This is a genomic window from Mesorhizobium sp. M0437, from assembly GCF_040321335.1.
GTDB lineage: Bacteria > Pseudomonadota > Alphaproteobacteria > Rhizobiales > Rhizobiaceae > Mesorhizobium.
In genome coordinates, this window is record NZ_JAMYRK010000028.1 from 1 (window position 1) to 56,727 (window position 56,727).

Annotated in this window: 53 protein-coding genes and 1 other RNA gene; 42 read left to right on the top strand and 12 right to left on the bottom strand. The window is 62.8% G+C overall.

The features are described 5' to 3' along the window. The 7 genes from NKI72_RS18580 to NKI72_RS18610 form a co-directional block, all read left to right on the top strand. Positions 1 to 582 (top strand): transposase (locus tag NKI72_RS18580; protein WP_352850484.1); only part of this gene is annotated, 582 nt, incomplete at its 5' end. A gap of 112 nt (positions 583 to 694) precedes the next feature. Further along, positions 695 to 2,344: an energy-dependent translational throttle protein EttA gene (ettA, locus tag NKI72_RS18585; protein ID WP_352453385.1), complete on the top strand. Its 1,650-nt coding sequence runs from the start codon at positions 695 to 697 to the stop codon at positions 2,342 to 2,344. Positions 2,345 to 2,402: 58 nt separating this feature from the next. Beyond that, a complete protein-coding gene (gene relB / locus NKI72_RS18590; protein WP_352471524.1) occupies positions 2,403 to 2,636 on the top strand; it encodes a type II toxin-antitoxin system RelB family antitoxin in 234 nt (77 codons plus the stop codon). A 2-nt stretch (positions 2,637 to 2,638) separates the two neighbouring features. Next, positions 2,639 to 2,902, top strand: a complete 264-nt coding sequence (locus tag NKI72_RS18595; protein WP_352501113.1) for a type II toxin-antitoxin system RelE family toxin — start codon at positions 2,639 to 2,641, stop codon at positions 2,900 to 2,902. After that, complete coding sequence (tam, locus tag NKI72_RS18600) at positions 2,899 to 3,690, top strand: trans-aconitate 2-methyltransferase (RefSeq protein WP_352767713.1); 792 nt, start codon at positions 2,899 to 2,901, stop codon at positions 3,688 to 3,690. Before NKI72_RS18595 ends, tam begins: the two co-directional genes overlap by 4 nt. Positions 3,691 to 3,796: 106 nt before the next feature. Then, complete coding sequence (locus NKI72_RS18605; protein WP_352767715.1) at positions 3,797 to 4,135, top strand: hypothetical protein; 339 nt, start codon at positions 3,797 to 3,799, stop codon at positions 4,133 to 4,135. Between the two features lie 121 nt (positions 4,136 to 4,256). Continuing rightward, positions 4,257 to 5,378, top strand: coding sequence for a beta-ketoacyl-ACP synthase III (locus NKI72_RS18610; RefSeq protein WP_352850486.1), 1,122 nt, complete (start codon positions 4,257 to 4,259; stop codon positions 5,376 to 5,378). Between the two features lie 84 nt (positions 5,379 to 5,462). Here NKI72_RS18610 and NKI72_RS18615 read toward each other — a convergent pair whose 3' ends face one another. After that, entirely contained in the window at positions 5,463 to 6,029 is a 567-nt protein-coding gene (locus NKI72_RS18615; protein ID WP_352471529.1) for a methyltransferase family protein, read from the bottom strand. Between the two features lie 207 nt (positions 6,030 to 6,236). Here NKI72_RS18615 and NKI72_RS18620 point away from each other — a divergent pair, with 207 nt between their 5' ends. Next, entirely contained in the window at positions 6,237 to 6,854 is a 618-nt protein-coding gene (locus tag NKI72_RS18620; RefSeq protein WP_352850487.1) for an MOSC domain-containing protein, read from the top strand. Between the two features lie 293 nt (positions 6,855 to 7,147). Here NKI72_RS18620 and NKI72_RS18625 read toward each other — a convergent pair whose 3' ends face one another. After that, positions 7,148 to 7,459, bottom strand: a complete 312-nt coding sequence (locus NKI72_RS18625) for a DUF2293 domain-containing protein (protein WP_352769083.1) — start codon at positions 7,457 to 7,459, stop codon at positions 7,148 to 7,150. Continuing rightward, entirely contained in the window at positions 7,459 to 7,977 is a 519-nt protein-coding gene (gene tsaA, locus NKI72_RS18630; RefSeq protein WP_352767721.1) for a tRNA (N6-threonylcarbamoyladenosine(37)-N6)-methyltransferase TrmO, read from the bottom strand. The genes NKI72_RS18625 and tsaA overlap by 1 nt, the downstream gene beginning before the upstream one ends. A gap of 142 nt (positions 7,978 to 8,119) precedes the next feature. On the opposite strand from tsaA, the gene NKI72_RS18635 reads away from it, so the two are divergent. The 4 genes from NKI72_RS18635 (at position 8,120) to NKI72_RS18650 (ending at position 11,794) form a co-directional block, all read left to right on the top strand. Further along, positions 8,120 to 9,142 carry an ArsR/SmtB family transcription factor gene (locus NKI72_RS18635; RefSeq protein WP_352492725.1) on the top strand — a complete coding sequence of 341 codons (1,023 nt, stop codon included), beginning with the start codon at positions 8,120 to 8,122 and terminating at the stop codon, positions 9,140 to 9,142. Next, on the top strand, positions 9,142 to 10,059 hold the full coding sequence (gene metF / locus NKI72_RS18640; protein ID WP_023676795.1) for a methylenetetrahydrofolate reductase [NAD(P)H]: 918 nt from the start codon (positions 9,142 to 9,144) through the stop codon (positions 10,057 to 10,059). The genes NKI72_RS18635 and metF overlap by 1 nt, the downstream gene beginning before the upstream one ends. A 607-nt stretch (positions 10,060 to 10,666) precedes the next feature. Continuing rightward, on the top strand, positions 10,667 to 11,104 hold the full coding sequence (locus NKI72_RS18645) for an antitoxin Xre/MbcA/ParS toxin-binding domain-containing protein (protein WP_352501077.1): 438 nt from the start codon (positions 10,667 to 10,669) through the stop codon (positions 11,102 to 11,104). After that, positions 11,105 to 11,794 (top strand): RES family NAD+ phosphorylase, encoded by a 690-nt coding sequence (locus NKI72_RS18650; RefSeq protein WP_352850489.1) that lies wholly within the window; start codon positions 11,105 to 11,107, stop codon positions 11,792 to 11,794. A gap of 36 nt (positions 11,795 to 11,830) precedes the next feature. Here NKI72_RS18650 and NKI72_RS18655 read toward each other — a convergent pair whose 3' ends face one another. Beyond that, a complete protein-coding gene (locus NKI72_RS18655) occupies positions 11,831 to 12,748 on the bottom strand; it encodes a DMT family transporter (RefSeq protein ID WP_352767723.1) in 918 nt (305 codons plus the stop codon). A 225-nt stretch (positions 12,749 to 12,973) separates the two neighbouring features. On the opposite strand from NKI72_RS18655, the gene NKI72_RS18660 reads away from it, so the two are divergent. Beyond that, the gene (locus tag NKI72_RS18660) at positions 12,974 to 14,194 is read left to right on the top strand and encodes an alanine racemase (protein WP_352767725.1); all 1,221 of its coding nucleotides are present in this window, start codon (positions 12,974 to 12,976) and stop codon (positions 14,192 to 14,194) included. Between the two features lie 136 nt (positions 14,195 to 14,330). On the opposite strand, the gene NKI72_RS18665 is transcribed toward NKI72_RS18660, so the two are convergent. Further along, complete coding sequence (locus NKI72_RS18665; RefSeq protein WP_352501074.1) at positions 14,331 to 15,503, bottom strand: lytic murein transglycosylase; 1,173 nt, start codon at positions 15,501 to 15,503, stop codon at positions 14,331 to 14,333. A gap of 80 nt (positions 15,504 to 15,583) precedes the next feature. Further along, positions 15,584 to 16,381, bottom strand: coding sequence for a glycoside hydrolase family 25 protein (locus NKI72_RS18670; protein WP_502898549.1), 798 nt, complete (start codon positions 16,379 to 16,381; stop codon positions 15,584 to 15,586). A gap of 405 nt (positions 16,382 to 16,786) precedes the next feature. Between NKI72_RS18670 and NKI72_RS18675 the strand changes: the two genes are divergently transcribed. Beyond that, positions 16,787 to 18,166, top strand: coding sequence for a serine hydrolase domain-containing protein (locus NKI72_RS18675; RefSeq protein ID WP_352831221.1), 1,380 nt, complete (start codon positions 16,787 to 16,789; stop codon positions 18,164 to 18,166). A gap of 24 nt (positions 18,167 to 18,190) precedes the next feature. Here the strand turns inward: NKI72_RS18675 and NKI72_RS18680 are convergent, their stop codons facing one another. From NKI72_RS18680 to NKI72_RS18700, 5 genes are all read right to left on the bottom strand, one after another. Continuing rightward, positions 18,191 to 18,499, bottom strand: coding sequence for a HigA family addiction module antitoxin (locus NKI72_RS18680; RefSeq protein WP_352820363.1), 309 nt, complete (start codon positions 18,497 to 18,499; stop codon positions 18,191 to 18,193). Positions 18,500 to 18,507: 8 nt separating this feature from the next. Beyond that, complete coding sequence (locus NKI72_RS18685) at positions 18,508 to 18,810, bottom strand: type II toxin-antitoxin system RelE/ParE family toxin (RefSeq protein WP_352831220.1); 303 nt, start codon at positions 18,808 to 18,810, stop codon at positions 18,508 to 18,510. A gap of 135 nt (positions 18,811 to 18,945) precedes the next feature. Beyond that, positions 18,946 to 19,611 carry a class I SAM-dependent methyltransferase gene (locus NKI72_RS18690; RefSeq protein WP_352501072.1) on the bottom strand — a complete coding sequence of 222 codons (666 nt, stop codon included), beginning with the start codon at positions 19,609 to 19,611 and terminating at the stop codon, positions 18,946 to 18,948. Beyond that, the gene (locus NKI72_RS18695) at positions 19,608 to 20,855 is read right to left on the bottom strand and encodes a BtaA family protein (RefSeq protein WP_352850490.1); all 1,248 of its coding nucleotides are present in this window, start codon (positions 20,853 to 20,855) and stop codon (positions 19,608 to 19,610) included. The genes NKI72_RS18690 and NKI72_RS18695 overlap by 4 nt, the downstream gene beginning before the upstream one ends. 82 nt (positions 20,856 to 20,937) lie before the next feature. Further along, on the bottom strand, positions 20,938 to 24,891 hold the full coding sequence (locus NKI72_RS18700) for a hydantoinase B/oxoprolinase family protein (RefSeq protein ID WP_352850492.1): 3,954 nt from the start codon (positions 24,889 to 24,891) through the stop codon (positions 20,938 to 20,940). Positions 24,892 to 25,072: 181 nt separating this feature from the next. Here NKI72_RS18700 and NKI72_RS18705 point away from each other — a divergent pair, with 181 nt between their 5' ends. The 7 genes from NKI72_RS18705 (at position 25,073) to NKI72_RS18735 (ending at position 29,080) form a co-directional block, all read left to right on the top strand. After that, positions 25,073 to 25,279, top strand: a complete 207-nt coding sequence (locus tag NKI72_RS18705) for a hypothetical protein (protein ID WP_023676780.1) — start codon at positions 25,073 to 25,075, stop codon at positions 25,277 to 25,279. 197 nt (positions 25,280 to 25,476) lie between these two features. Further along, a complete protein-coding gene (locus NKI72_RS18710; protein WP_352471547.1) occupies positions 25,477 to 26,196 on the top strand; it encodes a TerB family tellurite resistance protein in 720 nt (239 codons plus the stop codon). After that, positions 26,193 to 26,960 (top strand): N-acetylmuramoyl-L-alanine amidase, encoded by a 768-nt coding sequence (locus NKI72_RS18715; protein ID WP_352471548.1) that lies wholly within the window; start codon positions 26,193 to 26,195, stop codon positions 26,958 to 26,960. Before NKI72_RS18710 ends, NKI72_RS18715 begins: the two co-directional genes overlap by 4 nt. Before the next feature lie 184 nt (positions 26,961 to 27,144). Next, positions 27,145 to 27,894 carry a lytic transglycosylase domain-containing protein gene (locus NKI72_RS18720; protein WP_352471549.1) on the top strand — a complete coding sequence of 250 codons (750 nt, stop codon included), beginning with the start codon at positions 27,145 to 27,147 and terminating at the stop codon, positions 27,892 to 27,894. Positions 27,895 to 27,953: 59 nt separating this feature from the next. Continuing rightward, positions 27,954 to 28,352, top strand: an RNA gene (gene rnpB / locus NKI72_RS18725) — RNase P RNA component class A. A gap of 153 nt (positions 28,353 to 28,505) precedes the next feature. Beyond that, a complete protein-coding gene (locus NKI72_RS18730; protein ID WP_352831214.1) occupies positions 28,506 to 28,781 on the top strand; it encodes a type II toxin-antitoxin system ParD family antitoxin in 276 nt (91 codons plus the stop codon). Next, positions 28,778 to 29,080, top strand: coding sequence for a type II toxin-antitoxin system RelE/ParE family toxin (locus NKI72_RS18735; protein WP_352831213.1), 303 nt, complete (start codon positions 28,778 to 28,780; stop codon positions 29,078 to 29,080). The genes NKI72_RS18730 and NKI72_RS18735 overlap by 4 nt, the downstream gene beginning before the upstream one ends. Before the next feature lie 8 nt (positions 29,081 to 29,088). Here the strand turns inward: NKI72_RS18735 and NKI72_RS18740 are convergent, their stop codons facing one another. Then, positions 29,089 to 30,204, bottom strand: coding sequence for a cystathionine gamma-lyase (locus tag NKI72_RS18740; RefSeq protein ID WP_352831211.1), 1,116 nt, complete (start codon positions 30,202 to 30,204; stop codon positions 29,089 to 29,091). A gap of 404 nt (positions 30,205 to 30,608) precedes the next feature. On the opposite strand from NKI72_RS18740, the gene mraZ reads away from it, so the two are divergent. The 21 genes from mraZ (at position 30,609) to NKI72_RS18845 (ending at position 56,662) form a co-directional block, all read left to right on the top strand. Beyond that, entirely contained in the window at positions 30,609 to 31,067 is a 459-nt protein-coding gene (mraZ, locus tag NKI72_RS18745) for a division/cell wall cluster transcriptional repressor MraZ (protein WP_352456172.1), read from the top strand. Further along, positions 31,064 to 32,095, top strand: a complete 1,032-nt coding sequence (rsmH, locus tag NKI72_RS18750; RefSeq protein WP_352501065.1) for a 16S rRNA (cytosine(1402)-N(4))-methyltransferase RsmH — start codon at positions 31,064 to 31,066, stop codon at positions 32,093 to 32,095. The genes mraZ and rsmH overlap by 4 nt, the downstream gene beginning before the upstream one ends. Positions 32,096 to 32,099: 4 nt before the next feature. Further along, a complete protein-coding gene (gene ftsL / locus NKI72_RS18755) occupies positions 32,100 to 32,477 on the top strand; it encodes a cell division protein FtsL (protein ID WP_352501064.1) in 378 nt (125 codons plus the stop codon). A gap of 14 nt (positions 32,478 to 32,491) precedes the next feature. Further along, positions 32,492 to 34,219, top strand: coding sequence for a peptidoglycan D,D-transpeptidase FtsI family protein (locus tag NKI72_RS18760; RefSeq protein WP_352471555.1), 1,728 nt, complete (start codon positions 32,492 to 32,494; stop codon positions 34,217 to 34,219). 54 nt (positions 34,220 to 34,273) lie between these two features. Beyond that, the gene (locus NKI72_RS18765; protein WP_352850494.1) at positions 34,274 to 35,728 is read left to right on the top strand and encodes a UDP-N-acetylmuramoyl-L-alanyl-D-glutamate--2,6-diaminopimelate ligase; all 1,455 of its coding nucleotides are present in this window, start codon (positions 34,274 to 34,276) and stop codon (positions 35,726 to 35,728) included. Next, positions 35,725 to 37,158: a UDP-N-acetylmuramoylalanyl-D-glutamyl-2,6-diaminopimelate--D-alanyl-D-alanine ligase gene (locus NKI72_RS18770; protein ID WP_352471557.1), complete on the top strand. Its 1,434-nt coding sequence runs from the start codon at positions 35,725 to 35,727 to the stop codon at positions 37,156 to 37,158. Before NKI72_RS18765 ends, NKI72_RS18770 begins: the two co-directional genes overlap by 4 nt. Positions 37,159 to 37,182: 24 nt before the next feature. Then, positions 37,183 to 38,265: a phospho-N-acetylmuramoyl-pentapeptide-transferase gene (mraY, locus tag NKI72_RS18775; RefSeq protein WP_023676767.1), complete on the top strand. Its 1,083-nt coding sequence runs from the start codon at positions 37,183 to 37,185 to the stop codon at positions 38,263 to 38,265. 8 nt (positions 38,266 to 38,273) lie between these two features. Further along, the gene (gene murD / locus NKI72_RS18780) at positions 38,274 to 39,674 is read left to right on the top strand and encodes a UDP-N-acetylmuramoyl-L-alanine--D-glutamate ligase (protein WP_352831208.1); all 1,401 of its coding nucleotides are present in this window, start codon (positions 38,274 to 38,276) and stop codon (positions 39,672 to 39,674) included. Next, entirely contained in the window at positions 39,674 to 40,825 is a 1,152-nt protein-coding gene (gene ftsW, locus NKI72_RS18785; RefSeq protein ID WP_352456168.1) for a putative lipid II flippase FtsW, read from the top strand. The genes murD and ftsW overlap by 1 nt, the downstream gene beginning before the upstream one ends. A 1-nt stretch (position 40,826) precedes the next feature. After that, positions 40,827 to 41,954, top strand: a complete 1,128-nt coding sequence (gene murG / locus NKI72_RS18790; RefSeq protein WP_352453155.1) for an undecaprenyldiphospho-muramoylpentapeptide beta-N-acetylglucosaminyltransferase — start codon at positions 40,827 to 40,829, stop codon at positions 41,952 to 41,954. Then, positions 41,951 to 43,357, top strand: a complete 1,407-nt coding sequence (gene murC, locus NKI72_RS18795; RefSeq protein WP_352471560.1) for a UDP-N-acetylmuramate--L-alanine ligase — start codon at positions 41,951 to 41,953, stop codon at positions 43,355 to 43,357. Before murG ends, murC begins: the two co-directional genes overlap by 4 nt. Further along, positions 43,354 to 44,319 (top strand): UDP-N-acetylmuramate dehydrogenase, encoded by a 966-nt coding sequence (gene murB, locus NKI72_RS18800; RefSeq protein ID WP_352471562.1) that lies wholly within the window; start codon positions 43,354 to 43,356, stop codon positions 44,317 to 44,319. Before murC ends, murB begins: the two co-directional genes overlap by 4 nt. Before the next feature lie 314 nt (positions 44,320 to 44,633). Continuing rightward, positions 44,634 to 45,560 (top strand): D-alanine--D-alanine ligase, encoded by a 927-nt coding sequence (locus tag NKI72_RS18805; protein WP_352850496.1) that lies wholly within the window; start codon positions 44,634 to 44,636, stop codon positions 45,558 to 45,560. Beyond that, on the top strand, positions 45,548 to 46,489 hold the full coding sequence (locus NKI72_RS18810) for a cell division protein FtsQ/DivIB (RefSeq protein ID WP_352501059.1): 942 nt from the start codon (positions 45,548 to 45,550) through the stop codon (positions 46,487 to 46,489). The genes NKI72_RS18805 and NKI72_RS18810 overlap by 13 nt, the downstream gene beginning before the upstream one ends. Next, positions 46,486 to 47,793 (top strand): cell division protein FtsA, encoded by a 1,308-nt coding sequence (gene ftsA, locus NKI72_RS18815; protein ID WP_352471565.1) that lies wholly within the window; start codon positions 46,486 to 46,488, stop codon positions 47,791 to 47,793. The genes NKI72_RS18810 and ftsA overlap by 4 nt, the downstream gene beginning before the upstream one ends. 68 nt (positions 47,794 to 47,861) lie before the next feature. Further along, complete coding sequence (gene ftsZ / locus NKI72_RS18820) at positions 47,862 to 49,532, top strand: cell division protein FtsZ (protein ID WP_254818983.1); 1,671 nt, start codon at positions 47,862 to 47,864, stop codon at positions 49,530 to 49,532. Positions 49,533 to 49,811: 279 nt separating this feature from the next. Then, positions 49,812 to 50,759 (top strand): UDP-3-O-acyl-N-acetylglucosamine deacetylase, encoded by a 948-nt coding sequence (lpxC, locus tag NKI72_RS18825; RefSeq protein ID WP_352850497.1) that lies wholly within the window; start codon positions 49,812 to 49,814, stop codon positions 50,757 to 50,759. Positions 50,760 to 50,963: 204 nt separating this feature from the next. Continuing rightward, positions 50,964 to 51,833 carry an outer membrane protein assembly factor BamD gene (locus NKI72_RS18830; RefSeq protein WP_352501057.1) on the top strand — a complete coding sequence of 290 codons (870 nt, stop codon included), beginning with the start codon at positions 50,964 to 50,966 and terminating at the stop codon, positions 51,831 to 51,833. Between the two features lie 13 nt (positions 51,834 to 51,846). Then, complete coding sequence (gene recN, locus NKI72_RS18835; RefSeq protein ID WP_352850498.1) at positions 51,847 to 53,520, top strand: DNA repair protein RecN; 1,674 nt, start codon at positions 51,847 to 51,849, stop codon at positions 53,518 to 53,520. Between the two features lie 242 nt (positions 53,521 to 53,762). Beyond that, positions 53,763 to 55,970 carry an NAD-dependent DNA ligase LigA gene (gene ligA, locus NKI72_RS18840; protein WP_352831206.1) on the top strand — a complete coding sequence of 736 codons (2,208 nt, stop codon included), beginning with the start codon at positions 53,763 to 53,765 and terminating at the stop codon, positions 55,968 to 55,970. Further along, positions 55,970 to 56,662, top strand: a complete 693-nt coding sequence (locus tag NKI72_RS18845; RefSeq protein WP_352831205.1) for a DUF2461 domain-containing protein — start codon at positions 55,970 to 55,972, stop codon at positions 56,660 to 56,662. The genes ligA and NKI72_RS18845 overlap by 1 nt, the downstream gene beginning before the upstream one ends. The last annotated feature ends 65 nt before the right edge of the window (positions 56,663 to 56,727 follow it).

A 56,727-nucleotide genomic window follows, 5' to 3' on the forward strand; every position in this document is an offset into this window, starting at 1 on the left:
ATCCTCAATGACCTCAAGGACCTGCACATGGCGCGCGAGGCGCTGGTGAAGAACCGGACGGCGGCGAGGAACAGGGCCAAGGCGCTAACCCTTCCCATCCTCAAGCGCCACAATGCCCAGCAGCTCAGGCAGATCGAACGTCAAATGGCTGCTGTCGAAAAGGAGATCACGGCGCTCATCCAGTCCGATCCCGATCTCTCCCGTCGCTTCGCTATCCTCGTCTCGATCCCGGGCGTCTCGGCAATCACCGCCTTCGCGCTTCTCATCGAAATGCCCGAACTCGGCACGCTCGGTCAGGGTCAGGCTGCTTCCCTCGCAGGCCTCGCTCCCGTCGCACGACAGTCCGGCAACTGGATCGGCCGCGCCTTCATCCGCGGCGGGCGAGCCAATGTCCGACAGGCACTCTACATGCCCGCCCTCGTCGCCATGCGCTTCAATCCCGATCTAAAGGCAAAATACCACCAGCTCACGGCCGATGGCAAAGCCTCAAAACTCGCCATCACAGCCATCATGCGAAAGCTCATCATCCTCGCAAACGCACTACTCAGGGACAATCGGACCTGGACACCATCTCTCCCTTGACCAACACGGATACTTTAGGGCCAAAACTGTTTGCCGTTCGGGGCCGCATCGCTTACATAGCCCCCAACTTCCATCCAATCCGACATCAGTCGACTTTTCAGGGAAAGCGCGCGTGGCACGCCAGTTCATCTATCACATGGCCGGCCTCAACAAGGCCTACGGCACCAAGAAGGTGCTCGAGAACATCCATCTGTCCTTCTACCCGGACGCCAAGATCGGCATCCTCGGCCCCAACGGCGCCGGCAAGTCGACGATCCTCAAGATCATGGCCGGCATCGACAAGGAGTGGAGCGGCGAGGCCTGGCTGGCCGAGGGTGCTACCGTCGGTTACCTGGCGCAGGAGCCGGCGCTCGATCCGAACAAGAACGTGTTCGAAAACGTCATGGAAGGCGTCGCCGCCAAGACCGCCATCATCGAGCGCTACAACGAATTGATGATGAACTATTCCGACGAGACGGCGGACGAGTCGGCCAAGCTGCAGGACGAGATGGACCGGCTCAACCTGTGGGATCTCGAACAGCAGGTCGAGATGGCGATGGAGGCACTCGGCTGCCCGCCCAAGGAGGCCGATGTCACCAAGCTGTCGGGCGGCGAACGCCGTCGCGTCGCGCTCTGTCAGTTGCTGCTGCGCCAGCCCGACCTTCTGCTGCTCGACGAGCCGACCAACCATCTCGACGCCGAGACGACGGCGTGGCTGGAAAAGCATCTGCGGGCCTATCCGGGCGCGGTGATGATCATCACCCACGATCGCTACTTCCTCGACAATGTCACCGGCTGGATCCTCGAACTCGATCGCGGCCGCGGTATCCCCTACGAAGGCAACTACACCAAATATCTCGAAGCCAAGGCCAAGCGGCTCAAGCAGGAAGGCCGCGAGGACGATGCGCGCCAGCGGGCGATCGGCCGCGAGCGCGAGTGGATCCAGTCCAGCCCGAAAGCCCGGCAGACCAAGTCGAAAGCCCGTATCCAGGCCTTCCAGGATCTGCTGGATGCAGCCGACAAGCGGCGTCCGAGCGATACCCAGATCGTCATTCCGCATGGCGAGCGGCTCGGCAATGTGGTGATCGAGGTCGAGGGCCTGTCGAAGGGCTTTGGCGACACGCTTTTGATAGACGATCTCGAATTCAAGCTGCCGCCCGGCGGCATCGTCGGCGTCATCGGCCCGAACGGCGCCGGCAAGACGACGCTGTTCCGCATGATCACCGGCCAGGAAAAGCCCGATGCCGGCACCATCCGCGTCGGCGAGACGGTCAAGCTCGGTTATGTCGACCAGAGCCGCGACGCGCTCGACCCGACCAAGACGGTCTGGGAAGAGATCTCGGGCGGCGCCGAAGTGGTCAAGCTTGGCAAGTTCGAAGCCAACACCCGCGCCTACTGCGCGTCGTTCAACTTTCGTGGCGGCGACCAGCAGCAGAAGGTCGGCAACTTGTCCGGCGGCCAACGCAACCGCGTGCATCTGGCCAAGATGCTGAAGACCGGCGGCAATGTGCTGCTGCTCGACGAACCGACCAACGATCTCGATACCGAAACGCTGGCGGCACTCGAAGACGCGCTCGAGAGCTTCGCCGGCTGCGCCGTGATCATCTCGCACGATCGCATGTTCCTCGATCGCCTGGCGACGCACATCCTCGCCTTCGAAGGCGACAGCCATGTCGAATGGTTCGAAGGCAATTTCGAGGACTACGAGCAGGACAAAATCCGCCGGCTTGGGCCTGAGGCGGTCAATCCGCACAGGATGACGTATAAGCGGCTGACTCGGTAACAACGGATTGGTTGCAAGCGCCCCAGGCTGCTCATAGAATTACCGGAAGGAGATAAACATGCTTAATGTCGAGCTTCCTACCGCGCTGGAAAAACGCCTCGAGATCGTCGCAAGGAAAACTGGCCGGACAAAACATGACGTAGTCGTTGAGGCCATTGTCGAGCAAATTCAGGATCTGGAAGACGGACTAATCGCCCTCGAGCGCCTTAACGATGGTGAAGGTGAATGGCTTTCTCTGGCCGAAGCTAAGGAACGACTGGGATTGGACGCAAGCGACCGCAGTGACGGTTGATCGTGTGGACAATTCGTGTCGAGAAGCGTGCACTGAAGGATATCTCCAGATTGCAAAGGTCCGATCAGCGTCGGATTGTGGACTTCCTGGAAAACAGGCTCGCCTCGCGCGATAATCCACGCGAACTTGGCGAAGCGCTAACAGGACCACTGGCAGGTCTCTGGAAATATCGTGTGGGCTCATTCCGAGTTCTGACAAGGATCGATGATAGCGCTGTCGCGATTTGGGTGGTTCAAGTAGGCGACCGTCGCGAGGTCTATCGATGAATACAGTCGCGAAGGTGAGACCCGACTGGTCCGCCGCCCTCTACCTGAAATTCGAGGACGAGCGCACCCGGCCGGCGCGCGATCTCGTCGCGCAGGTGCCGGTGCCGGAACCGCGCCGGGTGGTCGACATCGGCTGCGGGCCGGGCAATTCGACCGAATTGCTGGTCGAGCGCTGGCCGCGGGCGCAGATCAGCGGCTTCGATACCTCGCCCGACATGATCGAGAAGGCGAAGGCGCGCCTGCCCGGTGTCAGCTTTGCCTTGGCGGATGCGGCGGCGTGGCAGCCGAACGAACCGGTCGACGTGATCTTTGCCAATGCGGTGTTTCAATGGCTGCCGGAGCATCCGGCCGTCTTCCAGCGGTTGATGGGATTTTTGGCGCCCGGCGGCGCGCTTGCCGTGCAGATGCCGGACAATATGGCCGAACCTTCGCACCGGCTGATGCGGGAGACCGCGGCCGAGATGCCGTTTGCCGAAAAGCTCGAGCGCGCGGCCCGCGCGCCGCTGCCGCCGGTCGCGTTCTATTACGACCTTTTGTCGCCATTCTCGGATCGGCTCGATATCTGGCACACGATCTACAACCATCCGCTGGCCGATGCCGAGGCGATCGTCGAGTGGGTGAAGTCGACGGGGCTGAAGCCGTTCCTCGATCCTCTCGACGAAAACGAGCGGCAGCTTTTCCTGAAGCGCTACACGGCCCGGATCAGCGAAGCCTATCCGAAAACGGCAAGCGGCAAGGTGTTGCTGCGCTTTCCCCGTCTCTTCATCGTGGCGCGGCGTTCCGCTTAGAAACTCTTAGCTACACCCAAAAACAGTGCATGGCGGATGCTTGACCGGCTTTCGCCGTCATGCGCATCTCGCTGGGGCACGGCCCTTCATGGGCCATGGGGGGTGGATGATGACACTGAAAAAGCTCGTTTTCGGCGGCAGCATTTGTGCGGCCGCTGTGCTCGCCTTGTCTCTATCGGCGGAGGCCAAGCGAGCGCGCTGCTTCACCAGCGACGACGGCTATTTCTCGTGCAGCTATCGGGCGCTGGACGATGCCGGCAGCTTTCGCATCTCGGCGCCGGGTTATCCGACCTACGTCCTGGAAATCGACGGACCGGGTTTTGCCTATGGCTATGTCAATCTCGGCCGCCGCAACGTGCCGCTGCCCGGGCAATTCGTGCGCAGCCGCGATGACGGTGCCTGCTGGAACAACCCGCAGACCAATACCAAGCTCTGCGCCTGGTAAAGACCCGTCCCAGGGACTTGATTTAAGCCGGCATAAACTGGCTAGGTGCAAAAGAGGTTGCGCCGAGCTTTTTGCGGCGTCGACATGAAGCCGCAACGCCTGCGCACGGGACGAACTGGAAATGCATCGCGTCATCATCAGCGGCATCGGCGTTGAAATCCCCGAAGCTTCGATCACCAACGAGGATCTCGTCGCCAGCTTCAACGCCTGGGTGGACATGGAGAACGTCCGCCGCGAGGTGTCGGGCGAGCCGCTAGTACAGAAATCGGACAGTGCCTTCATCGTCCATGCCTCGGGCGTCCAGACCCGCCATGTCATCGAACGGGAAGGCATCCTCGATCCGACCCGCATGGCGCCGCGTTTCGCGGCGCGGCCCGACGATGCGCTGTCGCTGGAGGCCGAGTTCGGCATCGCTTCGGCCCGCAAGGCGCTCGATCATGCCGGGCTGAAGCCTGGCGACATCGACCTGGTGATCTGCTCGGCCTCGCACCATCAGCGGCCCTATCCGGCGATCGCCATCGAAATGCAGCAGGCGCTGGGGACGAAAGGCGCCGGCTTCGATATGGGGCTTGGCTGCTCTTCGGCAGCGGCGGCGTTGCACATCGCCGTCAATCTGGTGCGGGCAGGGGCGCATAAACGCGTGCTGGTGACGACGCCGGAGATCATCACCGGGCATCTCAATTTTCGCGACCGGCAGACGCATTTCATCTTCGGCGACGCTTCCGTGTCGATGATCGTCGAAGGGCTCGCCCAGGGCGAGAAGCGGCCGGGCCGCTTCGAGGTGCTGGATACGCGCGCCTGGACGCAGATGTCGAACAGCATCCGCACCAATCTCGGTTACTATACCCGCGCCACCCAGGACGATCCGTACATGATCGATCTGGAAGGCAATCTGATCAAGCAGATCGGCAACAAGGTGTTCAAGGAAGTCACCGTTGCCGGCCACAAATTCATCGTCGAGTTCCTGGCCGAGCACGGGCTGACGCCGCAAGCGATCCGGCGCTTCTGGCTGCATCAGGCCAATGCGCGGATGAACGCCATGATCCTGAAACTGTCGTTCGGCCATGACGTCGACCACGACCGCGCGCCGATGGTGCTGGAGCGCCTCGGCAACACCGCCGCCGCCGGCGCCATCATCGCCCTGTCGGAGAACCATGCCGACATGAAGGCCGGCGACTACGGCCTGCTCTGCGCCTTCGGCGCCGGCTACTCGATCGGCGGCGCGCTGTTGCGCATGCTTTAGATTTTTGTTTTACGCATGTCGTTGTCCCAAAACCGCTGCACACCCTCGGTTCAAGCCCGAGGGCATGCTTTTGGGCGACATGCATTAGCCCGGCGCGAACGGCACCAGCATCGGAACGCGCCTGGCATAGTCGTCGTAAGCGCTACCCAGTTCGCCGCGCAGAAAACGCTCCTCCAGCCTTGCCTTCATGACGATGCCGACGGTGATGAGGATGGCGCCGGCAACGCCCCAGACAGTGCCTTTCGCCGCCATGGTGGCGAGGATCGCCAGAAGCAGGCCGGTATAGATCGGGTGGCGCACCAGCCGGTAAGGGCCGGTGTCGACGACGCGATGCGCGGCCTTGGCGGTGACCGTGGCCGACCACAGGCGGCCAAGATGCAGCCGCGCCCACCAGGCAAATGCCAGACCGGCGGCAATCAGCGCGACGCAGATCCACGCTTCGGCAAGGTTCGGCGTCCAAAGCCTCAGCGGGCCGGCATAACCGTGCGCCGGGATGAAGAGCAGGATCGTGCCGAGCACCATGACGGCGCGGGATGGAAGCTCCACCCCGAAGCCGGCGCGTTTTTCGGCCCGGTCGGCCCAGAAGGCGGCCGCGGCCCATGAAACCACCCAGAGCAGCCAGAGCTGTGCGATTGCCGATGCGGGATGCATGATGAACCTCCGCGGGCTTGACCTGATCGATATTATCAACCGATGCAGCGCGGCAGCAATGCGGCACGCTTTTGCATGAGGCTGGTTCAACCATGACGCTGGTGGTGCCGACCCGTATCAGCCGTCTTGATTGGAGCATCAACGCTTTCGACTGGACCCTATGAATCGACTTCGGCTAACTGCATCCGGCAGCTAGGAATGAAACCAATGCCGGATATGTTTCCCGAAGCCGAAACTCCGGTCGAGATCGTCCCGTCGCGAAAACTCGCCGCCAGGGTGGCGGCGCTCTATCTCGCATCATTCGATCGTTTTGACACACGAGCGGTGGATACGCTGCAACTCGGTTTCGACGGCATCGACGGCGATTTCCATGCCGGCACGACGCGGCGCTCCGGCGGGCGGGAACCCTGGTATCGGCGCGGCACCGAGATGCGCAACGAACGGCAATTGTCGATCGTGGCTGCGGACGAACTGGCAATCGTCGCCGAACGGATGGGCATCGCCGAGATCAAGCCGGAATGGATCGGCGCCAATCTCCTGATCGAAGGCCTGCCGCGCCTCTCCATGCTGCCGTCCGGCACGCTGCTGTTCTTCAAAGGCGGCGCGACCGTCAAGGTCGACGCGCAGAACGGGCCTTGCCGGATCGCGGGCAGGTCGGTCGCCGAAAATGCCGGGATGGCCGACCATGAGGCCGGCGCGCTGCTGTTCCCGAAGGCGGCGAAGCGGTTGCGCGGGCTCGTCGCCTGGGTCGAGAAGCCCGGCACGGTCGCGGCCGGCGAGGAGATATCGGTACGCGTGCCCGAGCAGTGGATTTACCGGGCCTAGTCCAGGCAAGGCGACCTCTAGTCACGGCGTATTTTGTTCTTGCTTTGTGCCGGCAGCTATGCTACTAATTTAGGTATGGTGCCAATTGGGCTCCAACGACCCGCCCGCGAGGCGGGTTTTTTATTTCAGGCTTTGAAAGTTCCGATGCTGCCGACCTGAGGTCGGCGGGACAGCGCCCCCCTCTGTCCTGCCGGACATCTCCCCCACGAGGGGGGAGATTGGCCGTCACCTTTCGATTTCGCCAATCACAACGGTGAAGCGCCGTAGAACTCGACGCGTGTGCCTGCCATTCTCTACGCCTCATCCTCATCGTCGAGCAGACGGGTGGCGCGCCAGCGGGTGAGCACATTGTTGGTCTGTTCGATGACGAAGAAGCGCGCGGAATCGCGGTCATAGCCTTCGGCCAGCAGCTTTTCGTAGTCGGTGTGCATATGGCGGATGTGGGCTATTGTCGCCAGCCACACGGCAATGCTCGGCGGCAAGGTCTTCATGTGCACGGCGCCGGCATCGGCACGGATCTTCTCCATGTCGGCATAGGGCGCCAGCGGCAGCAGCGCTGTCAGCGCCTTGGCGATAGCGCGGCGGCGGCCGGTCGGCGCGCTCATCACTCCACCGGCCCTGGCTCGTCCCGCCCGGCGATGGTCGCATCGGCAAAGGCATCGGTCGAGGCGAAATAAGGCTTGATGTCGATGACCGGCGTGCCGTCGAGCACGTCGATGGCATCGAGATCGACGCGGCCGGTGTTGATGTCGACGGCAACCAGCTTTGCGACATGCAGCCCAATTGGGTTCGGCCGGGCAGGGGAGCGCAGCGAAAAGACGCCTTTCGGTTCTGTGGCATGGCGGGGTTTCTGGACAATCAGTTGCCGCGGCGCATGGTGCAGCCAGGACAGGACGATCACATGGCTGGCGCGTTCCAGCCCAAGCAGGCCGTCCCGATAGAGCGGATCGATCGTGAGAACCGCCGGCTGTTCCGTCTCCCGCGCGGCCTTCATGTTTTTGGGGCAAGTCTCCCGCGTGATCCAAGGCGAAGCGATGCGGCCGATGAAGACGACATGGCCATCCGGCGGCATCGTTGCCGGGTCGGTTTCCAGGAGCTTTTCGCCGCTGCGCGTCTCGAACATGGTTCTCGCCCCGATCATGCGTCCGTTTTTGCGCGATCCGCCACGCATGCGTCATTTTCTTGTCCGGAAGCGACATAGCGCTTGCAAGCCTATCCAAACCGACATAAACATATGTTTATATCTTTTCAAAGAGAATGCTCGCATGCATGTCGCTCTCGACACGATGGTAGATACATTGAAGGCGGCGGCGGAATCCAGCCGGCTGCGCATATTGGCGCTGCTGTCGCGCGGCGATCTGACCGTGTCCGACCTCACCGAAATCCTCGGCCAGTCGCAGCCGCGCGTCTCGCGCCATTTGAAATTGCTGCTGGAGGCCGGGCTGATCGGCCGCTACCAGGAGGGCTCGTGGGCGTTCTTCCGGCTATCGGATTCCGATGCGTCGCGCGATTTCGTGCTCAGGCTGGTCTCCGGCATCCGCGGCGCCGATCCGCAGGTCGAGCGTGATCTCGAACGGCTGGCCGCAGTCAAGCGCAAGCGGCAGGACCGGGCCGCCGAATATTTCTCGGTCAACGCCGCAAGCTGGGACCATATCCGCTCGCTGCATGTGCCGGATCGCGCCGTCGAAGCAGCCCTCATCAAGCTCGTCGGCAAGCGGCCGTTCCAGTCGATGCTCGATCTCGGCACCGGCACCGGACGGCTGCTCGAGATCTTTTCGCCGCTCTATCGGCGCGGTATCGGCATCGACATGTCGCGCGAGATGCTGACGGTGGCGCGCGCCAATCTCGACAAGGCCGGCGTTTCGAATGCGCAGGTGCGCCAGGGCGACATTTTTGCGCCACCGGTCGAACGCGACGCCTTCGATCTCGTTACCATCCATCAGGTGCTGCACTATCTCGACGATCCCGCCCGCGCCATCCGCGAGGCGGCGCGTCTGCTGCGCCCGGCCGGCCGGCTGGTGATCGTCGATTTCGCGCCGCACACGCTGGAGTTTTTACGCGACGAGCACGCGCATATGCGTCTCGGCTTTTCCGACCGGCAGATTGGCGACTGGTTTTCCGAGGCCGGCCTCGACCTCGAGGACAGCCAGGAATTCGAGCCGCGCGGCGGCAACGAGGCCAAGCTCACCGTCAAACTCTGGCTCGGCCGCGATCGGCGCATGCTGATTGCCGAGCCTTCCAACGACAGACAACCGGCCAATGCGTATCCGATAGGGGAAACCGCCTGATGAACCAGTTCCGCTTCTCCCGCCGCCCCGACATCGGCGACAAGGTCAGGGTTTCGTTCGAGTTCTTTCCGCCGAAAAACGATGAGATGGAAGCAAGGCTGTGGGACACGGTCACCCGGCTTGAGCCGCTCAAGCCGAAATTCGTCTCGGTCACCTATGGCGCCGGTGGTTCGACCCGCGAGCGGACGGCCCGCACCGTCAAGCGCATCCTCAATGAAACGACGCTGACGCCGGCGGCGCACATGACCTGTGTCGATGCGGCGCGTCACGAGGTCGATGCGGTGATCCGGGAGTTCGCCGATATGGGCGTCAAGCGTTTCGTCGCCCTGCGCGGCGATCCGGCCGAGGGCGTCGGCGCGGCCTACCGGCCGCATCCGGAAGGCTATGCCAATGGCGCCGAACTGGTTGATGCGCTGAAGGGCGCCGGCGATTTCGACATATCGGTCTCGGCCTATCCGGAAAAGCATCCGGAAAGCCCGGATTTCGCCACCGACTTCGATATGCTGAAGCGCAAGGCCGACAACGGAGCGACGCGGGCGATCACCCAGTTCTTCTTCGACAACGATCTCTATGAGCGCTATGTCGAGCGGGCACGGCGGGCCGGCATCTACATACCCATCGTGCCGGGCATATTGCCGGTGCACAATTTCACCCAGGTCGCCAACTTCTCGGCGCGGTGCGGCGCCTTGGTGCCGGCATGGCTGGCCGAGCGTTTCGATGGGCTGCAGAACGATCCGCAAACGCATGCGCTGGTGGCATCTGCCGTGGCCGCCGAGCAGGTGCTGGACCTTGTCGAGCGCGGCGTCGGCGATTTCCACTTCTACACGATGAACCGAGCCGATCTGGTCTTCGCCATCTGCCACATGATCGGCATCAGGTCGCACGAAGTCGAGGCGGCGGGATCAGCCGCGGCGTAAGGCGGCAAGCTCCTTTTTGAAATGTCAAAGATCGGGGGAATGCAAAAGGCCGGGCAAAATGCCCGGCCTTTTCAAATGGTTTGGAGTATTCGGTGCTGGTCTTCCCCCGCTCAGCGGCCTTAAGGAAGGACGCCCATAATGAGGGCGCCGATGAATGCAAACGCAGCACAAATCATCAATGCGTTGATCGGCCTCGTCAGTCCCATGTCATAGCCTCCTCTTAAAGAGCTATGGCGAGAGTCTAGGGTCATTTGTGCCACAGGCAAGCGGAAACTTTGCTGCAATGCGACGAGATTGTGGAATTTGCGACCTGCCGTTTGCCGTTAGGCATTGAAACTCTTTGTCAAAAGCCGGCTCGGGACCTGTGAATAATTTGTGGCAAAGCCGTGGCAGCAGCGAGAATGGCAGCGCTACCGCGGCGGAAAATCGGAATCGATTTTCGGACCGACTGAAGATTCGACGCATCCCTTTGCGCATCCAACCGGATGCTGCACGCTATACGCACGCTATACGAATGCGGTGGGCAACCGGCAGCGTTGTGAGATAGCCAGGACTTGAATTTTCTGCCAATTGGCAGTATATTGTCTGCCAAGTGATGGAGGCCGGAATGAGTGTCGGTTATGCGGTTCGCGATCCTGCAAATCAGGCTTTGCCGGCAAATCTGGCGGATGCCTCGGCACGGGCGCGGCTCACGCCAGCGGCTGTTGCCGGCATCGTCAGGCTCGCAGACATCTGGCATCTGACCAGCACCGAGATCTGTACCTTGATCGGCGACGTGTCGGAGAGAACCTGGTTCCGCATGAAGAAAGGCGAGTGGGAGGGCGTTCTCTCCCAGGATTCGCTGACACGCATCAGCGCCCTGATCGGCATCTTCAAGGGACTGCGGCTTCTGTTCTCCGAAGCGCTTGCCGATGAATGGGTGCGGTTGCCGAACAAAGGGCCGCTTTATGGTGGCCGGCGCCCCCTGGACGTGATGATCGAGGGCGGCATTCCGAAGCTGCTGCAGGTTCGCCAACACATCGACGCTTTGCGCGGTGGACTTTGAATGCAGATCCCGCCGCGCGCTGACATTTCCCAGCGCGACACGATCCGGCTCATTTCGACAGGCAGGCTCAAGGAACCGGTTCTGATGCCGTTGGCCAGGAATCATGGAGATTTGGAGGACCTTGCGGAGCTCGAAGGGGCCACCAGCGGCCGTCTTCAGGCGCAGCAAGGGGGATTGCCCGACCTCGATCCGCGCGAACTGGTTTTCGGGAGGCCGGGCTACACCTTCATCAATGCGGCTTTCGCTTACACCCGTCCGGGCGGCAATCGTTTCAACGATGATGCCAGGGGCGTCTGGTACTGTGGGTTCGATGCGGAAACCGCGCTCGGCGAGATCTCTTTTCATCTGACGCGCGAGCTTGCCGCAATCGAACGGTTTGAAAACGTCACCGACTACGCGGAGCTCGTTGCCGACTTCATAGGCTCGTTTCACGATCTGCGCGGTGCTGAGTTCAGCAAGGACCCGGTGCTCGATCCGGATACCGCCTTAGCCTATCCTGCCGGTCAGGCGCTGGCGAAGCAACTCCGCAAGCAAGACGCCGCGACCGGTCTTGTGTATCCTTCCGTGAGACATGTCGGCGGGACCTGCCTTGCCGCCTTCCTTCCCGATCTCGTTCAGAATCTCAGGCAAGGCGGTATCTGGCGTCTGGAATGGCAGGGTTCATCTGTTCCCGCGATCACGCCCATATAGCGCACGATCGGGAGCGACAACTTCGCTGCGCCATCTCTAACGCCGCCCGAACAGGCGACCGTCGATGGTGACGAGGCCGAGGGCGATCAGCGCCATGCCGCCGAGTTCGAACAGTTCGAGCCGCTCGCCCAGGAACAGGAAACCGAGCAGGATGGCACTGGCCGGCACGATCAGCGTGACCAGCGAGGCGTTGGTGGCGCCGGCCGAGGCGACGAGATTGAAATAGAGGATGTAGGCGAAGGCCGTCGACAGCAGCGCCAGTGCCAGCACCGCCGCCCAGACCGGCGGCGAGGCCGAAAACAGATTGGCGGCATCATAGGTGAACAGAACGACCGGGATCATAATGATGGTCGAGCAGGTCAATTGGCCGGTGGCAATGACCGGTGACGGCACACCCTTGAAGCGGCGGGCGATCATCAGCGCAACCGCATAGGATAGCGATGCTCCGATGAGCGCGAATTTCGCCCAGACCGGACCGCCGAGCCCGGCGACGAGGCCGGGGCCGATCATCACCGCCGTTCCCGCGATACCGAGGGCGATGCCGGCAAGCTTGTTCCACGACAGCTTTTCGTCGCTGGTCAGGGCGTTGGCGAGGATCAGCGTCCAGAACGGCGTCGTCGAATTGAGCACCGAGGCGACACCGGCGCCAAGCTTGGTCTGGCCGGCAAAGATCAGCGAGAAAGGGATGACGTTGTTGGCGAGCGCCAGCAGGAAGAACAGGCCGGCATGCGGCAAGGCGAGGCGAAACGACGGGCCTCGGACCGCAAGATAGAGCTGCAACGCGATCGCAGCTATGGTGACGCGGAACAGCACCAGCACCAGCGGCGGAAGTTCCGCTACCGCAATACGGGCAAAGAAGAACGAGCCGCCCCAGATGGCGCCGAGCAGCAGAAGCTGCGCCCAGTCCTTGAGCACCATCGGACCGCGCATCGTGGTGGTGGCAGCTATCGCCATTGGTCGTCCTCCCAGACGAGATGCCTTGCTCTTCAGGCGTCTGTTCACGCCATACCCGATCCGGCCGCAAGGGCCACCCGAAACCTGAGCGATGGCCTAGCTCGCTCATAACCAGCGTGCAGCACCGGCGTAGCGCCGCGAAGCCAGGGCGGCGAGACATAGAATTGTTTTCATTAGCCGCTAGCTTGGATTAATTGTGCGCAGCCTCAGTCAAGGGATTCGTCCATGCAGCGATTCGAAAATGCCCGCGAGGCAGCGCTGGCGCTTCGCCCGGACGATCCGATCTATTGCTTCCGCCCGCAGGTGCTGAAGGCGGACGCCAAACAGTTCATGGGCATGTTTCCCGGCAAGACCGCCTATGCGGTCAAGACCAATGGCGAGCAGATCGTGCTCAACGCCCTGGTCGAGGCCGGCGTCGGTGCCTTCGATGTGGCCTCGCCCGGCGAATTCGCCGCCGTGCGCGCCGTCTCGCCGGACGCCGAGATGCTCTACATGCACCCCGTGAAGGCGCAGTCGGACATCAGGCTGGCGCTGGAAAAATACGCCATCCGCGTCATTTCGCTCGACCATGAGGACGAGGTCACCAAGCTGACCAGGGTGGTGCGGGCGCTCGACATCGATCCGGGCGCCATCACCGTGTTCGTGCGCATCCAGACGAAAGGCTCGGCGGCCTACGAACTGTCGAAGAAGTTCGGCGCCGGACCGGCCAATGCGGTCGAACTGGCCGAACGGCTGAACCGGACGGGCTACAAGGTCGGGCTGTGCTTTCACGTCGGCAGCCAGATCGAGGATCCCGACACCTACGAGCGGGCGCTGGCCTCCGCCGACTGGGTGCGCAACCGCGTCGGCTTCGACATTGCCGGGCTCGATGTCGGCGGCGGCTTTCCGGCCGAATACGGTCATGATCCGAACAGCCGCAAGCCGGAAATGCCGTCGCTCGGCCAGATCATGTCGCGGCTGTCGGGCGACCTCCAGGAGTACCAGTTCGACCAGTTGCCGCTGGTGGCTGAGCCCGGCCGGGTGATCGTGGCGCGCTGCCTGTCGCTGATCGTGCGCGTGCTGCTGCGCAAGGGCAAAAGGCTCTACATCAATGACGGCATCTGGGCGTCGCTGTCGGATTCATGGACCGGCAAGATCACGCTGCCGGCGCGCTTCATCCCCGATCCGGCGATCCGCTCGCGCAATGGCGAGGACAAGACCATCGTGCCGTTCAAGGTCTGCGGCGCGACCTGCGATTCCGTCGATATATTGTCGCGGCCGTTCTGGCTGCCCGAGACAGTCGATACCGGCGACTGGATCGAGATCGGCCATATCGGCGCCTATTCGCTGTCGCTCAGAACACGGTTCAACGGCTTCTATCCCGACACCTTCGTCGAGGTGGCGACGCCGTTCGACGAAGGCGATGCGCCGCAGGGGTTCGCCAGCCTGGAGACGATGGCGGATTAGTGGATGGTGGAATAGTGAATGGTGAATAGTGAATAGTGAATAGTGAATAGTGAATAAATGAATAGTGGTAATTCTGGTGCTCAATGCGGCTCCGGTGCTATTCTTTTCACCATTCACCATTCGCCATTCACCACCATCACAGCCTGGCCAGCAACTCCGGAGTCGGCCAGCCGTCGACCGGCAGGCCCAGACGCATCTGCTCCTTACGGATGGCTTCGCGGGTGTTGGTGCCCAGGATGCCGTCGACGGTGCCCACGTCATAGCCTTTCGCCTCGAGCTTGGTCTGTAGCGCCTTCATCTGGTCGGCGTCGAGGCCGGGTTCGGGGTTGCGCGGATCGAATCGCGGCGCGCCCCCCAGTCGGGCGGCAAGATTTGCCGCGGTCAGGGCATAGGTGAAGGACTGGTTCCACTCGAGATAGACGTCGAAATTGTCGTAGGTCAGGAAGGCTGGCCCCTTGCGACCCATGGGCAGCGCCAGGCCGGCCTTCAGGCCGTTGTCGAGAAGCGGTGTACCGTCGGGCCTGGTAACGCCCCACTGGCTCCATTGCGTCAACGGCAGCTTGTTGGTGCGTCCCGTCTGCTCCCACGGCAAATCGTCAGGCACACGGACTTCCTCGATCCAGGGCTGGTCGCGCTTCCAGCCGCGCGACTGGATCTTGCTGGCCGTGCTCATGATCACGTCCGGCGCGCTGCCGCGCAGGTCGACCAAGCCATCGCCGTCGCCGTCGACGCCGTGGCCGAGATAGTCGGAAGGCAACATCTGCGTCTGGCCGATCTCGCCGGCCCAGGCACCGGTCACGTCGGCCGGCACCACGCCGCGATCGATCAACATCAGCAGCGGCACGATCTGCGGCCGGAACAGCTGCGGACGGCGGCAGTCATGCGAAAGGCTCACCAGCGCGTTCAGCGTATGAAAATCGCCCTGCACGGCGCCAAAATCGGTCTCCAGGGCCCAGAAGGCGGCGATGACCGGCGCCTGCACGCCGTATTCGCGATCGGCGCGGACAAAGACCTCGGCATATTTTTGCAGATTGGCCGCACCTTGCTTCAGCCGATGCGACGAGATCATGCGGTTCGAGAATTCGATGAAGGTCTGGGTGAAGACGCCCTGGGCGCGGTCGCGTGCCAACGCCTTCTCATCGAGGGTGGCGTTTTCCAGCGCATCAAGGCCGGCAGCGCCGACGCCGGCCGCCCTGGCCTCCGCCGCCACGCCGTGCTTCCATGACTCGAAATCCCCGCCGCATTGCTGTGCCGCTGCCGGCACGGCGGTCAGGAGCAGCGCCGCGAGAAGTCCAAAGCGCAATCGCATCGCTATCCTTCCAAGAAGATTACCGGCGGTTGCAGGCATTCGTCGTTGGCTGTGTCGAAAAGCAGGCGGCAGGCCTGGTGTCAACGGGTGTTCTGCCGCAACCACTTCTTCCACGCGGCTTCGGAGCCGTTGAAGACGCTGATGTCGGCGTTTCCGGCCATGCCCGGCACGACACCCGTTCCGGTATACTGCCAGAAGGTGAAGGGATGGCTGCCGTATTTCTGGCGCGGGTGCCCGGCGACGGAGCGCAGCCAGTAGGGGTAATTGCGGAAGCCCGATAAACCGTTATCTTCGAAGAAATCGACAGACGTGTAGATGATTGGCTTCTTGCCGTAGTATTTTTCGACGATTTCGAGGAACGTGCTCATCTCGCTGCGTACCGTGGCGGGATCGGGCCGCAGCTTGCAGGTCGGCGATTTCGGGTTCCATTCCATGTCGAGAACCGGCGGCATCGCCGAGCTGTCTTTGGGCACGTTCTGGATGAACCAGCGCGCCTGGGTAGCGGCCGGCGTGCAAAAGTAGAAAAAATGATAGGCGGCACGGGGGATGCCCGACGCCCTGGTGCGGCTCCAATGCTCGTTGAAAGCTTCATCGAAACGGTCTCCGCCTTCGGTTGCCTTGATAAAGGCGAAGGAGATGCCGCTGGCCCTGGCCGCCGGCCAGTCGATCGATGTCTGGTATTTGGAGACGTCGGTGCCGTGGACGGCATAGCTCCACGGTGCGCCGCTGTCCCATTCATGCGGGTCGGAATCGGCAAAACGCGGCGCGCGTACCGCAACCATCGAGGCGCTGGACGACGACAGCGATGGCGTCAGATCCTCGACTGTCGAGCAGGCACCAAGCAGCGTCAGCGTGATGAGAACCGCGAAACGGCGCATCGCTACTTCCCGAGCCGGTTTCAGCCGGCCGCTGATGGGTCTTTCCGCGGGTGCCCCTCGACCGGGCGCAGCGTGTCTGAAACCGACTTACGCGGCGCACCTGGATCTTCGTTTCATGCATTCCCAAACCGTTACGCAGTTTTGGGACGCATGCATTCAAGCCCCGCCGGACGGTCACCCCACAGGATCGCCCGGTCTGTCCCAAGCGCGTCGCTTCGACGCGCTTAGCTCTTTTGTCTATGCATGTCGTTGTCCCAAAACCGCTGCGCACTTCTGGGCGACATTCACCTGTGATCGCCGATCATGGTTGATATTCGGTTGACGGCGCTCGACAAGAGCCGCGATTTTGCCGAAACAATGGCGGCAAATCGATGACATAGATCGCGCTCAGGGGAATTCGAAAAAATGCAGATCCTCCTGAAGTTCGTCAAATGGCTGCTCGGCCTGGCTGCGCTGGCCGCCGCGATACTCGCCGGCTGGCTGTATTTCGCGCCGCCGGAACTGATCCGCGTCGGTTCCGGCTATGCCGCCAAGATCGTCTGCTCGAACGTCTTCATCGCCGGGCGAGACGCCGACGACGTGCTCGCCGTCGATGTGCAGGCGCCGGGTCATCCGCTGCTGAAGCTGATGAGAGTGTCGGTGGACAAGGAGAAGGGAACGGTTTCGGCGGGCCTGTTCGGCGCGCTCGGCAAAAGTGTCGCGGTCGCCCGCGAGGGGCTCGGCTGCGCCTCGGTTCCCGACGGCGATATTGCCGCCGCCAAGGCTGTCGCCGGAGCTGCACCGACGCCGGCGTCGCTGCCCGATCTGATCTGGCCGGAGGGCGACAAGGCCGATGCCTCGCAGGATCCCGAGGTCGCGAAAGTCCTCGACGATCCAGCCATGACCGGCGCCGGGATGCGGGCGGTCGTGGTGGTCAAGAACGGCCGCATCGTCGCTGAGCGTTATGGCGACGGCTTTTCCGAAAAGACGCCGCTATTGGGCTGGTCAATGACCAAGACGGTGAATGCGGCGATCGTCGGCACGCTGGTGAAGGAGGGCAAGCTGGCGATGACCAACCAGGGTCTGTTCGGTCCCTGGAAGGGAGATGGCCGCGCCGTGATCAGCCTCGCCGACATGATGGCGATGTCGAGCGGGCTGGAATTCAACGAGGATTACGGCGACGTCGCCGACGTAACGCGCATGCTCTACCTCGAACCGGACATGGCCGGCTTTGCCGGATCCAAGCCGCTGACCGGCGAGGTCGGCAAGGTGTTTTCCTATTCGAGCGGCACGGCGGTGATGCTGTCCCGATTGTGGCAGGACGCAATCGGCGACAAGGACAAGGCACTGGCGTGGCCGAGGACCGCGCTGTTCGATCCGCTCGGTATGCACAGCGCTGTGCTTGAGGTCGACGAGCACGGCACCTTCGTCGGCTCGTCCTATCTCTATGCCACGGCACGCGACTGGGCGCGCTTCGGCCAGTTCCTGCTGCAGGGCGGCGTCTGGAACGGCAAGGAGATCCTGCCCGCCGGCTTCGTCGACTGGATGCGGGAACCGGCAACTGCCTCGAAGGTCTACGGCAAGGGGCAATTATGGATAGAAGGACCGGGCGACGAAGAAAACCCCGGCGCCGGCGTTGCCGCAGGTCTGCCGAAGGACACCTACTGGATGGAGGGACATGACGGGCAGACGGTCGCCATCATCCCCTCCGAGCAGCTGGTTGTGGTGCGGCTCGGGCTGACGCCGGCCAGGCTCGGCTATCGGCCGCAGGTGATGGTGGCGGCGCTGGTCAAGGCGCTGCACTGAGGAATGCGGCGGTCGCAGTCTTGTCTATGCGGCTGTCGTCAAAGGCTTGGCGCGATCAACACGCGCCCGCTCGTCGGGTGAATTCATAACCGTCCAAAGATCGTTACGGCGCTGGACGTTCAACCAGAAATCCGGGCTGTTGCCAAACACCCGCGCCAGAATGAGCGCGGTAGCCGCCGTCACGTTGCGGCGGCCGTTGCACAATTCGTTCACATGCTTGCGCTGGACGCTCATAGCTTCGGCCAAAGCCGCCTGTGTCAGGCCGAGTGGTTGCATGAATTCTTCCGTAAGAATTTCGCCAACCGTTGCTGGCTTGCGTGCGGTCATCAACATGTCTCACCTCACTTATATATATAGCTGTGGTCGTCGAGATAGATGTCCGACGCCTCGCCCCGGCCCCCGTCCCAGCGGAAGACCAGCCGCCATTGTTTGTTGACGCGGATCGAATGGAAGCCTTCGAGATTGCCGCGCAACTTCTCGAAATGGTTGCTGGGCGGCACACGCAAATCCTGATCGATCGCCGCGTCGTCAATCATCTGGAGCTTGCGGAACAAGCGGCTTTCGAGATCGGACGGAATATTGCGGGAATGGGTGTCGTCCACGAAGAAAGCCCGCAGCCATCCATCTCTAAATCCGATGATCATCCCATGCTTCCGGCGAGGAGATAATGTACCACTCCTTGGGTCACATGGCAATGTGTGATTTAGCCAATTAACTGATTTCAGCCACGGCCCCCATTTAGGATTGGAGCCCCAAAACCTTCCACGCCAAAATTGATGTTAGATGGCGATCTTGATCACGGCGAGCCAGCTGTAGCCGCGATAAAGTGTTCTGAATCGAAGGCTTGCACCAACTCTCGCAGATTCCGATTCCAGGACGTCGCGCAGGGCTTCACGCGGCTGGACATGGAATTTTCTCAACCAGCCGCGCAGCAGCGTGCGGAACCAGCCGGGCAGGGCCTCCTGCTGGCCGAAATCGACGACGTGCAGCGAGCCGCCCGGTGACAGGGCAGCAAGAGCCGCGAACACTGTCTTCTCCCAGCCGGGAATCATCGACAGCGAATACGAGACAAAAATGCGGTCGAAACTTTTGACGCCGAACAGTGCTTTCGCGTCGAAATCGGTGGCGTCGCCGCACGCCAGGGTGACGCGGCCGGAGAGGCCTTCGCGCGCGAGGGCGGCAGTGGCCGTCTCCAGCATCTCGGCCGAAATATCGAGGCCGAAGAAGCGCGCGCCGGGATAGCGGCGGGCGGCGAGGATGATGTTGCGGCCGGTGCCGCAGCCGAGCTCGAGCACGGTGCCGCCGGCCGGCACATCCAGTCCGGCGATAAGCCGGTCGCGGCCGAGCAGATAGTATTTGCGGGTCAGGTCGTAGATATGACGCTGCCAGCGGTAGACGCCGTCCATCAGCTGGGCATGGCTGGCCGGCAATTCGGTCGTGCTCATGCGGACCGCTTCACATAGAGATGGAAGCCACCATAGATGGCCGAGCGGTCGCGCGCCGAAAACTCGCGCGAGGCGTCGTTCTCGTAGCGCCACTGGTCGAGCAGCGAATTCGAGACGCGGCCGGGCAGCAGGCTGGGTTCCGCGGCGGTACGGAAGATGACGCGGGCGCCGGTGGAGGCGGTTCGGGTGATCTCGGCCCACAAACCATTGAGCTGGTGGTCGGTCATCCAGTCCTGTGCATCGAGCAGCACGAAGCGATCCACCGAGCCGGCATCCTTGCCGGCAAGGAACTCGATCAGATTGGCGTGGTGGATGGCAACGCGATCGACATTGTTGCGGATCGTCTTGTAGTTGCGCTTTTCGAGATAGGCGGGCAGGGCGGCCTCGCCCGGATCAGGGTAGCGGCGGGCGAAAGCCTGCCAGGCGAAATAATTGGTCTTCAGCGGAAAATCGCAGGCGAGCTTTTCCAGTCGTGCCTTCAGCACGCTGGCCATGGTGCCGTCACCCGAGGTGATCAGCGAATCGTATTGGGCCGGCGGAATGCCGAGGCCGAACAGCGAAGCCTTTCGCGATGTCGCCCATTTCAGCAGCGGTTTTTCGAAGACCGGCGCCAGCTCTTCGTCGAAGAAGCGGCGCTGATCGGCGATGCTCTTGGCGTCCATGATGCCGGCCGGGTCGACGCCGAAAAATTTTGCGGTGCGATGGCCCATGGCGATGAACAGGCCAAGCAGGCCGGTCTGGTAGAAATTGCGGTCGAAGACAGCGATGCGGCGACGGCCGCGCCAGTTGCGGCGCTCCCAATAATGGCGGCTGACCGGGTCGAGATGCGGTGCGATGAAGCGATCGTAGGCCTGTGAATTGTGCCCGGTCTCAGCCGCGCCGAAGAAACGGAACAGGTCGCCCTGCGACGGCAGGTGACGGACGGCTTCGAGCTTCATGCGGTTCAGCGCGATATGGGCAGCGTTGAGGTCGACGGCATCGATCCTTTCCGGCGAGCGGGTGAGATAGGCAAGGATGTTACAGCCGCCTGAGGCAATGGTGACGATGCGGTGGCCCGTCCCGAGCTGCATCGCGTCCATGTCGATTTCGGGGTCTTCCCAGATCTGCGGATAGACGAGGCCGGAGAACAGGAAGGCGAACAGGCGCTCGGAGATGCCGGCTTTCGACAGCGGGCGGTTCTGGTAGACGGCCTTGCCGACTTCCTTGCCGCGGCGAAAAACCAGGTCCCCAGAAATGTCCGTCATGGCAAGGCGATTCCCCGTTTGCGTTGCCGCAAGCGGGTAGCGCAGGGTGATGACAGGCCGGTGACAGCCTGTTGACGCGAGTTCAGGCCTTGCCAAATCCACCTGGGGTCGGCGTCGTCACGATGACCGCCTCGCCAGCGTCGAGGATGGTCTGATCGCAGGCTTTCAGCGTCTCGATCGCGCCGGTCTTGCGGCGGACCTTGGTCGAACCGGCCTCGCCATCGCCGCCTCCGTCCAGTCCCCGCGGCGGGCGGTTGCGATGCGAGGACAGGATCGCGCATTCCATTTTTTCGAGGAAGCGGATAGTGCGCCTGGTGCCGTCGCCGGCATTCCATTTGCCTTCGCCGCCGGAGCCTTCGCGGATATGAAAATCCTCCAGCAATACCGGGAAACGCAGTTCCAGCACTTCCGGATCGGTCAGGCGCGAATTGGTCATATGGGTGTGGACGCCGGAGGTGCCGGCAAAACCGCGGCCGTCGTTCATCCGGCCGGCCGGCGAGCCCGAGCAGATCGTCTCGTAATACTGGTACTGCTTGTTGCCGAAGGTGAGATTGTTCATCGTGCCCTGCGCATTGGCCATCGCGCCCATGGCGCCGAATAGCGCGTTGGTGACGTGTTGCGAGGTCTCGACATTACCGGCGACGACTGCCGCGGGATAGGCGGGTTTCAGCATCGAGCCGTCGGGAATGATGATGTTGATCGGCCGCAGACATCCGGCATTCATAGGGATGTTGTCTTCGACCATGACGCGGAAGGCATAAAGCACAGCGGCTCGGGCGACCGGCTCTGGCGCATTGAAATTGTTCTTCATCACCGGCGACGTTCCGGTGAAGTCGACGGTCGCTTCGCGCTTCCGCCGGTCGACCGATATCTTCACCTTGATCATTTGGCCGGTGTCGGTCGGGTATTCGTATTCGGAACTGTCGGGCAGCCGCTCCAGAACGCGGCGCACGCTTTCGGCGGCATTGTCCTGGACATGGCCCATATAGGCTTCGACCACATCGAGGCCGAAATGGGCGACCATCTTGCGCAGCTCGGCGACGCCCTTTTCGTTCGCGGCGATCTGCGCCTTGAGGTCGGCGATGTTCTGGTGCGGATTGCGCGCCGGGTAGGGGTGGTCGGTGAGCAGCGTCTCCAGGTCCTTCTCGCGGAACCGGCCGCGATCGACGATGCGGAAATTGTCAAACAGCACGCCTTCCTCGTCGACGGTTGTGGCAAGCGGCGTCATCGAGCCGGGCGCGGTGCCGCCGATGTCGGCATGATGGCCACGCGAGGCGACGTAGAAGAGGATCTTCGGCGATTGGCCGATCTCCCCCCTTGTGGGGGAGGTGGCGGCCCAGCCGCCGGCGGGGGTCGTTGCGGCAGATCTCGCCGCACTTGTGGTGCCTTCTGCGAGGACCCCACCCGGCCGCTTCGCGGCCACCCTCCCCTCAAGGGGGAGGGAAAACACCGGCGTCACCACTGTGATATCAGGCAGATGGGTGCCGCCATTGTAAGGCGCGTTCAGCGCAAAGACGTCGCCGGGACGGATGTCGCCGGAGTTGAGCCGGATGATGGTTTCCACCGAGCGGTCCATCGAGCCGAGATGCACCGGCATATGCGGCGCGTTGGCGACCAGCGCGCCATTCCGGTCGAAAACGGCACAGGAGAAGTCGAGGCGCTCCTTGATATTGACCGAATAGGCGGTGTTCTGCAGCGTCACGCCCATCTGCTCGGCGATCGACATGAACAGGTTGTTGAAAACCTCCAGCATCACCGGATCGGCTTCGGTGCCGAGTGCGGCGTGTCGGCGCTTCTTCTCGACGCGCCGCATCAATACGTGGTTCTTGGCGGTGATCTCGGCCTGCCAGCCCGGCTCGACGACGATGGTCTGGTTAGGCTCGATGATCAAAGCGGGGCCGGCGATCTTGTTACCAGGCTTCAGCGTTTCGCGAGGGAAAATGCCGGCGTCGCGCCAGACGCCGTCGACAAAGATTTTCCGGTTCCCGGAAGGATTTGCGGCCATGTATTCAACAACTGAATCGCTTTCGTCGCGGCCGGTGCCGCCGGTATCGGTACCTTCGACGCCGATCGACTCAACGATCATCGGCTTGTCGTCATAGACGAAACCGAACTGTGCCTTGTGCGCCGATTCGAAGTCCGCCTTGGCCTGCGCAATCGAGCCGTGCCCGAAGTTCACAGGCAGCGCGGTATCGGTGCCGTCGTAGCGGATCTGCAGCACCGGTCTCGAGACGACCGCGTCTTCGCTGATGCCTTGCGCGGCGAGTTCGTCGATGACGGCTTTGCGCAGCGTTGCGATGAGTTCATCGATCGCTGGCCCGGAATTGTCCGCCAGCGGCTTCAGCAGCGCCTGCTGGCGTGACGCAAATACAGAGGATAGGCCGATGCCGTATGCCGAGAGCAGGCCTGAGAAGGGATGGATCAGCACCGCCTCCATGCCGAGCGCATCGGCGACCAGGCAAGCGTGCTGGCCGCCGGCGCCGCCGAAGCAGTTCAGGAGGTATTCGGTGACATCGTAGCCGCGCTGCACCGAAATCTTCTTGATGGCGTTGGCCATGTTTTCGACGGCGATAGTGATGAACCCTTCGGCGATGGTTTCCGGGGAGCGGCCGTCGCCGATCTCGGCGGCAAGGGCCGCGAATTTTTCGCGAACCATCTGGACGTCGAGCGGTTCGTCCTGGCCCGGTCCAAAAATAGCCGGGAAGAACTCGGGCCGCAGCTTGCCCAGCATGACATTGGCGTCAGTGACGGCCAACGGGCCGCCGCGCCTATAGGCGGCCGGGCCGGGATTGGCGCCGGCCGAATCCGGCCCGGCGCGAAAGCGGCCGGCCTCGTAATGCAGGATCGAGCCGCCGCCTGCAGCGACGGTGTGGATGCGCATCATCGGCGCGCGGATGCGCACGCCGGCGACCTCGGTGTCGAAGGCGCGCTCGTAGTCGCCATCGTAATGGGCGACATCGGTGGAGGTGCCGCCCATGTCGAAGCCTATGACCTTGCCGAAACCGGCGAGTTTTGCCGTCTCGACCATGCCGACGACGCCGCCGGCCGGGCCGGACAGCAGCGCATCCTTGCCCTGGAACATGTCGGCGGCGGTGAGGCCGCCCGACGACATCATGAACATGAGGCGAGGGCTTTCCCTCCCCCTTGAGGGGAGGGTGGCGGCGAAGCCGCCGGGTGGGGTCGGCTCGACTGGGTTCGACCTACTCTCCCCCCTTGAGGGGGAGATGGCCGCAAAGCGGCCAGAGGGGGTCCTGTCAGAAGGCACCACAGGGGCGTCGAGCACTGCCGCAACGACCCCCTCTGTCGGCTCCGCCGACATCTCCCCCTCAAGGGGGGAGAGGACGCCCAGTTCCTTTGCCACTCTTTGCACATACCTAGCCAGGATCGGCGACAGGTAGGCGTCGACCACGGTGGTGTCGCCGCGGCCGACCAGCTTGATCAGCGGCGAGACCTCGTGACTGACCGAGACCTGCGAAAATCCGAGTTTTCTGCAGACCTTCGCAACTGCCTTTTCGTGATCGGGATGTTTCCAGGCATGCATGAAGACGATCGCGACCGCATCGATGCCGTCCGCCTTGGCTTGCTCAATAGCCGGGCGTACCGAAGCAATGTCGAGCAGGCGCTCGACACTGCCGTCGGCGCGAACCCTTTCGTCGATCTCGACGACGCGCTCATAGAGCTGTTCGGGAAGGATGATCTGCTTGGCAAAGATATCTGGCCTGGCCTGATAGGCAATCCTCAGCGCATCGCGGAAGCCTTTGGTGATGAGCAGCAGCACACGGTCGCCCTTGCGCTCGAGAAGCGCATTGGTGGCAACCGTGGTGCCCATCTTGACATCGCCGATCAGAGCGGAGGGGATTGGAGCGCCGGGTTGGACGCCGAGCAAATCGCGAATGCCCTGGATGGCAGCGTCGGCATAGGCTTCGGGATTCTCGGACAGCAGCTTGCGCGGGTGCAGCGCGCCTTGCGGGTCACGGCCGATGACATCGGTGAAGGTGCCGCCGCGGTCGATCCAGAAATCCCATTTTGCAGTCACAGCGGCGCTCCCGGGATTTTTCCCTGTTCGATCTGTTAGCTCGCGAGGCCCTGACCGGCAATCGTCAAGTGATTGGAATATGTTACAGGCAGAAATGCAACGTTACGAAACTCATGCGCAGCTTACGCATTGTGTCCTCGACCGCCGGCGGTAACGGAGGCGTGATTAGAGGAGAGATATCATGAAGAAACTCATTCTTGCGTCGGTGTCGGCGCTTGCGTTGCTTGGCCTTGCCGCCTGCAGCAACAGCGGCACCGACAACACCACGACGCAGAGCACCAACCCGCCGGCATCCGACCAGACGATGAAGCCGGCTGCTCCTGACGCCAACAAGCCTGCCGAGCCGGCTCCGGCACCTGCGCCTGCGCCGGCTGCTCCGGCTCAGTAGTCAATGTGACAGCCAAGGAAAGGCTGGCCTCACAGGCCGGCCTTTCTGCTGCTTACGATACCAGCGCCTGGCGGCCGAGTGCGACGACGTGAGCGCTGGCGCCAGCCGCCTCAGGCATTGCGCCAAATCGATTGGGCCAGCCCCTGCGGCACTGTCTTGGCTTGATAGCGATGGGTGGTTGGTCCTATGAAGCCCCCATGTCGATTTGGGACCGCCTTGGCGACTTCGTCACACGCGTTTCATCTTCAGCGTCGTCAGGCGTCGCCGAAGTGGTCGAGGCCGTGCGCACGGTTTTCTCCGGCGATGCCGATCTGCGCCGGCGCGTCGCCTTCTCGGTGGCGATGATCGCCCTGTCGGCCAAGATGGCCAAGGCAGACGGCATCGTCACGCAAGACGAGGTGCGCGCCTTCCAGGAAATATTCGAGGTGCCGAAGGAACAGAGGCGCAATGTGGCGCGGCTCTACGATTTGGCCAAACGCGACATTGCCGGTTTCGAGACCTATGCCGAGCGGATGGCGCAGCTTTGCGGTTCGGGCCATTCGAACTGCCTGATGCTCGAGGATATACTCGACGGGCTGTTCCACATCGCCAAGGCCGACGGGCTGGTGCATGAGCGCGAGGGCGAATTCCTGCATCGCATCGCCGAGATATTCCGCATCGATGAGGCGCATTACCAGAGCATCCTGGCCCGGCATGTCGATCTGGGTGCCGCCGATCCCTATGTTGTGCTCGGCATCGAGCGCGGGAAGCCGTTCGAGGAGGTCCGCAGGCGCTACCGCAAGCTGGTCTCCGACAATCATCCGGACCGGCTGATCGCACGCGGCCTGCCGCAGGAATTCATCAAGATCGCGACGACCAGGCTGGCGGCGATCAACGCGGCCTATGAAATGATCGAGCGAGGCCTGCGGCACGCATGAGCGGCTTTCCGCCCGATGAGCCGAGCGCCGAGGTCAGGGTATCGCCGAATTTCGGACCACGGCGCGGGACGCTCGGACCCGATATGATCGTGCTGCACTACACCGGCATGGCTACCGGCGCCGGTGCCGAGGCATGGTTGTGCGATCCGGCAAGCGAGGTCTCGTCGCACTACCTGGTCCATGAGGACGGCCGCATTGTTCAGATGGTAAGGGAAAGCGACCGCGCCTGGCATGCCGGCAAGAGCTCGTGGTTCGGACAGAGCGACATCAACTCCTGTTCGATCGGCATCGAGATCGTCAATCCGGGGCATACGCTCGGCTATCGCAACTTTGCAAAACCGCAGATCGGTGCGGTGATCGGCCTGTGCGCCGGCATCATCGAGCGCCATTCCATTCCGGCGCAGCGGGTGCTTGCCCATTCCGACGTGGCACCGGGGCGCAAGGTCGATCCAGGCGAGAAATTTCCATGGAAGGCCTTGTTTGCCGTCGGTATCGGCCATGTTGTGCCGGCAGCACCGATCCGGCGCGGCGCCGTGCTGAAGCCAGGCGATACCGGCGCCGAGGTAGAGGCGCTGCAGTCGATGCTGGCGCTCTATGGTTATGGCGTCGAGATCACCGGCGCCTTCGATCGGCAGACCGAAATCGTGGTAGAGGCATTTCAGCGGCATTTCCGGCAGCGCCTGGTCGATGGCATGGCTGATGGATCGACGATCCGCACGCTGGAAAGGCTGCTCGCTTCCGTAAGGATAGCCTCTCTCAAATAATCTTTTGCCAGCTTAAAAATTACAATCTGTTACTCAAAGTAACTTGCGTCGCCTTCTTTGGCGCCAATTCCGTCGTCAAAGGCGATCCGTACAGATTGTCGGACGTCTATCCCCCAAATGTTCCGATGTTGATTGAGGGTATCTGCGCGAAGTTCTTTGTGCAGATCAAACAGAACAGGATCACATGCAGAAATTGACCGTTTTAACGGCAGCCATTGCTGCCGGCGTAATGACTTTTGCCTTCAGTGCGGCAAACAGCGCACCGCTGAGCCAGCGGGCCGATCAGGGCTTCAGTGCCGCAGCCGGCAAAACCGCCGTGCCGAAAGCCACCCGTGGTGCAAAAGTAGAGAAGACCGCCACCGCAAAAGTGGAACAAGCAACCGCGGTAAGGACGAAAAAGCCGGCCCCTGCGAAAAAGCCAACCGCTGCAAGAAAGACAATCTCAAAACACTATGTGAAGCGTAACCGCAAAAGCATCGACCACATGGCAACGGCGTCAGTCGCTCCGAAGAGCAGGCCAGCGCCTCAGGCGGTGGTAGTCGGCGCCAGCGGACAGTATTCGGCGATCATTGCGCGTTATGCCGCCAGCTATGGCGTCCCGGTGTCGCTCGCCAACGCCGTCATCAAGATCGAAAGCAACTACCAACCGAACCAGGTCGGCAGCGCCGGCGAGATCGGCCTGATGCAGATCAAGCCGGCGACGGCGCGGATGATGGGCTATAGCGGTTCGGTTCAGGGCCTCTATGATCCAGATACCAACATCAAATACGGCATGAAGTACCTCGCCATGGCGCGGGATCTCGGCGGCGGCACGACCTGCGGCACGATCCTGAAATACAATGCCGGCCATGCCGCCACACGGATGAACCCGGTGTCCGCAGCCTATTGCGGCAAGGTCAAGGTCCAACTGGCTGCACTTGGAGCGCCCGCCTGACAAGCGACAACTTGCTTTTTCGTTTGCGTTTTCGGGCCTGAACCCCTTTATACGCCTTGCCAGCTGGCCGGGCGGCCGCACCCGCGAAGCCGAAAGGCTGCGGGTGAGGAAAGTCCGGGCTCCATGGAGACACGGTGCCGGTTAATGGCCGGCGGGGGCGACCCCAGGGAAAGTGCCACAGAAAGCAAACCGCCACGATCCAATCGTGGCAAGGGTGAAAGGGTGGGGTAAGAGCCCACCGCGCGACTGGCAACAGGAGCGGCACGGTAAACCCCACCGGGAGCAAGACCGAATAGGGGCGGTGCGAGGGGAAACCCTCGAGGGCTGTTTCCGGCTCACCGTCCGGGTAGGTTGCGTGAGGCGTATGGCAACATGCGCCCAAGATGAATGGCCGCCACGTTCTCGCCGTGTAAGCGGCGAGGGCCATACAGAACCCGGCTTACAGGCCAGCTGGCAGTTTTCCCCGATAAAAGGAAATCTCCTGATATCAGCAGGTTGCGTCTTCGGGCGCAGCCGTTGGTTCAGTTTTCGACCCGCAATTAAGCGCGGCATTCCTTGAAAATGGTGCGATTAAATCGTACCATTTGGATGACGGTATTCAGGAGCGCGTCATGGGACAGGTCGATAAACGCAGCATCACGCTGTCGCCGGAATTGGCGGCGGTGGTCGACGACGTGGTCGCCGCCGGCGAATATGCCTCGGCGAGCGAGGTGATCCGCGACGCGCTGCGGCAATGGAAGGACCGGCGCGACCTGCTCGGCTACACGGTCGAGGAATTGCGCAAGCTGGTGCAGGAAGGGATCGACAGCGGGCCGGGACGGTTTGCGTCGATCGACGAAATAAAGGCCGAAGCGCGGAGACGATTGAAACCCGACAGCGCGGCATGAATTTGCTGCCCATCATCCGAACCGCAAATGCGGAAGAGGATTTGATCGCGATCTGGCTTCATGTTGCGCAAGACAACGAGGCTGCAGCCGATCGATTGCTCGATCGGATCGAAGCCCGCTGGCAGCAAGTGGCCACTTATCCCTTCTCAGGTGCCCCGCGCGAAGACATCGCAACCGGAATCCGTCACCTGATCGTCGGCGAATACCTCACCTTGTATCGTGTCCGCGAAGAGGCGATCGAAATCATTCGCGTGCTGCACGGCCGGCGCAAGATCGACGCCGACGATCTAAGTTCGTGATTGCCGATTCAGCCACCGATTGCGTCCAGCGACGCCTCGATCGCCTGCCAAAGCTCTTCCACCGGCTCGCAGCCGATCGACAGGCGAACGAAGCCGGGGGGAACGGCATCTCCCCTTTTTGATCGCCGTTCGGCCGAAGTGTGTACGCCGCCGAACGAAGTCGCTGCCTGCATCAAGGCGCAGTTGTTGATGAAATCCTCGGCCTTGTCCTCCGAGGCGAGCACGAAGGAGATGAGAAAACCGAAGCGCTCCATCTGGGCGCGGGCAAGATTGTGCGATGGATCGCTCTCCAGTCCCGGAAAGCGCAAGCCGCTGATCGCGCGATGGTTTTTCAGTCGTCGCGCTATCATTTCGGCGGAAGCGCACATGCGGTCGAAGCGCACGTCCAGCGTTTCGAGGCCGCGATGCACCAGCCATGCCTCGAACGGCCCGGGGATGGCGCCCGACGTCTCGCGCCAGTCGGTCACCCTCGAGATAATGTCCGCGTCGCGGCTGGCGACATGGCCGAACAGCACATCGGAATGGCCGTTTGGTGCCTTGGTGTCGGCGGCAATGACGATGTCTGCGCCGAGATCGAGCGGGCGCTGGCCGAAAGGCGTCATCGTCGTGTTGTCGACCACAAGCCCCGCACCCGCTTTGTGCACGGCTTCGGCGACGGCTGCGATGTCGCATATATCCAGTCCCGGGTTGGCGGGCGTTTCGACGAAGGCAAGCCGGTATCCGTCGAAGCCGCCGTCGAGGAAGCTCGACGTCGGCCGGACATCATAAGCGACGCCGAAGGACTTCAGGAAGCGCTCTGCCAGCGCTCTCGTCGTGTGATAGCCGTCGGACGGCAGCAGGATACGGTCGCCGGCTTTGAGCAGGCCTAAAAATACTGCCGAGATGGCAGCCATCCCCGAGGGAAAGGCGACGCATGGGGCGTCTTCCAGATGCGCCAGCATGTGCTCGACCGCATCCCAGGTTGGATTGCTGAAGCGGCCATATTGATCGAAGCCGGTGGCGTCGCCGGGCGCATGAAAGATGGCGGCCATCGTCAGGGGCAAGGGGATCGGGTCGCCCTTGGCCAGCCCGCCGCGGCGCAGATGGGGAAGTGCCGCGGCGCGTGACTTGGCTGTTTCGGACATGGTTTCAACCTCGTTACTGACCGGAAAAGGGATGCCGAGGCTATGCGCGGCAGCGATCCGCAGCAAGTCGGCTCCGGTTGGGCCACACGGCTCTAAACGCTTCGTTAGGCTTAATAGAGGATAAAGACGGGAGTGCCGTCAAAGCTGCTCTCCCCAGTCGTGGCAGGCGCGTTTTGAAAACTGTTCCCGTTGACGCCCATAACACCCCATGATATCCCATTCCGATACTCGAGCCTTCGTTCCGTGTCAGGGTGAAGCGTACGCCAATCGGGCAGCCGCGGCGGCTGCGCGTTTGCCTGCGTTCGCCCGTCACAACGAAGCGGGTTTTGGACGTCGACCGGGCCGGGGCGGCGCGGACAGGAAGATGCAGAGGGGTGCGGCGGCGCAAGCGGCCGTAACGCGTAATGGACCGGTTTCTGTCGAACGCGGTGAACAGGATCGATGCGAAGGGACGGGTGTCCGTGCCGGCGCATTTCCGTGCCGTTGTGCAGAAACGCGGCTATTCGGAACTTTATGCGCTACGCTGCCTGGATCGCCCGGCGATGGATGTCGGTGGGCTCGACCTGCTCGATCGCTACGAGCAGCGCATCGCCCAGGAAGACCCGTTCCTGCAGACGGCGGACGACATGTCGTTCTTCTGCCATGGCGATGGAACGTTTCTGAAGCTCGACCAGGACGGCCGTATCACGATGAGCGATTTCATTCGCGAGCATACCGGCATTTCAGCGGAAGTGGCCTTCGTTGGCCGCGGCAATTTCTTTCAGATCTGGGAGCCGGGACGGCTCAGCGCCTATGGGACGGAAGCACGCGCCCGGCTTTTGCAGCTTCGGCAGGGGACGAAGCCCGAGGAGCGGCCGGAATGATGGCGGGCGACGGCGATGAAGTTCATGCCGTTGGCGGACCAGCCCGTCACATTCCGGTCCTCCTTGCCGAAGTTCTGGAGGCGCTGGCGCCGACAAAAGGCGAGGTGATCGTCGACGGCACGTTCGGTGCCGGCGGCTACACGAAGGCCATTCTGGCAAGCGGAGCCTCGGTCGTCGCCATCGACCGCGATCCGGATGCGATCGCGGCGGGGCGGGCCCTTGAACAGCAGTCCGGCGGCAAGCTCAGGCTTGTCCAGGCACCGTTCTCGACGCTCGACGAACAGGTTGAAAGTGCCGATGGCGTCGTGCTCGACATCGGCATCTCCTCCATGCAGATCGACCAGCCGGAGCGCGGCTTTTCGTTCCGGGCCGATGGGCCGCTCGACATGCGCATGGCGCAGGCGGGCCTGAGCGCCGCCGACGTCGTGAACACCTTCAAGGTGGGCGATCTTGCCCGCATCTTCGGTTTTCTCGGCGAGGAACGCCATGCCGGGCGCATCGCCCGCATGATCGAGAGCCGTCGCGAAAAACGCCCCTTCCAGCGCACGCTCGATCTTGCCGATGCCATCGAGACGCATATCGGTCGCGCGCCAAAGGACAAGATCCATCCGGCCACCCGCGTTTTCCAGGCGCTGCGCATCTTCGTCAATGACGAACTCGGTGAACTGGCCAAGGCACTGTTTGCCGCAGAGCGCGTGCTGAAACCGGGCGGGCGGCTTGTCGTGGTGACCTTCCATTCCCTGGAGGACCGCATCGTCAAGCGCTTCATCGCCGACAGAGCCGATTCAGCGACCGGATCGCGGCACCTGCCCGAGGCGCAGGCGCGCACCGCCACCTTCACCAAGAAGGGCGGCGGCGTAACGCCTGGCGATGCCGAGATAACGGCAAATCCGCGGGCGCGCTCGGCAAGGCTGCGCGCTGCGATCCGTACAGAGGCGCCGGCGCGCGCCGGCGATTTTTCGATTTTCGGCCTGCCAAAACTGCCTGGCCCAAAGCTTCCCGGCGCCGATCGACCGGGAGAGAGGTGAGCACGTGTTTCGTACCAGCGACATAGTCCTGATCGCCGTGATGGTTTCGGCGGCCGCCCTGACCTACAAGACCAAGCGCGAGGCCGAGGAGCAACTGGCGGCAGTGCACAAGATCCAGGCGCAGATCCGTTATGAGGAGGACACGATCGACCTGCTCAAGGCGGACTGGAGCCTGCTTACCCAGCCGTCGCGCCTGCAGAAGCTCACCGAAATCTACAAATCGCAACTCGGACTCGAGCCGGTCAATGCGCGGCAGATCGTCGGGCTGGACGATCTGCCGGCGAAACCCGTCAATATCGAGGACCTTTCATCGCAGCGGCTGGGCGGCATGGCCGATATCGGCGGCAAGGATCCCGTGGTGACCGGAGGCGTCGTCCAATGATCACCGGATTTCCAATGGCTGCCAGATTTCCAAAGATTGGCAGGCTGCTGAAGCGCGGTTCGAAGCCCGGTGCAGGCGGATCAATCGTGGTCGAAGGTGCCCGCAAGGCGACCGGTGGCAAGGGCAGGACCCGCATCGTCATGACGATGGCAGTGTTCTTCGGCATCTATTCGACCATTGCCGGGCGGCTGGTCTATCTGGGTTTCCAGAATCCCGACCTGTCGGGCGGCCCGCAGAGCCGGGTGACGGCATCGCGACCCGACATCGTCGACCGTAACGGCGAAGTGCTGGCGACCGACATCAAGACCGCGTCGCTGTTTGCCGAACCGCGCCGCATCGTCGATGCCGACGAGGCGATCGAAAAGCTGTCGACGGTGCTTCCCGAGATCGACTACGAGCAGACATACAACAAGCTGAAGAGCGGCGCCGGGTTCGTCTGGCTGCAGCGGCAACTGACGCCGAAGCAGCAGGCCGACATCATGCAACTCGGCATCCCCGGATTCGGCTTTCGCACCGAAAAGCGCCGGTTCTATCCGGCCGGCGAAACCTCGTCCTACATTGTCGGCCTCACCAACATCGACAATCAGGGCATCTCCGGCATGGAGAAATACATCGACGAACAAGGCTTGAGCGACCTTCAGGCGTCGGGTCTGGCGGTGGCCAAGGATTTGAAGCCGGTGCAGCTCTCGATCGACCTGCGCGTCCAGCATATCGTGCGCGATGAGGTCGCCACCGGTATGGAAAAGTACCACGCGATCGCGGCGGGCGCCGTCGTGCTCAACGTCAAGACCGGCGAGGTGCTGGCGATGGCGTCGGTTCCGGATTTCGATCCGAACAACCCCTATAACGCGCAGGACAAGGACAGGCTCAACCGTATGTCGGCCGGCCTCTATGAAATGGGGTCGACCTTCAAGAGCTTCACCACCGCTATGGCGCTCGATTCCGGCAAGATAACGCTGCAAAGCCGCTTCGACGCGTCGCGCCCGATCAGGATCGGCCATCAAACCATCCATGATTTCCATGGCAAGGGCCGGGTACTGTCGGTGCCGGAAGTGTTCATCTACTCCTCCAATATCGGCTCTGCCAAGGAAGCCGAAGCGGTTGGCATCGACGGACACCGCGAATTCCTGCATCGCCTGGGAATCCTCGAGAAGATGCAGACCGAACTGCCGGAAGTGGCTCGGCCGACCGAGCCCAAGGTCTGGAAGCAGGTCAATTCGATCACCATCGCCTTCGGCCACGGTGTGTCGACGACGCCGCTGCAGACAGCGGTCGGCTGCGCCGCGCTGATGAATGGCGGCTATCTGATGGACCCGACCTTCCTGCCGCGCACGCAGGAGCAGGCGATGGCGGTGGCCAAGAAAGTGGTCAGCGACAAGACGGTCGAGGGCATGCGCTATCTCTATGCCCTCAATGCCGAAAAGGGATCCGGCCGCAATGCACGGGTGCCAGGATACCGGGTGGGCGGCAAGACGGGAACGGCGGAGAAGGTTGTCAACGGCCGTTACTCGAAGGAAAAGAATTTCAATGCCTTCGTTGCGGCTTTTCCGATGGACGATCCGCAATACATAGTGCTTACGATCGCCGACGAACCGAAGCCGGAAAAGCCCGGCATGGGTGGTACGGCCGCCTCGAACGCGGGCATCATGGCTGCAAACATCATCCGACGTGCGGCTTCCATGCTTGGCGTGAAGCCAGATTTCAGCCATGAAAATGGTGCAACGCTGGTTTCCTATCAGTGATTCTTGGGGCGCGCCGGCAACTGCGCGCTATTTTGTTGCGATGAACGGGGTTCGATGAAGCTGAAAAATCTAGCCGGTATCCTGCCTGTCGAGGGGACAGCTTCCTTCGACATGGAGGTTACAGGGATTTCGTCGGATTCCCGCCAGGTAACACGGGGCGTCGTCTTTTTCGCGCTCACCGGCTCCAAGGCGGATGGCGCAGCCTACGCAGCCGATGCCGCAAGCCGCGGCGCTGCAGCGATCGTGGTCGGCAAAGGCAGTGCGGTCGCCGGGCTGCCAGTCCCGGTTCTTGTCGTAGACGATCCGCGCCTTGCACTGGCGCTGAGTGCTGCACGTTTTTTCGGCATGCAACCGCAAACCATGGTCGCGGTGACCGGAACCAGCGGCAAGACCTCGGTCGCCGCATTCACCCGGCAGATATGGGAGCAGGCGGGTTTTGCCGCCGCCTCGATCGGCACGACCGGCGTGGTGGCGCCGGGCCGCAACGAATATGGCTCGCTGACCACGCCGGATCCGGTGGCACTGCACAGGCTGCTCAAGGAGCTGGCGGAGGCCGGCGTCACCCACGCCTCGATGGAAGCGTCCAGCCATGGCCTCGACCAGCGCCGGCTCGACGGCGTCAAGCTCGCGGCCGGTGGCTTCACCAATCTCGGCCGCGACCATATGGACTATCATCCGACGGTCGAGGAGTATCATCGCGCCAAATTGCGTCTGTTCGACGCGCTGCTGCCGAAGGGCGCGCCGGCGGTCATCTTTGCCGACGACCCGTGGTCGGAGCCGACGATCAAGGCGGCGCGGGCAGCGGGACTGAAGGTGCTGACGGTCGGCCGCCACGGCGATTTCCTGCGGCTGAAGCGGGTCGAGCACGAGCGCCACCGCCAGCGCGCCGAGGTCGAAGCGGACGGCGTTCTCCACGAAGTCGACTTGCCGCTGGCCGGCGACTTCCAGATTGCAAATGCGCTGGTGTCGGCCGGACTCGCCATTTCGACTGGAACATCTGTTGCCAAAGCGTTGATGGCGCTGGAGAAATTGAAGGGCGCGCCGGGACGGCTCGACCTTGTCGGGACGGCCGCCAACGGCGCGCCGGTCTATGTCGACTACGCGCACAAGCCGGATGCGCTGGAAAACGTGCTGGCTTCGGTGCGCCCCTTTACCACCGGCCGCGTCATCGTCGTATTCGGTTGCGGCGGCGACCGGGACCGAGGCAAGCGGCCGATCATGGGCGAGATCGCCACAAGACTGGCCGACGTGGTCATCGTCACCGACGACAATCCCCGCTCGGAAGTACCCGAGACGATCCGCGCCGCGATCCTGGAAGCCGCACCTGGCGCCATCGAGATCGGCGACCGGCGCAAGGCCATCCACGAGGCGGTCGGGATGCTTCACGCTGGCGACACGCTGATCGTGGCCGGCAAGGGCCATGAGGAAGGCCAGACCATCGGCACCGAGACGCTGCATTTTTCCGATCATGAGGAAGTTCGCTCGGCGCTGCGGGAGCAAGCGGCGTGAGCTATCTGTGGACCTCCGAGGCGCTGGTTGCCGCCATGGATGGCCGGCCGCTCGGTCCGATGCCTGAAGCCATCGCCGGCATTTCCATCGACAGCCGCAGCCTGCAGCCGGGAGACGCTTTCTTCGCCATCAAGGGCGAGGCCATGGACGGCCATGATTTCGTCACCGCCGCTATCAAGGCGGGCGCCGGCGTGCTGGTCGTCGCCGAGGGCAAGCTGCCGTCGCTGGGGCGGCTGACGGCACCGATGATCGTCGTGGAGGACGTGCTTGTCGCTCTGGAAAAGCTCGGCGTTGCGGCGCGCGCACGCTCAAAGGCCAGGGTCATTGCCGTGACCGGATCGGCGGGCAAGACCACCACCAAGGAAGCGCTACGCCACGCTCTCTCCGCGGTCGGTACGGTGCATGCATCGGCCCAGTCGTTCAACAATCACTGGGGCGTGCCGCTGACGCTGGCGCGCATGCCGCAGGATTGCGACTATGCCGTCTTCGAGATCGGCATGAACCATCCCGACGAGATCCGGCCGCTGGTCAAGATGGTCCGGCCGCATGTCGCCATCGTCACGTTGATCGCGGCCGCTCACCTCGGCTTCTTCCGCAACCTGGACGAGATCGCCAAGGCCAAGGCAGAGGTTTTCGAGGGATTGGAGCCCGGTGGCGCCGCCCTTCTCAACCGCGACGATGCGCGCTGGAAGCTGCTGGAGAAGATGGCCAAAGAGGCCGGCGTCGAGCATGTCTACGGGTTCGGCGAGAATGCCCGGGCGACCTTCAAACTGATCAAATGCGAGCTCAATGCCGATCACTCGGTCATCACCGCCAAGATTGGCGGGCACGAGATTGTCGCCAGGATCGGCGCGCCGGGCCGCCATATGGTGCAGAACGTGCTCGCGGTGCTTGGTGCCGCGCATCTGGTCGGTGCCGACGTTAACAGGGTTGCGCAGGCGCTGGCCGATCTTTCGCCCGAACGCGGACGCGGCAAGCGCTATGTGTTGCGTCACCCCAACGGGCCGATCACACTGATCGACGAGAGCTACAACGCCAATCCGGCGTCGATGAGCGCTGCAATGGCACTGCTCAACACGACGCCGGTGTCGGGCGAGGGCAGGCGCATTGCCGTGCTCGGCGATATGCTCGAGCTCGGCAGCCATTCGGCGAAATTGCATGCCGCGCTTGCCGGTCTGATCGTCGGCACCGACACGCGCACGGTCTTTCTCGGCGGCCCGGAAATGCGGGCGCTGGCCGACGTTTTGCCCGACGAGATCAAGACGGAATACCGCGCCGGTGCGGAAGATCTGAAACCGGTTCTTCTATCGGAATTGAAGCCCGGCGACGTGGTCATGATCAAATCGTCGAAGGGCATAGGCTTTTCAAAGCTGGTCGAGGCGTTGCTCGGCAAGTTTCCGGCGGAAGCCACAACCAGCAGACAGACCTAGGATCGGTCCGGGGGACGCAAGCGCATGCTAACACTGCTCGTCGAATTTGCGGACAAGATCTCGGTCTTCAACGTCTTCCGCTACATAACATTCCGCACCGGCGGAGCGCTGATCACAGCGGCGCTGATCGTGTTCATCTTCGGACCGACCATCATCAATTCGCTGCGGCTGCGGCAAGGCAAGGGCCAGCCGATCCGTGCCGACGGGCCGCAGACGCATTTCAAGAAGGCGGGAACGCCGACAATGGGCGGACTGATGATCCTGTCCGGCATCGTCGGTTCGTCGCTGCTGTGGGCGAACCTGTCGAGCATCTACGTCTGGGTGGTCCTGCTGGTGACGCTGGGATTCGGCTCGATCGGCTTTTACGACGATTATCTCAAAGTAACCAAGCAATCGCATCTCGGCTTTTCCGGCAAGGCGCGGCTGGGGCTCGAATTCGTTATCGCCGGCATCGCCGCCTGGGTGATCATGCATAACGGCCAGGCGCCGTTCTCGTCATCGCTGACATTCCCTTTCGCCAAGGAGTTTCTCGTCAATCTCGGCTGGTTCTTCATCCCGTTCTCGTGCTTCGTCATCGTCGGCGCCGGCAATGCGGTGAACCTGACCGACGGTCTCGACGGGCTGGCGATCGTGCCGATCATGATCGCGGCCGCATCCTTCGGCGTCATCGCCTATCTCTCTGGCAACGCGGTGTTCGCCGAATATCTGCAGATCCATTTCGTGCCCGGCACCGGCGAACTTGCGGTGGTCCTTGGAGCGGTGATCGGCGCCGGTCTCGGCTTCCTCTGGTTCAATGCGCCGCCGGCGGCGATCTTCATGGGCGACACCGGCTCGCTGGCGCTGGGTGGGCTGATCGGCACGGTCGCGGTGGCGACCAAGCACGAGATCGTGCTGGTCATCGTCGGCGGTCTGTTCGTCGTCGAGATATTCTCGGTCATCATCCAGGTCGGCTACTTCAAGATGACCGGCAAGCGCGTCTTCCTGATGGCGCCGATCCACCATCATTTCGAAAAGCTCGGCTGGACCGAAAGCCAGGTGGTGATCCGCTTCTGGATCATCGCCGTCATCCTGGCGCTGGTCGGCCTGTCGACCCTGAAGCTCAGATAGGAGGCCGCTTGATCCCCGCCGCATCCTTTTCAGGCAAGCGCGTTTCGCTCTTCGGGCTCGGTGGCTCGGGGATTGCCACGGCGCGCGCGCTGATCGAGGGCGGCGCGGATGTGCTGGCCTGGGACGACAATCCCGACAGCGTCGCCAAGGCCGGCGCGGTCGGCATCACGACAGCGGACCTGCGCGGTGCGGACTGGGCGAGGTTTTCCGCCTTCGTGCTGTCGCCCGGCGTGCCGCTGACGCATCCCAAGCCACACTGGACCGTCGAGTTGGCGCGGGGCTCAGGCGTGGAGATCATCGGCGACATCGAGCTTTTCTGCCGCGAGCGGATGCTGCTGGCACCGGCAGCACCTTTCATTGCCATTACCGGCACCAACGGCAAGTCGACGACCACGGCACTGACGGCGCACATCCTAAAATCGGCTGGGCGCGACACGCAGATGGGCGGGAATATCGGCCGCGCAGTGATGACGCTCGATCCGCCGCAGCCTGAACGGCATTATGTGGTTGAGTGCTCTTCCTACCAGATCGATCTTGCCCCTTCGATCAACCCGACGGCCGGTGTGCTGCTCAACCTGACGCCGGACCATCTCGACCGCCATGGCACGATGCAACACTACGCCTCGATCAAGGAGCGGCTGGTGGCCGGCAGCGAGACGGCAATCATCGGTGTCGACGATTCCTGGTGCGCCCAGATCGCCGATCGGCTGGAGCGGGCCGGCCGGCAGGTCATCCGCATCTCCAAGCGGCTGCCGCTGACCGACGGCTATTTCGCTGACGGCACCAACTTAATGGAAGCCGTGCACGGCCGCTACAGCCGTGTCGCCTTCCTCGAAGGCATCGGCTCGTTGCGCGGCCAGCACAATGCGCAGAACGCGCTGGCCGCCGCCGCCGCCTGCCTCACGGTCGGGCTCGAGCTCGGCGAGATCCAATCCGGACTGGAGAGTTTCCCTGGGCTGGCGCACCGCATGGAGCAGGTCGGCCGCAAAGGGCATGTGCTGTTCGTCAACGATTCCAAGGCGACCAATGCCGATGCCGCTGCACCGGCGCTGTCGAGCTTTGCGCGTATCTACTGGATTGCCGGCGGCCTGCCGAAAGAGGGCGGCATCGAGCCATTACGCGGCTTCTTCCCGCGCATCGCCAAGGCCTATCTGATCGGCGAAGCCGCACCGGCCTTTTCGGCGACGCTGGGCGAAGCGGTGCGCTACGAGATATCAGGCACGTTGGCGGCGGCAGTCGAACACGCCGCCCGCGATGCGGCCAGGGATAGTAGCGGCGAGGCAGTGGTGCTGCTGTCGCCGGCATGCGCCAGTTTCGACCAGTTCAAGAATTTCGAAGTCCGCGGCGAGGCGTTCAGGCAAGCCGCAACCGCCATTGATGGCGTGAAGCCCATCGGAGGGACACGATAATGCAAAGCCGTCTCGACAAAAGCCCTGTGGCGACCTGGTGGTGGACGATCGATCGGTGGTTCCTGGCGGCGTTCCTGTCGCTGATGGGGCTCGGCATCGTTTTGTCTTTCGCCGCAAGCCCGGCGGTGGCCGAGCGCATCGGGCTAGACAGTTTCCACTTCGCGACGCGCCAGATTATCTTCACCATTCCGGCACTTGGGGTGATGCTGGCCGTCTCGTTCCTTGAATCCAGGCAGATCCGGCGCATGGCGCTGGTCATGCTGTGCATCATGCTGTTTTTGATGGTGGCCGTGCTCTATATCGGCGTCGAGGTGAAGGGCGCGCGGCGTTGGGTGTCGCTTGCCGGCCTCTCGATCCAGCCGTCCGAGTTCCTGAAACCGGCCTTCGTCATCATCTGCGCCTGGCTGTTCGCCGAGCACAAGCGCCAGCCGGACATTCCGGGCAATTTGTTCGCCATGTTGCTGCTTGCGCTGGTCATCTCGCTGCTGGTGGCGCAGCCTGACCTTGGGCAGACCATGCTGGTGCTCGGCACCTGGGGGGTGATGTTCTTCATGGCCGGGTTGCCGTGGCTGTGGATCGTCGCGCTGGGTGCTGCCGGCGTCGGCGGCGTGTTCGCTGCCTATGCGGTGTTCCCGCACGTTGCCGGCCGCATCGACCGCTTCATGACCGGCGAGGGCGACACGTTCCAGGTCGACATGGGCCGCGAGGCGCTGATCAATGGCGGCTGGTTCGGCGTCGGGCCGGGCGAGGGTACTGTCAAGCGGGTCATCCCCGACAGCCACGCCGACTTCGTCTTCTCCGTCGCCGGCGAGGAATTCGGGCTGATCATGTGTTTCTTCATCATGTCCATCTTCGGTTTCATCGTGCTGCGCGGTCTCAACACGGCGCTCAGGGAGCAGGACGATTTCACCCGCTACGCGGTTGGCGGCCTGGTCACGGTCTTCGGCCTGCAGTCGGTCATCAACATGGCCGTCAATCTGCAGCTGATGCCGGCCAAGGGCATGACGCTGCCGTTCATCTCCTACGGCGGCTCCTCGCAGATCGCGATCGCCATCTCGATGGGCATGGTGCTGGCGCTGACGCGCAAGCGCCCGGAAAAGCGCAAGCAGCTGGGCTTCATGCCGTCGCCGCGTGCGATGCCGGCGGAGTGAGATGGCGAAGGGGGTCATCCTTCTGGCGGCAGGCGGAACCGGCGGACATCTGTTCCCGGCCGAGGCGCTGGCGCACGAACTGACCGGGCGCGGCTGGGCGGTGCACCTGGCGACGGACGAACGCGCCGAGCGCTTTGCCGGGCAGTTCCCGGCGGCCGCCATCCATCCGATCCAGTCGGCGACGATGGGGTCGAAAAATCCTTTTGCCGTGCTCGCCGCATTTTGGAAAATCTGGCGCGGGGTGCGGCAGGCATCGGCCGTCATCGCCAGCGTCAAGCCCGCCATCGTGGTCGGCTTCGGCGGCTATCCGACGCTGCCGCCGCTCTATGCCGCGACCCGGCGCAAGGTGCCGACGCTGATCCACGAGCAGAACGCTGTGATGGGCCGTGCCAACCGGGCGCTCGCCGGCCGCGTCGACGCTATTGCCGGTGGTTTCCTACCGGAAGACACAAGTGCTACAGGCGTCAAGACGGTGACCACCGGCAATCCGGTCAGGCCGCAAGTGCTGGAAGCGGCGAAGACGCCTTATGCCGCATCGGCCGGTGAAGAGCCGTTCCGATTTCTGGTGTTTGGCGGCAGCCAAGGCGCGCAGTTCTTTTCCGATGCGGTGCCGGCGGCGATCGCCCGGCTTTCCGATGCACAGCGCAGGCGGCTGGCGATCACCCAGCAGGCGCGCGCCGACGATGTGGCGCGGGTGAAAGCGGCCTATGCCACGCTTGACATCGAGGCCGAGGTGTCGCCCTTCTTCACCGACATGGCGGCGCGGCTGGCGGCGGCGCATCTGGTGATGTCGCGCTCCGGCGCATCGACCGTATCGGAAATCGCGGTGATCGGCCGGCCGGCGCTGCTGGTGCCTTATCCGCACGCGCTCGACCACGACCAGGCGGCGAATGCGGCGGCCCTTGCGGCAGCGGGCGGCGCCGAGGTGCATCCGCAATCCACGCTTTCGGCGGAGCGGATCGCCGTGCTTGTCGGCGGGCTGATGGATGATCCAGGCAAGGCGGCGACAATGGCCGCGGCGGCGAAATCGTCCGGAAAACCGGATGCCGCGCGGTTGCTCGCCGATCTGACAGAGGCTATTGCGTCCAGGAAATCCGTTTCGGAATTCAGGAAGGAGACGCACGCATGAAGATGCCACAGACGATCGGCCTCGTGCATTTCATCGGCATTGGCGGCATCGGCATGAGCGGCATCGCCGAGGTGCTGCACAATCTCGGCTACAAGGTGCAGGGATCCGATCAGGCCGACAGCGCCAATGTGCAGCGGCTGCGCGACAAAGGCATCGAATGCTTCGTCGGCCATCAGGCCGAAAACCTCGGCGAGGCCGAAGTGGTCGTCGTCTCCACCGCAATCAAGAAATCCAATCCGGAGCTGAAGGCGGCGAGAGAGAAGTTGCTGCCGATCGTGCGGCGCGCCGAAATGCTGGCCGAACTGATGCGCTTCCGGCAAGCGGTGGCGATCGGCGGCACGCATGGCAAGACGACGACGACTTCGATGGTGGCGACGCTACTCGAAGCCGGCGGGCTCGACCCGACGGTAATCAATGGCGGCATCATCAATGCCTATGGCACCAATGCCCGCATGGGAGACGGCGAATGGATGGTGGTCGAGGCCGACGAGAGCGACGGCACCTTCCTCAAGCTGCCGGCCGAGATTGCCGTCGTCACCAATATCGACCCCGAGCACCTCGACCATTACGGCTCCTTCGACAAAGTGCGCGAAGCGTTTCGTCAGTTCGTCGAGAATGTGCCGTTCTACGGCTTCGGTGTGATGTGCACCGACCATCCCGAGGTGCAGGCGCTGGTCGGCCGCATCGAGGACCGGCGCGTCATCACCTATGGCGAAAATGCGCAGGCCGACGTGCGCTTCACCAATCACCGCATGGACGGCCCGACCTCGGAATTCGACGTGGTGATCCGCGACCGCAAGACGCACGGCCAGATAACGATATCAGGCCTGCGGCTGCCTATGCCCGGGCGCCACAATGTTTCCAATGCGACGGCGGCGATTGCCGTCGCGCATGAGCTCGGCCTTTCGGCTGAGGCAATCAAGAAGGGCCTGTCGTCCTTCGCCGGCGTCAAGCGCCGTTTCACCCATACCGGTTCGTGGAACGGTGTCGATGTGTTCGACGATTACGGCCATCATCCGGTCGAGATCACGGCGGTACTAAAGGCTGCGCGCAGCGCTACCAAGGGTCGCATCATCGCCGTTACCCAACCGCATCGCTTCACCCGGCTGCGCGATCTGTTCGACGAGTTTTCCGTCTGCTTCAACGATGCCGATACGGTAATGGTGGCGCCCGTCTATGCGGCCGGCGAGGAGCCGATCGACGGCGTTACGTCCGACGCACTGGTGTCGCGCATCCGCTCCGGCGGCCATCGCGACGCACGCTACATCGAAGGTCCGGCGGCGATTGCGCCGATTGTGCGCGAGGTGGCGAAGCCGGGCGATTTCGTCGTCTTCCTCGGCGCCGGCAACATCACGCAATGGGCCTATGCGCTGCCCAGGGAACTCGGCGGGACCATCTCATGATGCGCGGCCAGGCGTTGATCGAGAAGCTCGGCGACCGGCTTGCCGGACTGCGCGGCCGCATCATGCCCAATGCCGAGATGGACAAGATCACCTGGTTTCGAGCCGGCGGGCTGGCGGACGCATTGTTCCAGCCGGCCGACGAGGACGATCTTGCCACGTTCCTGAAGGCGGTGCCGGAGGAAATTCCGCTGACCATCGTCGGCGTCGGCTCGAACCTGCTTGTCCGTGACGGCGGCATTGCGGGCTTTGTCATCCGGCTTTCGGCCAAGGGTTTTGCCGAGACCGAAGTGATTGCGCCGACCACGATCAAGGCGGGCGCCGCGACACCCGACAAGCGCCTTGCGGCCGTTGCCTACGAGGCCGGCATCGGTGGCTTTCATTTCTACCACGGCATTCCCGGCGCCATTGGCGGAGCGCTGAGGATGAACGCCGGCGCCAATGGCGTTGAGACGCGCGAGCGCGTGGTCGAGGTGCGGGCACTCGACCGCAAGGGCAATGTTCATACGCTGAGCAATGCCGATATGGGCTATGCCTATCGCCATTCAGCGGCGCCGTCCGGGCTGATCTTCACGTCGGCGCTGCTCGAAGGCATTCCCGAGGACAAGGCGGCGATCAAGGCCGCGATGGATGCTGTCCAGAACCATCGCGAGACCGTGCAGCCGATCCGCGAAAAGACCGGTGGCTCTACCTTCAAGAATCCTGAGGGCACCTCGGCCTGGAAGGAGATCGACAAGGCCGGCTGCCGCGGCCTGATGGTCGGCGGGGCGCAGATGTCGCCGATGCATTGCAACTTCATGATCAACACCGGAACCGCCACGGGCTACGAGCTTGAATATCTCGGTGAGACGGTGCGTGCGCGCGTGCTCGAAAGATCAGGCATCCGGCTGCAGTGGGAGATCAAGCGCATCGGTAATTTTCGGCCGGGCCATGCCGTCCAGGAATTTCTCGGACAGTTGCTTTAGGCAAGCTGACCGCCGTTGCCTTTTGGACTCATGAATTCACATTTTGCTGCCGTTTTTGCGGAAAGTGAATCCATCGGAATCGTAAGCACTTGCCAGCGAATCAACTCTCTGATTCTCTGCCCTGAAGCGTTTCCTGATTTGAGTCGTTTCGACGCGTTACTCGCGTTTCCGTCTGGGGGGCAACCTGCCGGGAGACTCGGACTCAATGTTGCGGAAACACGGGAGCGAAGTTGCTCGGGCGCATTTGAGTGCGCGCGATGCTTTTCGGGGCATGCACGATGGTGCAGGCCTGCTGTGAGAGGAAATGACGGGGAATGACAAGCAAGCATGTGGCCGTCCTTCTGGGGGGATTCTCGTCCGAGCGGCCCGTGTCCCTGTCGTCGGGTAAGGCCTGCGCCGATGCGCTCGAGGGAGAGGGCTACCAGGTCACCCGCGTCGACGTCTCGCGCGATATCGGCTCGGTGCTCAGCGCGCTCAAGCCCGACGTCGTCTTCAACGCACTGCACGGCCCCTTCGGCGAGGACGGCACCATCCAGGGCATCCTCGAGTACCTCGCCATTCCGTACACCCATTCCGGCGTGCTTGCCTCGGCGCTCGCGATGAACAAGGAACAGGCCAAGAAGGTCGCCAAGGCGGGAGGCATTCCGGTGGCGGGATCGAAGGTGGCCAATCGCTTCGCCATCCAGAACAAGCACCCGATGAAGCCGCCCTATGTCGTCAAGCCGGTCAACGAAGGGTCGAGCTTCGGTGTCGTCATCGTCCATGAAGGCCAGTCGCAGCCGCCGCAGATCATCGGCTCGTCCGAGTGGAGATATGGCGATACGGTGATGGTCGAGCGTTATGTGCACGGGCGGGAATTGACCTGCGCGGTGATGGGCGATGTGGCGCTCGGTGTCTGCGAGATCATCCCGACCGGCCATTCCTTCTACGACTATGATTCAAAATACGTCGCGGGCGGATCAAAACACGAATGCCCGGCAAAACTTTCACCGAATATTTACCAAAAAATACAGACACTGACGCTCAAGGCTCACCAAGCTATCGGCTGTCGGGGCGTTTCCCGGTCGGACTTCCGTTATGACGATCGTCACTCCGAAAACGGCGAAATTGTCTGGCTCGAGGTCAACACCCAGCCGGGCATGACGCCGACGTCTTTGGTGCCGGAAATCGCCGCGCAAGCGGGACACTCGTTCGGCGATTTGTTGAGTTGGATGGTGGAGGACGCTTCGTGTCTGCGTTGAAGTGGGGACAGGGCAAAGGGAAGGGCGCGGCCGGGCCGGCGCTGTTCGGCATGCCGTTGTCGTTCGACCATTTCGTGCTGCCGCGCCTGCTCCGCCGGCCGGTGCGTGTGCTGGCGCGCCTCGGCGAAGGCGACTTCGAAGCGCCGCCCTATTGCGCTGCCATGCTGTCGGCGGCACTGCTTGTTTCGAGCAGTGCCTATGGCGCCTATCTCGGCGGATATTCCGACGCCATCGTCCAGAGTGTCACCGCCCGCACCGGCTTTGCCGTCGACCAGGTCAAGGTCGTCGGCAACCGCGAAACGTCCGAGATCGATATTCTCGACAGGCTGGAACTCGACGGCTGGACCTCGCTGATCGGCTTCGATGCCGAAGCGGCGCGCGAACGCATCACCACGCTACCCTGGGTCGAAGCCGCGGCAGTGCGCAAGGTCTACCCGCATACGCTGGAAGTGCGCGTCGAGGAGCGCGAGCCGTTCGCGTTGTGGCAGCAAGGCAGCGCGCTTTCGGTCATCGAGAAATCCGGCACCGTCATTGCGCCGTTCTCCGGCGGCAAGCAGATATTGCTCCCGCTGATCATCGGCACCGGCGCGCCGGCCACAGCGCCGGATTTCCTGGCCAAGATCAAGAATTATCCGGAGCTCGCCGCGCGGATCAAGGGCTACATCCGCATCGGCGAACGGCGCTGGGATCTCAAGCTTGAAAACGGCATCACGATCAAGCTTCCCGAAGACGGTGAGGATCAGGCGATTGCCGACCTGGTCAGGATGGATCACGAGAACGGGCTTTTGACGCGCGACATCGCCGCCGTCGACATGCGCCTTTCCGATCGTCTGGTCGTCCAGTTGACGCCGGAAGCGGCGACACAGCGCCAAGCCGCGCTCGACGAAAAGCCCAAGATGCTGAAGCCCAAGCCGGAGACGAAGATATGAGCTGGCTTGGCGGCAATAGCGATGCCTCGTCGCGCCGGTCCGGCATCCTGACGGTGCTGGATGTCGGGTCCAGCAAGGTCTGCTGCGTGGTGGCCAAACTCAAGCCGCGCGAGGATGGCAAGCTGCTGCGCGGACGCTCGCATCGCGTCCAGGTGATCGGCATCGGCCACCAGAAATCGCAAGGCGTGAAATCCGGCGTCGTCATCGATCTCGACCGTGCCGAGCACGCCATCCGTCTTGCCGTCGACGCCGCCGAACGCATGGCGGGACTGACGGTCGATTCGCTGATCGTCAACATGACTGCCGGCCGGCTGAAGAGCGAGGCTTTTTCGGCCACCATCAATCTCGGCGGCCATGAGGCCGACGAGGCCGACATCAAGCGCGTGCTTGCCGCCGGCGCCAAGCAGGCGTTGCGGGCCGAGCGCGAGGTGATCCATTCGCTTCCCGTAGCCTTTTCGCTGGATGCCGAGCGCGGTGTGCGCGATCCGCGCGGCATGGTTGGCGACCAGCTTGGCGTCGACATGCACGTGCTGACAGGCGACGCAGCGCCCTTGCGCAATCTGGAGCTCTGCATCAACCGCTCGCATCTGTCGGTTGAACGCATGGTGGCGACGCCCTATGCCAGCGGGCTTGCTGCGCTGGTCGACGACGAGCTCGAAATGGGCGCAGCCTGCATCGACATGGGCGGCGGCACGACGACGATCTCGGTGTTTTCGGAAGGCAAGTTCGTCCATGGCGATGCCATCGCGATCGGCGGCAACCACGTCACGCTGGATATGGCCAAGGGCCTGTCGACCTCGCTCGATGCCGCCGAAAGGCTGAAAGTGATGCATGGCTCGGCGCTGCCTGGCAGTGCCGACGACCGCGACCTGGTTTCCATCCATCCGATCGGCGAGGACGGCGAGGTGCCGTTGCAGATACCGCGCTCGGTGATGACGCGCATCATCCGCGCCCGCATCGACGAGACGCTGGAATTGTTGCGCGACCGGCTGAACAAATCCGGCTACGGCAACGCCGTCGGCAAGCGTGTGGTGCTGACCGGCGGTGCCAGCCAGCTTGCCGGCCTGCCAGAAGCAGCACGCCGCATTCTCGGCCGCAATGTGCGCATCGGACGCCCGCTTGGCGTGGCAGGCTTGCCCGAGGCGGCCAAGGGGCCGGCTTTCTCGACCCCGGTCGGACTTCTGATCTATCCACAGATGGCGAGCTTCGAGAGCCGGCCGGCGAAGGGAATTTCCGGTCTTCGGATGACCGGAACAGGCGGAAAACTGCATCGAATGAGTCAGTGGTTGAGAGACAGTTTTTAATTTTGACGGGGACAGCCCCATAGGCGGCCGCGGCGGCGAAGCGGCGGGAAAGGCAAAGGACGGAGACAATGACCATCAATCTGCAGAAGCCGGACATCACCGAGCTCAAGCCGCGCATCACCGTGTTCGGTGTCGGCGGCGGCGGCGGCAATGCCGTCAACAACATGATCACCGCCGGCTTGCGCGGCGTCGAGTTCGTGGTGGCCAACACCGACGCGCAGGCACTGACGATGTCGAAGGCCGAGCGGCTGATCCAGCTCGGCGCGCATGTCACCGAAGGTCTCGGCGCCGGATCGCAGCCTGAAGTCGGGCGCGCGGCGGCGGAGGAATGCATCGACGAGATCATCGATCATCTCTCCAACACGCATATGTGCTTCGTCACTGCCGGCATGGGCGGCGGCACCGGCACCGGGGCGGCTCCCGTCGTTGCCCGCGCTGCCCGCGAAAAGGGTATCCTCACCGTCGGCGTCGTCACCAAGCCGTTCCACTTCGAAGGCCAGCGCCGCATGAAGACGGCCGACATGGGTATCGAGGAACTGCAGAAATGCGTCGATACCCTGATCGTCATTCCCAACCAGAACCTGTTCCGGCTGGCCAATGACAAGACCACCTTCGCCGATGCCTTCGCGATGGCCGACCAGGTGCTCTATTCGGGCGTTGCCTGCATTACCGACCTGATGGTCAAGGAAGGCCTGATCAATCTCGACTTCGCCGACGTCCGCTCGGTCATGCGCGAAATGGGCAAGGCGATGATGGGAACCGGCGAGGCTTCGGGCGAGGGCCGCGCAATGGCCGCGGCGGAAGCCGCCATCGCCAACCCGCTGCTCGACGAGACCTCGATGAAGGGCGCCAAGGGCCTGCTGATCTCGATCACCGGCGGCCGTGACCTGACCCTGTTCGAAGTCGATGAGGCGGCAACCCGCATTCGCGAAGAGGTCGACCAGGACGCCAACATCATTCTGGGCGCCACCTTCGACGAGGAACTCGAAGGCGTCATCCGCGTGTCGGTGGTCGCCACCGGCATCGACAAATCGGCGGCCGAAATCGCTGCCGCGCCGATCGCCATCCGCGCGGCTCCGCCGAAGCCGGTCAGCCGCCCGGCGGCCCAGGTCACGGAAATGCGCCCGGCGCCTGTCCAGCAACCAATCTATGAACCACGTGCTGCCGACCCGGTCGCCGAGGCCATTCAGCTCGCCGAAGCGAATGCGGCAGCGATGGCGCAGGCCCGCCCGGCACCGGTCGCGCATGCGGAAGACTTCCGTCCGCAGAGCAAGATTTTCCAGGCGCCTCCCGCTCAACCGCAGCCAATGATGCAGCCAGCGGTTCAGCAAGCGATGCAGCCCGCTCCGCATCGTGAAATGCCGCAGCCGGTTGCCGCGGCACCCCAGCGCATGCCGCGGGTCGAGGATTTCCCGCCGCAGGTGAAGGCCGAAGTGGAAGCCAAGGCCCGCCCCGCCGACCACGAGAACAGCGGCCCGATGGGGTTGCTCAAGCGCCTGACCAACGGCTTGACCCGCCGCGAAGAGGAGCCTGCAAGACTGCAGCCGGCGCAGCCTCGCGAACCGAAACTGCGCCAGGCGCCGGCGGAAGTGCGCCGCCTAGCCAGCCAGGATCCGCAGCTTTACGCACCGCGCCGCGGCCAGCTGGACGAGCAGGGCCGCCTGACGCCGCAGAGCCGGGCTGTCCAGGAAGACGATCAGTTGGAGATTCCCGCCTTCCTGCGCCGACAAGCCAATTGATCTGTTAACGGTTCGTAACAGTTGTTAACAGGCGAGCAGGAAACTGTTCGCCTGTTAAAATTAAAAGCAATTTCAAAACAAGGACTTATGCGGCAATCCCGCGCTGGAGCGCGGTTACAACGAGTAAGAAACCGTGATTTGGAGTCTCCCTGCGGGACCATTATCTTCGCCACCGACCAAAGTCGGTTTGCTGGGAGTCTCGGGGAAGTGGCCCTGCCTGCCGATCAATCAAGAGCCGCGCCCTCAGGGCAGATGAAGCGGACCTAGGCAGCATGGGCTATGGGGATTGTTTTGCACGACTATCAGACGACACTTAAATCGCGTGCGACGCTGACCGGCATCGGCGTTCACAGTGGCAATCCGGTCACCGTCCATTTCCTGCCGGCGGACGCCGATACGGGTGTCGTCTTCCAGCTTTCGAATGCAAGCGGAAGCCACGAATTTCGCGCGCTCGTTTCCGAGGTCGGTGCCACCGACCTCTGCACGATGCTCGGCGATCCGCAGGGCGAGCACATTGCCACGGTCGAGCATCTGATGGCGACGCTTTTCGGGCTTGGGATCGACAATCTCGTCATCGAAATCGACGGCCATGAGGTGCCTATCCTCGACGGTAGCGCAGTGATGTTCATCGAGGCCATTGACCAGGCAGGCGTCGAAACGCTGCCGGTCAAGCGTCGCTACATCAGGGTGGTCAAGCCGGTTCGCATCGAGAACGGCGCCTGCTGGGCGGAGTTCCGGCCCTATGATGGCACGCGCTTCGAGATCGAGATCGATTTCGAAAGCCCGGCGATCGGGCGCCAGCTTTTTGCATCCGACATGAACGCCGACATTTTCCGGCGTGACGTCGCGCGGGCCCGCACTTTCGGTTTCATGAAGGACGTCGAGCGGCTGTGGGCGGCCGGCTATGCGCTCGGCTCCTCGTTGGAAAACTCCCTGGTGATCGGCGACGACAACCGCGTGATCAATATGGGAGGCCTGCGCTATCCCAACGAGTTCGCGCGCCACAAGACGATGGATGCGATGGGCGACCTGGCGCTCGCCGGTGCCCGGTTCATCGGCTGCTTCCGCTCCTATCGTGGCGGCCACAGGCTGAACGCAGCTGCGCTGCGCCGTCTCTTGTCCGACCGTTCGGCTTTCGAGATCGTTGAGACGACGCGCCGCGAGCGCGGGCGTGCCGCGGAGATGAGCGCCGTCAACGCACCCCTCTATGCGCCCTGGATGATCTGATTCTTAAGGTCTTGCGGCTCCCGTTGCGGTCAAGCTGTGTTGCATGGATGCATCACCGGCCTGCCAAATTACACAGCTTTCCAGGTAGCGCCAAAGCGCCACAAAAATGTGCGATTGGCCGGGGATAGCGTTGCCGGGCAAGGCAATTATGGTTTATGGCTGCTGCCGTCGACTGAAATGACGCCGAAAGGGCGGAATCCAAACATGTTTTTCAAGCGAGTTGGTCAATCGAAGGCGCCGCGGCGGGCTGTTTTCCTGGCGCTTTCGGTGGTCGTTCCATCGCTGTTTCTGTCGGCCTGCATGTCGTCCGAGAAGGACGTCGATCTGTCGACCTATGTCGATCAGACCGAGCCGGCCGACGTGCTCTACAATCAGGGTCTCGCCAATCTGAATGCCGGGCGACTGCAGGAGGCAAGCCGCAAGTTCGATGCCGTCGACCGCCAGCATCCATATTCCGAATTCGCCCGCAAATCGATGGTGATGGGTGCCTTTGCCGACTACCGTCAGGGCAATTACGATGAGGCGATCGGTTCGGCCAAGCGCTACCTGACCCTCTACCCGTCGACCGACGATGCGGCCTATGCCCAATATATTATCGGGCTGAGCTACTACCGCCAGATCAAGGACGTCACCCAGGACCAGAAGGAAGCGCGTCTTACCGCGCAGACGATGCAGGATCTGGTAACGCGCTGGCCGACTTCCGAATATGTCGACGATGCCAAGGAGAAGATCCGCTTCGCCAACGATCAGCTCGCCGGCAAGGAGATGCAGATCGGCCGCTACTATCTCGAGCGCCGCGAATACATCGCGGCCGTTAAACGGTTCCGCAACGTCGTGGAGAACTATTCCAACACACGTCATGTCGAGGAAGCGCTGGCGCGTCTGACCGAGAGCTACTATGCGATGGGGCTGACGTCGGAAGCCCAGACCGCTGCGGCCGTGCTCGGCACCAACTATCCCGACAGCCAGTGGTACAAGGACTCCTACAAGCTCCTGCAGAGTGGTGGGCTCGAGCCGCGCGAGAATGCCGGATCGTGGATCTCCAAGGCCGGGAAGCTGATCACCGGCGCCTGAGCGGCGCGTCACCATGCTCTCCAGACTGTCGATCCGCGATATCGTTCTGATCGAGAAGCTGGACATCGACTTCTCGTCCGGCCTTTCGGTCCTTACCGGCGAAACCGGCGCCGGAAAATCTATCCTGCTCGACGCCTTGTCGCTGGCGCTTGGCGCCCGCGGCGACGCTTCGCTGGTGCGGCATGGCGCGGCACAAGGCCAGATCATCGCCGTGTTCGACGTGCCGCGCAACCACGCGGCTCGCATGTTGCTTGCCGAGAATGCCATCGAGGACGACGGCGAAATCATCCTGCGCCGCGTCCAGACGGCTGACGGCCGCACGCGCGTGTTCGTCAACGACCAGCCGTCCAGCGTGACGCTGATGCGCGACATCGGCCGTGCGCTGGTCGAGATCCACGGCCAGCATGACGAGCGCGCTTTGGTCGATCCCGGCGCCCATCGCGAGTTGCTCGACAGTTTCGGCGGCCATCTCGGCGCTGCTCGGGGAACCGGCGAGGCGTGGCGGCATTGGCGTACCTGCGAGCAGGAATTTTCACGGCACCGGGCCAAAGTCGAAGCAGCTGCCCGTGAGGCCGATTATCTGCGTGCAGCGGTCGCCGAATTGACCAGGCTCGATCCGCAACCTGGCGAAGAGACCGAGCTGGCCGAATTGCGCGCCTTGATGATGCGTGCCGAAAAGATCGCCTCGGAAATCCATGATGCGCAGGATGTGCTCTCGGGTCCGTCCTCGCCCTTGCCGCAACTGGCCAGCCTGCTCAGGCGGCTGCAGCGCAAGGTCACCGAAGCGCCCGGGCTGCTCGAGGATGTCGTCAAGTCGCTCGACGAGGCGATGCTGTCGCTCGACGCGGCGCAGTCGGGCGTCGAAGCAGCACTTCGCGCCACCGAATATGATCCGCAGCGGCTGGAGAAGGCTGAGGAGCGGCTGTTTTCGCTGCGTGCCGCCTCGCGCAAGCACAGCGTCGCCGTCGATGACCTGGCGCAATTGCGTGACACCATGGCTGCCGACCTTGCCGATCTCGACGCCGGCGAAGAGCGCCTGCAGGCGCTGGAGAAACAGGCTGCGGCGGCGCGCCAGGCCTATGACATTGCAGCGGCCCAGCTGTCGTCGCTTCGCCATGCGGCGGCTGTCGGGCTGAGCAAGGCGGTGATGGCCGAACTGCCGGCGCTGAAGCTCGAACGCGCCGAGTTCATCGTCGAGATCGCTAGCGATGCCGAGAGCCGCATGGAAGAAGGCATCGACCAGGTCGAGTTCTGGGTGCGGACCAATCCCGGCACCAGGCCCGGCCCTATGATGAAGGTCGCTTCCGGCGGCGAGCTTTCGCGCTTCCTGCTGGCGTTGAAGGTCGCGCTGGCTGATCGCGGGTCGGCGCCGCCCTTGGTCTTCGACGAAATTGACACCGGCGTCGGCGGCGCGGTTGCCGACGCCATCGGCCAGCGGCTGGCGCGGCTGGCAAAACGCGTGCAGGTGCTTTCGGTCACGCATGCACCGCAAGTGGCGGCGCGCGCGGCGACGCATTTCCTGATCTCCAAATCGGGCGGTGCCGACAGGGTCTCGACCGGCATCGCCGAGATGGACCGGGCGGCACGGCAGGAAGAGATCGCACGCATGCTCGCCGGCGCCACCATCACCGACGAGGCGCGTGCGGCGGCCGAGCGGCTGCTGCGGGAGAACACCGCGGCAGCGTAGAGCTGTTCATCGTTTCACCGAAACGCCGAACCGCTCTACCTCTTTGTTTCTGCGCAGTTCCGGACGGAAAACCGTTTCACACTTTTCCTGGAATTGCTCCAGGCGAGTTCGTTTCCGGCGCTCGTGACCTGAGTCAGGGTATGGCGCCATCCTGCTGTTCAGGAATGATTTTCTGTGTCTGGTCTCTCCCTCATGAGAAAATCCTGTTCTATTGTGTCGCGCCACCGTGGAGGGAGCAGTGCATGGACGAAAAACCAGTCGATTCGCTCAGCGAAAGCGAGGCGGCAAGCGAGTTGAAGCGGTTGGCGCAGGAGATCGCCGAGCACGACCGGCGCTACCATGGCGAGGACGCGCCGATAATCACGGATGCGGAATATGACGCGCTGACCCGGCGCAACCTCGCCATCGAGCAGCAGTTCCCGCATCTTGTGCGCGAGGATTCGCCCTCACGCAGGGTCGGCGCGCCGCCGGCGGAAGGTTTTGCAAAGGTGCGCCACGCGGTGCCGATGCTCAGCCTCGCCAAGGCCTATACCGACCAGGACGTCGCGGACTTCATAGAACGGGGCCGGCGATTCTTTGATCGCGACAAGGAGCTGAACATCGCCTTCACGGCTGAGCCGAAGATCGACGGGCTATCGGCTTCCCTGCGGTATGAAGGCGGTGTGTTCGTGCAGGGCGCAACGCGCGGCGACGGCGTCGTCGGCGAGGACATCACCGCCAATCTCAAGACCATCGCCGATATTCCCAAGACCTTGAAGGGACCGGACTGGCCCGAGGTCATCGAAATACGCGGTGAGGTCTATATGACCTACGCGGAATTCGAGGCGCTGAAGCAGCGTTCGGCGGCGATAGGCGGCCAGGATTACGTCAATCCGCGTAACACGGCGGCCGGATCGCTGCGCCAGAAGGACCCGTCCGTTACCGCCAGCCGCAACCTCAAATTCTTTGCCTACGCCTGGGGCTATACTTCAAAGGATCCAGCTCCGACCCAATACGATTCCGTGCAAAAATTCGCGGAGTGGGGGTTCAAGGTCAGTCCGCTGATGGTCCGGGCAAAGTCGGTCGACGAACTGATCGCGCATTATCACCTTATCGAGGCCCAGCGCTCATCGCTCGGCTACGACATCGACGGCGTCGTCTACAAGGTCGACCAATTGGAGTTGCAGCGCAGATGGGGCTTCGTCACCGGCGAACCACGCTGGGCGATCGCTCATAAATTTCCGGCCGAACAGGCGATGACGACCGTGCTCAGGATCGACATTCAGGTCGGCCGTACCGGTACGCTGGCGCCCGTTGCCCGGCTTGCGCCCGTCACGGTCGGCGGCGTCGTGGTCGAAAATGTCACGCTTCACAACGAAGACTACATCAAGGGTCTGGACAGCAACGGCCAGCCGATCCGCGACGGCAACGACATCCGTATCGGCGACACGGTGGTCATCCAGCGGGCGGGGGACGTCATTCCGCAGATCGTCAGCGTCGTCGTCGACAAGCGTCCGCCAGATGCCGTGCCCTACGAATTCCCGCACAAATGTCCGATCTGCGGCTCACCCGCAACGCGCGAGATCAACGAGAAGACCGGCAAGGAGGATTCCCGCCGACGGTGCACCGGCGAGCTGATCTGCCCCGCGCAGGCCGTGGAAGGATTACGCCACTTTGTGTCGCGCGGCGCCATGGATATCGAAGGCCTGGGCGCTGAAAACATAGACCTGTTCTTCAATGCCGGGTTGGTCAAGACTGCCGCCGATATCTTCACCCTCCGGGACCGCCGTCCCGCCGTCACCAAGGCGCTGGCGGAGCGACGGGAGGAGCAGGCCAGGCAGCGTGAGGCCGCATCGGGCAAAACGCGCAAGAATGTACGCAGCGTCGAGGAACGCAACTATGACGGCCTCGACAAGCTCTTCGCTGCCATCGACGCCCGCCGCGAACCCGAACTCGATCGCTTCATCTTTGCGCTGGGCATCCGCCATATCGGCGAAACGACGGCCGCTGTGCTCGCCCGAACCTTCTCGACGATCGAGGAGTTGATCCGCATTGGCAAGGAGACAGCAGCAGCAGCCGATCCACACACCGTTTTTCCTTCAATCAACGGCATCGGCGATACCGTGATAGGCGCGCTTCGCGATTTCTTCGGCAATGAACGCAACGACGCCGTGCTTGAAGCGCTGCTCACACAGATCCACCCGAAGCCATACATTGTGAACGTCTCAGCCGATAGTGCGGTCGCCGGCAAGACAATCGTGTTTACAGGCACGCTGGAAAAGATGACGCGCCCCGAGGCCAAGGCGATGGCTGAACGTCTCGGCGCGAAGGTCGCCGGCTCTGTTTCCGCGAAGACCGATCTCCTGGTGGCAGGCCCGGGCGCCGGTTCCAAGCTGAAGGACGCGACCAAATTCGGCATCGAGGTGATCGACGAGGACACCTGGCTGCAGCGGATTGGCAAGGGCGGGTGATGGCGGCTGCGTTCAATGGATTTGGGCAAAAGGCCATTCCCTTCCTCAAGGCGCTGGATTTTCATCAGAGCCGGGAGTGGTTTTTGGAAAACCGCGATCTTTTTGAGCGCGACCTGCGCGATCCCTTCGGCGATCTGGTCGAGACGCTCTCCGAGCGCTTCACGGCATTGGGGCTCGGCCTGCGCGGCGACCGCAAGAAATCGCTGTTCCGGATTAATCGCGACGTGCGTTTTGCCAAGGACAAACGGCCTTACAACCAGCATTTGTCGGCGATCCTTTCGCCCGACGGCACCAAGATGGAACAGGGCGTGTTTTACGTCCATATCGGGCTCGATCGCTGCTTTGCTGCCGTCGCCTGGTGGCAGCCCGGACCGGACCTATTGCTGGCGCTGCGCAACGCGATCGCGAAGCGGCCCGCTGAATTCCGCACCCTCGTCGCGGCGCTGAAGAAGAATGGTCTCGAGCTCGACCCGGACGGCTGCATGAAGCGCACGCCGCGCGGCTTCGAGCATATCGCCGAGCCCGATCTCGCTACCGCGATCCGCAACCGGCATTTTGCCGTCCGGCACGCGATCGAGCCGGCGGATATCTACGGAGCTGGATTGGTCGACGAACTCGTCGACTTCGTCATGCTGGCAAAACCGCTGCTTGACTGGGGCAGGGCGATCGAAGGCAAGGCTTCGCCGCGCTAGGCTCGGAAGCGAGCTTGCCGCGACGCTTCAGCCATCATTTCCGCTGATCGTTTGCCTCAAGCAAA

What these genes read in the sequence shown, in the direction of transcription:
- relB (WP_352471524.1), top strand. Translation starts at nt 2,403, where the DNA reads ATGCTTAATGTCGAGCTTCCTACCGCGCTGGAAAAACGCCTCGAGATC.
- tam (WP_352767713.1), top strand. Translation starts at nt 2,899, where the DNA reads ATGAATACAGTCGCGAAGGTGAGACCCGACTGGTCCGCCGCCCTCTAC.
- NKI72_RS18605 (WP_352767715.1), top strand. Translation starts at nt 3,797, where the DNA reads ATGATGACACTGAAAAAGCTCGTTTTCGGCGGCAGCATTTGTGCGGCC.
- NKI72_RS18610 (WP_352850486.1), top strand. Translation starts at nt 4,257, where the DNA reads ATGCATCGCGTCATCATCAGCGGCATCGGCGTTGAAATCCCCGAAGCT.
- NKI72_RS18615 (WP_352471529.1), bottom strand. Translation starts at nt 6,029, where the DNA reads ATGCATCCCGCATCGGCAATCGCACAGCTCTGGCTGCTCTGGGTGGTT.
- NKI72_RS18620 (WP_352850487.1), top strand. Translation starts at nt 6,237, where the DNA reads ATGCCGGATATGTTTCCCGAAGCCGAAACTCCGGTCGAGATCGTCCCG.
- NKI72_RS18625 (WP_352769083.1), bottom strand. Translation starts at nt 7,459, where the DNA reads ATGAGCGCGCCGACCGGCCGCCGCCGCGCTATCGCCAAGGCGCTGACA.
- tsaA (WP_352767721.1), bottom strand. Translation starts at nt 7,977, where the DNA reads ATGTTCGAGACGCGCAGCGGCGAAAAGCTCCTGGAAACCGACCCGGCA.
- NKI72_RS18635 (WP_352492725.1), top strand. Translation starts at nt 8,120, where the DNA reads ATGCATGTCGCTCTCGACACGATGGTAGATACATTGAAGGCGGCGGCG.
- metF (WP_023676795.1), top strand. Translation starts at nt 9,142, where the DNA reads ATGAACCAGTTCCGCTTCTCCCGCCGCCCCGACATCGGCGACAAGGTC.
- NKI72_RS18645 (WP_352501077.1), top strand. Translation starts at nt 10,667, where the DNA reads ATGAGTGTCGGTTATGCGGTTCGCGATCCTGCAAATCAGGCTTTGCCG.
- NKI72_RS18650 (WP_352850489.1), top strand. Translation starts at nt 11,105, where the DNA reads ATGCAGATCCCGCCGCGCGCTGACATTTCCCAGCGCGACACGATCCGG.
- NKI72_RS18655 (WP_352767723.1), bottom strand. Translation starts at nt 12,748, where the DNA reads ATGGCGATAGCTGCCACCACCACGATGCGCGGTCCGATGGTGCTCAAG.
- NKI72_RS18660 (WP_352767725.1), top strand. Translation starts at nt 12,974, where the DNA reads ATGCAGCGATTCGAAAATGCCCGCGAGGCAGCGCTGGCGCTTCGCCCG.
- NKI72_RS18665 (WP_352501074.1), bottom strand. Translation starts at nt 15,503, where the DNA reads ATGCGATTGCGCTTTGGACTTCTCGCGGCGCTGCTCCTGACCGCCGTG.
- NKI72_RS18670 (WP_502898549.1), bottom strand. Translation starts at nt 16,381, where the DNA reads ATGCGCCGTTTCGCGGTTCTCATCACGCTGACGCTGCTTGGTGCCTGC.
- NKI72_RS18675 (WP_352831221.1), top strand. Translation starts at nt 16,787, where the DNA reads ATGCAGATCCTCCTGAAGTTCGTCAAATGGCTGCTCGGCCTGGCTGCG.
- NKI72_RS18680 (WP_352820363.1), bottom strand. Translation starts at nt 18,499, where the DNA reads ATGTTGATGACCGCACGCAAGCCAGCAACGGTTGGCGAAATTCTTACG.
- NKI72_RS18685 (WP_352831220.1), bottom strand. Translation starts at nt 18,810, where the DNA reads ATGATCATCGGATTTAGAGATGGATGGCTGCGGGCTTTCTTCGTGGAC.
- NKI72_RS18690 (WP_352501072.1), bottom strand. Translation starts at nt 19,611, where the DNA reads ATGAGCACGACCGAATTGCCGGCCAGCCATGCCCAGCTGATGGACGGC.
- NKI72_RS18695 (WP_352850490.1), bottom strand. Translation starts at nt 20,855, where the DNA reads ATGACGGACATTTCTGGGGACCTGGTTTTTCGCCGCGGCAAGGAAGTC.
- NKI72_RS18705 (WP_023676780.1), top strand. Translation starts at nt 25,073, where the DNA reads ATGAAGAAACTCATTCTTGCGTCGGTGTCGGCGCTTGCGTTGCTTGGC.
- NKI72_RS18710 (WP_352471547.1), top strand. Translation starts at nt 25,477, where the DNA reads ATGTCGATTTGGGACCGCCTTGGCGACTTCGTCACACGCGTTTCATCT.
- NKI72_RS18715 (WP_352471548.1), top strand. Translation starts at nt 26,193, where the DNA reads ATGAGCGGCTTTCCGCCCGATGAGCCGAGCGCCGAGGTCAGGGTATCG.
- NKI72_RS18720 (WP_352471549.1), top strand. Translation starts at nt 27,145, where the DNA reads ATGCAGAAATTGACCGTTTTAACGGCAGCCATTGCTGCCGGCGTAATG.
- NKI72_RS18730 (WP_352831214.1), top strand. Translation starts at nt 28,506, where the DNA reads ATGGGACAGGTCGATAAACGCAGCATCACGCTGTCGCCGGAATTGGCG.
- NKI72_RS18735 (WP_352831213.1), top strand. Translation starts at nt 28,778, where the DNA reads ATGAATTTGCTGCCCATCATCCGAACCGCAAATGCGGAAGAGGATTTG.
- NKI72_RS18740 (WP_352831211.1), bottom strand. Translation starts at nt 30,204, where the DNA reads ATGTCCGAAACAGCCAAGTCACGCGCCGCGGCACTTCCCCATCTGCGC.
- mraZ (WP_352456172.1), top strand. Translation starts at nt 30,609, where the DNA reads ATGGACCGGTTTCTGTCGAACGCGGTGAACAGGATCGATGCGAAGGGA.
- rsmH (WP_352501065.1), top strand. Translation starts at nt 31,064, where the DNA reads ATGATGGCGGGCGACGGCGATGAAGTTCATGCCGTTGGCGGACCAGCC.
- NKI72_RS18760 (WP_352471555.1), top strand. Translation starts at nt 32,492, where the DNA reads ATGGCTGCCAGATTTCCAAAGATTGGCAGGCTGCTGAAGCGCGGTTCG.
- NKI72_RS18765 (WP_352850494.1), top strand. Translation starts at nt 34,274, where the DNA reads ATGAAGCTGAAAAATCTAGCCGGTATCCTGCCTGTCGAGGGGACAGCT.
- mraY (WP_023676767.1), top strand. Translation starts at nt 37,183, where the DNA reads ATGCTAACACTGCTCGTCGAATTTGCGGACAAGATCTCGGTCTTCAAC.
- ftsW (WP_352456168.1), top strand. Translation starts at nt 39,674, where the DNA reads ATGCAAAGCCGTCTCGACAAAAGCCCTGTGGCGACCTGGTGGTGGACG.
- murG (WP_352453155.1), top strand. Translation starts at nt 40,827, where the DNA reads ATGGCGAAGGGGGTCATCCTTCTGGCGGCAGGCGGAACCGGCGGACAT.
- murC (WP_352471560.1), top strand. Translation starts at nt 41,951, where the DNA reads ATGAAGATGCCACAGACGATCGGCCTCGTGCATTTCATCGGCATTGGC.
- murB (WP_352471562.1), top strand. Translation starts at nt 43,354, where the DNA reads ATGATGCGCGGCCAGGCGTTGATCGAGAAGCTCGGCGACCGGCTTGCC.
- NKI72_RS18805 (WP_352850496.1), top strand. Translation starts at nt 44,634, where the DNA reads ATGACAAGCAAGCATGTGGCCGTCCTTCTGGGGGGATTCTCGTCCGAG.
- ftsA (WP_352471565.1), top strand. Translation starts at nt 46,486, where the DNA reads ATGAGCTGGCTTGGCGGCAATAGCGATGCCTCGTCGCGCCGGTCCGGC.
- ftsZ (WP_254818983.1), top strand. Translation starts at nt 47,862, where the DNA reads ATGACCATCAATCTGCAGAAGCCGGACATCACCGAGCTCAAGCCGCGC.
- lpxC (WP_352850497.1), top strand. Translation starts at nt 49,812, where the DNA reads ATGGGGATTGTTTTGCACGACTATCAGACGACACTTAAATCGCGTGCG.
- NKI72_RS18830 (WP_352501057.1), top strand. Translation starts at nt 50,964, where the DNA reads ATGTTTTTCAAGCGAGTTGGTCAATCGAAGGCGCCGCGGCGGGCTGTT.
- recN (WP_352850498.1), top strand. Translation starts at nt 51,847, where the DNA reads ATGCTCTCCAGACTGTCGATCCGCGATATCGTTCTGATCGAGAAGCTG.
- ligA (WP_352831206.1), top strand. Translation starts at nt 53,763, where the DNA reads ATGGACGAAAAACCAGTCGATTCGCTCAGCGAAAGCGAGGCGGCAAGC.
- NKI72_RS18845 (WP_352831205.1), top strand. Translation starts at nt 55,970, where the DNA reads ATGGCGGCTGCGTTCAATGGATTTGGGCAAAAGGCCATTCCCTTCCTC.